We start from the raw sequence: 56,140 nt of genomic DNA on the forward strand, positions 1-56,140 counted from the left end.
CGGCCACAGTCACCGCCACCCCCAACGCCATGGACTTCCTCGACCTACCAGGCATCGAGGAACTGTCCGGCACCCCCGTGCGATCCACCTACCGCGCCTCCCCCGGCCGCCGGCGCTCGCTTCCCGCCGCCGACGCTCTGGTCATCGCACCGGCGACGTACAACTCCATCAACAAGATCGCCCTCGGCCTCGCCGACAACTACGCCATGACCACCGTCGCCGAACTCATCGGACGGCACATCCCCACCGTCGTCGTCCCCTTCGTCAACGCCGCACTCGCCACCCGACTCCCCTTCCGCCGCGCCGTGACCAGCCTCCGCGACGAAGGAGTACACGTCCTGCTCGGCCCCGAGGACAAGTGGGAACCACACCCACCCGGCAGCGGCAACGACCGTCAGCACGCCTTCCCCTGGGCGACGGCGTTCGACACAGCAACCAGGCACGCCCACGAGACGCAGACGCTGACGCAACACCGATAGCCGCGACTCAGACCAGCCGACTCGCGTAGCCCGCCACCACCAGACGGTCGCCCGCCGCCCAGCCGCCCACTGTCAGGCCACCCGTCCACCGGCAGCCGCAACGGTCCAACGGCCCCCGAGCACCCACCGAGCCCGGCCAGTCATGCCGGTGGTCCCTGTTCCAGGATCGTCACGCCGTGAGCAGCCAGGGCGATGACGCCGTTCCGCGTTGGAGACCGGTGAGGCAGGCTCCAGGGCGGCGGCCCGGACAACAGCCGCCGCAGTCGAGGCGGCGGAAGCAGCCCTGATACGTCGAGCCAGAATTCCTCTCACCCCACGCACAAAAAGACTCATGTCGATTGGCTGGGCGATTCACACGATGGAATCAGGTCAAAATTCCGCTGTAGGATCCGGCAAAGCCGTCCAGACCATTCAATCGGCGCGTCGTACGCCCGCCGGAATGGCCGGAACAAGGGGAGGCCGGGAGATGAGACTCCACCGCCGCACGATCTCCGCCCGCGAGAGTCGAGCCGGAACGGCCGTCACGGCCATGCTCGTCACCACGGCCATGCTCACCATGGTGGCCGGACCGGCCGCGGCGACCCCCGCCGCCGAGTCGCGGTCCGGGGCGGCCGGCGAGATCCTCGACGCCGGCGACGGCACCCCCGTGCCCGGCAGCTACGTGGTCACCCTCAAAGAGGGTGCGGGTTCGGCCGGCGATCGGCACGCCGGCGTGGCCCGCCTCGCCGACCGGTACGGCTTCCGCCCCGACCACGTCTGGCGCGACGCGTTGAACGGCTTCTCCGTGCGGACCTCCGAGCGGGTCGCCCGCCGGCTGGCCGCCGACCCGGCGGTGGCGGTCGTGGAGCAGGACCGGCTGACCAGCCTGGCCACCACCCAGACGAACGCGCCGTGGAACCTCGACCGGATCGACGCGCCACTGGGCCTCAGCGGCACCTACGACTTCACCAGTGTCGGGACCGGCGTCCGGGCGTACATCGTGGACAGCGGGATCCAGATCGGCCACGTCGACTTCGGCGGCCAGGCGGTGTACGGCTACGACGCCGTCGACGGCACGTTGCCGGCCAACGACTGCAGCGGGCACGGCACCCACGTCGCCGGCACCGTCGGCGGGACGACGTTCGGGGCGGCCAAGAACGTCGTGCTGGTCGCGGTCAAGGTGTTCGACTGCGCCCTGCCCAGCACGCTGTCGATGCTGATCAACGGGATCAACTGGATGATCGCCAACCACCTCGCCGGGCAGCCGGCCGTGGCGAACGTCGGCGTGCTGACCAGCCCGACCGTCGCGCTCGACACCGCGGTGGCGAACGCGGTCGCCGACGGCATCACGGTGACGGTCCCGGCCGGCAACTCGAACGTCAGCGCCTGCACCGTCTCGCCCGCGTCCGCGCCGACCGCGCTGACCGTGGGCGCGACGCTGACGAACGACAACCGGGCGAGCTGGTCGAACTTCGGCCCCTGCCTGGACATCTTCGCCCCCGGCGACCGCATCACGTCGGCCTGGTGGAACTCGACCACCGCCACCCAGACGATCAGCGGCACCTCACACGCCGCGCCGCTCGTCGCCGGCGTCGCCGCCCGGGTGCTCGCCAACAACCCGACCTGGACGCCGGCCCAGGTGGCCAGCTACCTGTTCAGCGTCGCCAGCCCGGTCGTGGTCAACCCGGGGGCCGGCTCGCCCAACCGTCTGCTGTACCTGTCCCCTCTGCTCTGAGCGGCGGATCAGAGCGAAAGCCGCGGGCCGAGCACGGCATTGGGGTCGTAGCGGCGCTTCACCTCCCGCCACCGGTCGACGGTGGGCACACCGAACTGTGCACGGTAGAAGTCCCGCTCCGCCCGGTGATAGCCGTGCAGGTACTGCCGGCCGCCGAGGTCGTGACAGAGCACCCCGGCGGCGTCGAAGTGCTCCCGGTACTCGTCGACGCGATCCGGCGGCACGATGCAGTAGAAGCCGAAGGTGCGCACCCGGTCGGCGTCGGGCAGCGGGCTCAGTGGCGGCCGGGGCCGGTCCCCGGCGCGCAGGAAGGCGCCGTTGACCACCGGGACCACGGCCGGATCGGCGAACCGCTGCCGGACCGCGGCGAAGAAGGCGTCGGCGTTCTCCATCGGCAGGAAGAAGTCGCTCCACAGCCGGCGCGCCTCGGTCTCGTCAGCCAGCAGTCCGGCGGCGACCTGGCCACGGGCGATGCCGACGGAGAACCCCGCCTCCGCCTCGAACAGGCGCTGGTGGTAGTCGGCGACCAGGGTCTCGTCCGGCTCGGCCGCCGCGTCCCGCGCCGACCGGCCGACTTCGACCTTCCACCGGCCGGCGGCGGTGGAGTACACCGCGCGGCACACGCGGAGTCGCTCGTCGGCCCACACCCGTTCCGCCACCGTGGCGAGGTCGTCGCCGTCGACCCGGCGGACGAGGACCGCCGGGTCGGCCGGGACCACCCGCAGCTCGGCCCGGACGATCAGACCCACCTGGCCGAGGCCGCAGAGCGCGTACGAGAACAGGTCGTGGTGCGGGCCGTCGGCGGTGGCGTGCACCAGCTCGCCGTCACCCGTGACGACATCCAGGGCCACGACCTGGTCGGCGACCGCGCCGACGAAGGGCGACGTCGGCCCGAAGCCGCCGACCGACAGCGTGCCGCCGACCGAGGCGTGCTCGTTGCTGGTCACGACCGGCAGGGCGAGGCCGTGCTCGTGCAGCCAGCGGTGCAGCGTTCCCCAGCGCGCCCCGCCCTCGACCCGCACGACCGCTTCCCCGGTCAGCTCCATCCGGTCCAGCGCGGCGGTGTCCAGCACCAGCCCGTCGGTGAGGCTCTGCCCGTTGCTGCTGCACCCGTTGCCCCGGGCGACGACCGGCAGGCCGTGGGCGGACGCGTACCGCACCGTCTCCTGGACGTCGGCGATCCCGGCGGCGAGCACCACCGCCTGCGGCTGCCGGCGGCGGACCCGGCCGAAGTCCCGGTGCCACTCGTCGGGCGCCGGGTCCAGCAGCTTGCCGGCCAGCAGCCGGGCCAGCGATCGATGCGACGCCATCACGCGGTCGTGGCCGGCCGGCTGATCAGGCCCTTGAGCTTCGCCGCGAAGTGGTCGAAGAACGGCACCATGTCGCAGACCGGGTCGCCCTGCCGGACCGCCGCGACGGCCCGGTCGCGCCACTCGTCGATCGCGGCGGCGACGTCGGCCAGGTCGACCGCGCCCGAGGCGACCAGGTGGGCGAGGTTGCCGTCGCGCTCGTCGATGTCGTCGAAGTCGACCGCGTCGTCGCCGATCATGTACAGCACGCCCAGCGCCTCGCCGAACTCGCGGGCCGGCTCCACCAGCTCGGGGACCCCACCGGCCAGGCAGTTGACCGCGGCGTAGTTGGCGAGCATCACCCCGGCCTTGATCCGGGCCGCCGCGATCCAGGACTCGACCGTCGTCGGTCGGGGCGCGCTGACCTCGACGATCTCCTGCCGCCAGATGTCGCGGTAGTCGTCCTCCAGCGTCCTGAGCACCTCGACCGGCCGTTCCCGGCCGGCCAGCAGCGTCGTGCCGACCGACAGCAGCTGGACCCCGAAGATCTGGTCGCGGGGCGAGAGCGGCTGGTCGTCGTCGATGAGGTCGTCGATCAGCTTCACGCCGACCGCGTGGATCGAGACCCCGGCGCCGAGGTCGGCCCGCGCCCGCGGGTCGCGCACCCACAGCGTCGTGTAGTACGGCGTACGCGGGTAGCCCTGCAAGTCGCGGACGAAGGCCAGCCCCTGCGGGGACATGCCCAGGCTGGTCAGCTCGGCGAGGCACCGCTGGACCACCCGCGCCTGGCTGTCGTCCATCTCGGCCTTGAACTCAGGAAACGTCAACACGGTCGTCCTCCAGGAGAAAGGTGATCAGGCGGTCGGCGAAGTCGGCCATGAAGCCGGCGATCGGGAACTCCGGCGGGAACTCGGCCAGGGCGCGCAGCGCCTCGGCCCGCCACCAGCGGGTCGCCGCGACGGCCGCGTCCCGGCTCACCCGCCCGGTGCCGATGAGGTGGCACAGGTTGCCGCCGGCCTCGCCGAGGTCGCGGTGGTCGCGGATGTCGTCCCCGATCATGAACAGGACACCGAATGCCTCGCAGAACGCGCGCGCCGCCGGCAGGCGCTCCACGACGTCGGCCGCGAGGCAGGCGGCGGAGGCGTAGCACATCATCATCCGGCCCGACTTGATGCGGGCGTAGTGGATCCAGCTGTCCAGGTCGTGGGCCGGGCGTTCCGCCTCGTTGATCTGCTCCCGCCAGATCACCTCGTAGTCCTCGTCGAAGACGCGCAGCACCTCGGCCGGCCGGTGGTGGGCGCCGAAGGCCGCCGTGCTGCTCTGGGTGAGGAACATGCCGAGGATCTGGTCCCAGGGCCGGATCGGCTGGTCGCCGTCCATCAGGTCGTCGACCAGCTTGATGCCCATCGCGTGGGTGCAGATCGCGATCCCCAGCTCCTGGCGCTGCACGGGATCCGGCACCCAGAGCGCGGCGAAGTACGGGATCCGGGGATAGCCCTTCATCCGGCGGACGTACTCCAGCCCGGCCGGGGTCATGCCGATCCCGGCCAGGCGGTCGGTGACCCGCTCCAGCAGGACGCGCTGGGCGACCGCCCACTCCTCGTCCAGGCCGCTCACTCCCGAGAGCACGACGCCACCTCCCCGTCGGTCGGCGGCGGCGCGCCGTCGAGCACCGCGGCGACGGCGGCGACGGTGCGCCGGCGGGCCTCATCCGGGTCGAGCAGCGTACGGGCGAGCGCCGCCGCCCGGCGGCGGCGTACGGGCAGCTCGGCGGGGTCGCCCACCCAGCGGACGGCGACCTCGACCAGCTCCTCCATCCGGTCGAAGCCCTGGCCGACGCCGTGTTCGGCGAGGAACGGCCCGACCCACTCCTCCATCGGCAGGCCGGAGCGCACCAGCAGTTGCGGGATGCCGAAGTAGAGCCCCTCCAACATGGAGTTCGGCCCGGTCTTGGAGATGAACAGCGGCGCGTCGGCCGCGTTGAGCCAGGACAGGTAGCGCAGGTAGTCCCCCTGCGCCAGCCGGTCGAAGGTCTGCCAGGCCGGTGTCTTCAGCTCGGTCAGCAGCTCGGCCGCCTCGGCGGCCAGCGCCGGATTGTTGTACGCGATGAAGACCAGCGCCGCGTCGGGGTGCGCGCGGGCGATCCGTTCGAGGGCGTCGAGATACTCCCGGCCGCCCCGGTTGGACAGGATCAGGATCCGGGTGCCGGCCGCGGTCAACGCCGGATCGAAGCCGTCGCCGCCCTCGACGGCGGCGCCCTCGAAGACCTGGGCGGCCTGGGTCTGCGCGAGCAACCGGCCGACCGGCACGACCCGCTCGGGCCGGTAGCCGTGCTCGCGGACGAGATAGTCCCGGGCCCGGTCGAACTGCACCAGGTGTACGGGCAGGTGGGGCGCCCGGTGCACCGGCAGCCGGAGCAGCCCCTCGTTGGTCACGTAGTTGACCACGGGCGCCGTCAGGCCCGCGACCCGCAGCGCGGCGTGACACAGCCGGGTGATCACGCCCTTGGTGCCGATCACCAGGTCCGGTCTCGTCCGGGTGAAGTGCGCGACGACGGACGCCAGCCGCTCGGCGGTCGCCGGCGGCACCGGGTCGTCGTCCAGGCCCGCCGGCAACCGGCCGGTGAAGTCGGCCATGAGGCGCAGATATCCGGCCCGGACCTCGTCGGCGGGCAGCCGGGCCGCCACCAGCTCGCGGATGGCCGCGCCGGCCTCGGCGAACTGCGGGAAGATCGTCTCTGCCTCGACGACGGTGACGTCCGCCTCCGCCAGACCGGCGGCCAGGGCCGCGGCGAGCGTCCGGCCGGCGAGGAGGTTCCCCAGCTCCCCCCAGGTGCGCATCGAGACGACCTGCACGCTGCGGGTCATGCCCACTCCCTCCGTCGCGTTCGCGGTGTCATGCCAGCAGTCCCGGGTTGAACAAACCGTGCGGGTCCAGCTCCCGGCGCAGCCGGCGCAGGGCGGCGAGGTCGGCCCCGTACATCGACTGCAGGTCCGCCTCGGCCAGGTCGTACCAGCCGGCCAGGTACGGTCGGCCGCCCAGCGCGAGGCACTCGGCCAGCGCCCGGCGGTGCATGCCCTGCACCCGCTCGACGCCGGCCCGGTCGCCGCGCGGGACGCTGAAGTAGAGCCCGAAGCCGAGGGCGAGGCCCCGCAGGCCGGCCGCCGGGGTGAACGGCACGCCCGGGCGCTGCTCCGGGCGGTGCACGCCGAGCATGAGCAGCCGGCCGCCGCCCTCGCGGTAGCCGGGGGTCGCCAGGATCTCCGCTTCGAGGAAGCGGGCGAACTCGGCCGCGGCCGGCGACGACAGGCAGTAGTCGGCCCAGATGAAGTGCACCGACGGGTCGGCCGGGTTGCGCCGGGACTCCCGCATGGACCGCAGCGGCCAGTCGGCCTCGACGCGGATCTCGGCCCGGCCGGGCAGCCGCTGCGGCGGCGGGGCGCCCCGCATCCCGTACGTCGCGACGAACCCGCCCTCGTAGTGCTGGGCGGAGAAGAGGTCCACCGGCGTCCGCTGCTCCCCGGCCAGCCACCCGACGTGCTCGACCAGCGCGGTCAGCGACGGGTGCCGCTGCGTCGCGATGGTGGTGAGCCGCTGGTAGCCGACCGTGCGCAGCACCACCCGGTCCAGCACACCCAACTGGCCGAGCGACCCGATGCCGTACCGGAACAGCTCCGGCGACTCGTCGGGCGAGCACCACCGGGCCTGCCCGTCGGGCAGGATCAGCCGGAACCGCTCGACCAGGTCGACCTGGCCGCCGTGGGCGATCGTGCCCTCGCCGTAGCCGCCGACCGACAGCGTGCCGCCGATCGAGACCGTCAGGTGGTTGGTCAGCACCGGTATGCTGCGCCCGAGCGCGTTCAGGGCCGTCTCGGCGGCGTGCCAGGCGGCCCGGGCGGACACCTCGGCGGTGCCGTCGTCGTGCAGCCGGACCTCGGGGTCCCCCGGCTCGCCGACGATCAGCACCCCGCCGTCGGACAGGCCCTGCCGGCCGAACGAGTGCCCGCTGCCGCGTACCGCCACGGGCAGCCCGGCCGCGCGGGTGGTCCGCAGCACGTGCGCGACCTCCTCCGCCGAGGTCACCGGGGCCACGACGGCCGGCAGCAGCTCGTGTAGGCGGCCCACGTTGGTGGCGTACGCCCGCCGGCCGGCCGGATCGGACCGTGCCGGGCGGCGCAGGCCGCGCTGCAACTCGGCGACGAGCGCCGGGCGGGCGGCGGGGTGACCGTCGCCGCCGGACCGGCCGCCCCGGCGGCCGGACAGCTCGCGCAGGGTCTCCCGCCAGCCGGCGGTCTCCAGGCCGTTGCCGACGACGACCCAGTCGACGCCGCAGTCGTGGTACTGGCGGACCTGGCGGTACGAGCGCACGCCGCCGCCGACGAACAGCAGCTGCTGGGGCGCCAGGCCGCGCCGGTAGGCACGCAGCACCGCCTCGGGGACGCGGCCGTGCCGGTAGAGCAGGTATGCGAGGTCGAAGTCGCCGGCGGCGACCGCCGCCACCAGCCGGGGCAGTTCGCTGCCGCCCTCGGCCGTCGGTGGCGCCCCGACCGCCTCGTGGGTCTTGCCGTCGCTGCCGAACGCGAACGACGCCGACCGCAGCAGCTCGGGCGCCGCGCCCCCGAGCGCCGCCGCGGCGACGGCGGTCTCGTTCGTGCCGCCGGAGACGAAGAAGGACCGCAGCGAGTTCGGCACCGCGTGCACCAGCACCGCGTCGGCGCCGGGGCACAGCGGGGCGCCCCGGCCGGGTATCGACGGGAAGTGCAGGACGATGGGCAGGTCCGTCCGCTCGCGCAGGGCGGCGACGTAGGGCGCCACCTGCCGGTCGAACGCGGCGTTGTCGGTGCTGCCGACGAGCAGCACGGGATGGCCGAGGTCGGCCGCCGCCCGCGACTTCTCGACCGCCTCGGCGAGCGGCACCTTGTACGGGTCCACGACGTGCAGCAGCCCGGGGGCCTGTGCCCGCAACGCCGTCAGCACCGGCGCGGCCACCGGGACCGTGCTCAGATTCCCGGGAAGTCGCACTTCGCGCATAGGTCGGTCCGCTCCTTTCGCAGCAGGCTCGCGCGGCGGGCGGTGTACTTCTCGTTGTTCCAGATCTCCTCGATGGTGTTGTCGTTGACGTTGCCCATGACCTCCTGCACGCTCCAGTCCTGGCAGCACAGGACGACCCGGCCGTCGTGGGTGACGTAGAACTCGTTGAACGGCCGCACGCAGAACTGGTTGAGCAGCACGGTCGGCCGGCCCAGCACGTTGCCGGCCCGGTTGGTCAGGGTGGCGTTCGGATCGCGGTCGACCAGCACCAGCTCGGGCCGGGCCGGGTACTGGCGGACCTTGGCCAGCACCGACAGGTCGGTGGTGTAGTCGTTGACGACGACGGTGGCGTACTTCGTCAGCTCCTCGGCCAGCTCCTCGGTCAGCTTCGAGCCGTTGGTCTGGATGGAGATCGACGCCTTGGTCCGTTCCTTGGCCATCCGCACCATCTCGGGCAGCCGCCGGTCCAGCAGCGGCTCGTTGAACAGGTAGGGGTGGATGACGCCGGTGAAGTCGGCGAGCTGGTCGAGCAGCGACTCGTAGAGCTCCATCGACATCCGGCCGGACGGCATCTTGAGGGTGCCGATCGGGCAGAACGAGCAGCGGTAGTTGCAGCCGCTCATCGTCTCGATCGCGATCATGCTGAACGCCGGCGGCGTACGGCTGGACTTCTGCTTGAGCCAGGCGGCGTCGCTGAGCGCCTTGGTCCCGGCGCCGTGGAGGTAGGTGCGGGACACTCCGCTGAGCACGTTGAGGACGCCCTTGCCCTGCGCGCGCTGCTTGATGTACTTGGCGATGTCCGTCATGCGCGTTCCCCTCGGGAGATCGTGGGAGACACCGGTGGCGGCGAGGCCGCCGGTTTGGTGTGCCGGGTGTACGCCGACCACGGGATCTCGCGCCGTGGCCGCCCGGCGACCCCGCGGGCCGCGAGCCCCAGCGCCACCCGCGAGAACCAGGCGAAGTGGACCGACTTGAGCAGCCACTTCTTCGCGGCGAAGCGGGGGCCGTGGCCGCGGGCCGCGGGCGCCAGCGGCCACAGCCCGTAGAAGTACATGCGCCAGTACCGGCCGGCGACGTCGGCGGGGAAGTCGGACATCAGCACGGCCGCGGTCAGCAGCGAGCGGTTGACGCGGCGTCTGATCTCGCCCGCCGGGCCGCCGGTCAGGTGGTAGCAGGCGGCGTCCGCGACGATGTGCGTGCGGTGCAGCGGGTTCTCGTGCCGCGGGTCGAGCAGCGCGAAGCAGAAGTAGTCGTCCTCGCAGGTGTAGCGGTCCGGGATGCCATGGGCCGCGAGGTCGGCGTCGACGACCATGCAGCAGCCGTGCGGGTAGCCGAACTTCGGCGTCTTGGTGATCTGCTTGCCCCGGTGCAGCAACCGGGCCGCCGCGTACGGGTTGGGCTTCGGCACCTTGCTCGCCCCGGCCGAGCCCCGCGCGCCCCGGGCGAGGAAGTCCTCGATCAGCCGTCCGATGCAGCCCCTGCTGAACGTGACGTCGTCGTCGACCCACGCCACGCCGGCCAGGCCGAGGCCGGTGGCCAGTTCGAACGCGGCGTTGAGCATGCGGCTCTTTCCGGCCTGCGGCATGGCGATGCCGACGAAGGCCGGCCCGTCCGCGGAGGCGGTGGCCTCGCCCAGCCGCTCCAGCCGTTCGATCGCCTCGTCGTGCTGGTCGTCGCGCCACTGCATGCCGACGACCAGCACGCGCGGGCGGGCGGCCACCGCCGGCGGAAGGTCGGCGAGCTGGGCGAGGAGCTCGTCGACGGTCTCGCGGTGGCTGGACAGCGGCGCCCGGCCCACGTACGTCGGCAGGACCAGCGCGAACCCACCGGCGAAGCCGACGCCGAGCTCCGCGGCGACGGCCGAGACGGGCAGCGCGGCCCGGGCACCGGACGTTCCTGGACGGAACACCACGCACTCCGTCGGCGGCGGGTCGCCGGCGGCGGGCTGGTAGCCCCGCCGGATGGCCCAGCGGACGGGCCGGGTCAGAACCTCGATCATCGGTACCTCCGCATGGGTCAGGCGCTGGCGGCGGCGGACCAGAGCCGGCGCATCTCGTCGGAGCTGTCGAGCAGGTCGTCCAGGGCCCCGGCCGCCTCCAGCCGGCCGTCGCGCAGGACCACGACGAGGGCGGCCCGGCGCAGCACCTCGGGCCGGTGGGACACCGCCAGGACCGTGCTCCCACCGTCGCGCAGGATTCCGTCCCACAGGGCGTCGCTGGTCGCGGGATCGAGCGCGCTGGAGACGTCGTCGCACAGCAGCAGCGGGGTACGCCGCACGAGCATCCGCGCCACCGCCACCCGCTGCGCCTGGCCGCCGGACAGGCGCAGCCCCCGCGGCCCGATCACGGTGTCCAGGCCCTCGGCCATCGCGGCCAGGTCGACGTCGAGCGCCGAGCGGGACACCGCCTCGGCCAGCCGGTCGTCCGGCAGCCCCAGCAGGATGTTCTCCCGGATCGTGCCGGTGAACAGCCGGGGCGCCTGCGGCGTGTACGCACACCGCGGCGGCACCAGCACCGACCGGCGGTCCGCGGGCAACGGGACGCCGTCCCAGCGCACCTCGCCGGTGACGGCGGGCACCTGGCCGAGCAGGGCGCGCAGCAGCGTGGTCTTGCCCGAGCCGACCTGGCCCACCACGACCGTCAGCCGGCCGGCGGGCATCGTGAACCCGATGCCGGACACGCCGTGGCCGGCGTCGTCGTGCCGGGCGGTGAGGTTCGTGATCGTGACCGTCGGCGGGCCGCCGGTCGGCGGCGGGGGCGCGGGCCGCCGCGGAGCGCCGATCATCGCGCCGGGCCGGGCGTGGTCGAGGTCCATGCCGTGCCGGGGGTGCAGGTGGCCGCCGGTGATCGCGGTCATCCGGCGCAGCGCGACGAGCACGCGCTGCAACTGGACGGTGAGCACGCCGAGCGAGGCGAGCGTGTCGACGAGCAGTTGCAGGTAGAAGGTGAACAGCACCATGTCGCCGATGGACAGCCGGTCGCCGCTGATGGCCGGCGCGGCGATCAGCAGCACGATGCCGGTGCCGAGCGGCGCGGCGTTCAGCAGGGTGCTGCGCTGCACGGCGACAGCGAGCTCCTCGGAGATGGCGACCCTGGCCCGGACGGCGTTGAGCGCGTCCAGGCGTCGGGTGACCGCGTCCTCGGCACGCGCGGCCTGCACGCCCAGCGGCACGCTCATCACCTCGCGCAGGGCCTCGCTGACCAGGGCGGTCTGGGCGCGGCTCCGCTCGCGGTAGGACATCATCCGGCGGTGCACCAGGCGCATCACCGCCACGATCACCACGAACAGCCCGAGGATGCTCAGCGTGATGAGCACGTCGATGCGGAGCATGATGGTGATCGCGGCGACCGCGAACAGCCAGCGGGCGATGTTGATCGGTGACCACACGACGAAGAAGCCGGCGTCCGCGGCGTCGGCGCCGACGGTCGTGACCGCCTCGCCCGCGCCGACGTGCCCGGCCTCCGGCGGCGGTTGGAGCAGCGACTCGAACAGCGACAGCCGCAACGCGCCGACCGTGTGGTATTGCATCCGCGGTTCGAGCCACGGCACGACCGTGCTGAACTGCAGGGAGATGCGCGCGGCCTCGATGCCGGCGACGAGCGCGACGAGACTCCACAGGTTCAGGCCGGCGGTCGACTCGCCGCTGAGGGAGTCGAAGGCCATCTGCATCAACAGGCCCAGGGCCAGCATGCCCAGCCGCAGCACCGCCCACACGGCGGCGAGCACGGCGTACCGGCGGCCACGGCCGGCCAGCAGCAGGCGTACCCGGTCGGCTTTCGTCCCGGTCACGTCAGGACCGCCCCGCGGGGCAACAGCCGGTCGGCCGGCTCGCCGACGCCGCCCGTGTAGTCGGCCCGGGACGTCAGGCGGGCCACCCGGCCGTCCTCGACCACCATCACGTCGTCGACGATGGTGAGCGTCTCGGGCCGGTGGGCGATGATGAACGCCGTCCGACCCGCGACGAACCTCTCGATCGTCCGGCGCAGCCGCCGCTCCGCGTGCGGGTCCAGCCGGGCCGACGGCTCGTCCAGCAGCACGATGTCGGGATCGGTCAGCAGGGCGCGGGCCAGCGCGAGCAACTGCTCCTCGCCGGCCGACAGCCCCGCTCCGCCCGGTCCGATCCGCGTGTCGAGGCCCTCGGGGAGCGCGGCGTACCAGGTGTCCAGGCCGGCCTCCTCGACCGCCCGGCGCAGCTTCTCGTCGGGCCACCGGTCGTCGAAGAACGTGAGATTGTCCCGCAGCGTGGCGGCGATGACGTGCACGTCCTGGGTGACGAGCGTGATGCGGGAGCGCAGCGCGGCGACGTCCAGCTCCCGGATGTCCGTGCCGCCGATCGAGACCACGCCGGCCTGCGGGTCGTACTGGCGGAACAGCATCCGCAGGATGGTCGACTTGCCGCTGCCGCTGCGCCCGACCAGGGCCACCCGGCGGCCCGGCGCGATCGTGAACGACACGTCCGACAGCACCGGGCGCTCGTCGTAGGCGAAGGTGACGCCGGTGAAGCTCACCGCGCCGCGCCCCGGCGGGAGGGCGCCGCCGCCGTCGGGGACGATGTGGGCCTCGCCGAACAGGTCCTCGATGCGGCGGACGCTGCCCAGGACGTTCTCCATGTCCTGGAAGCGCGAGGTGATGCTGACCAGGGGCATCCGCAGCAGGATCGCGTACGACAGGCCCGCGAAGACGGTGCCGACGCTGACGCCGCGGTGCTGGCTGAGCCACACGCCGGTGGCCAGCGCCGCACAGAGGTTGACGGCGGTGAGCACCTGGACGGCCGCCGGCCAGGTGACCGTGGCCCGCGCGGCCCGCCTGGCCAGTCGGTAGTGGTGCAGGATCCGTTGCCAGGCGCCCTCCAGGGCGTGCGCCGTGCCGCCGTTGGCGTTGAGCTCCTCCCGCCCGGTCAGGTTCTCCTCGAGATAGCCGAGCAGGCCCGCCTCGGCCCGCTGCCGGTCGGCGATGAGCGGCACCGCGCGGCCGAGCAGGCGGCGCAACAGGAGCAGCATCACCACCGCGAGCGGGGTGAAGAGCACGCCGTAGCGCCAGTCGAGCAGGAAGAGCGCCGCGACGATGCCGATGATCAGCAGCAGCTGGGCCGCGATGTCGAGCACCAGCTCGGACAGGAGCTTGGCCAGCCGGGTGACGTCGCCGTCCATCCGGTCGACCAGTTCCCCCGGCGAGTGCCGGAGGAAGAACTTCGGGCCCTGCCGCAGGACGTGGGCGAGCAGGTCGCGGCGCACCTCGTTGGTGGTGCGCCAGGCGACCCGGCCGGAGACCCAGCCGGTGCCGACCGACAGCGCCTGCCGCACGGCCGCCAGGACCACGAAGACCATCGCGTATCCGGCCAGCTCGTTCTGCGACCGGCCGGCCACCGCCGCGTCGATGAACCGGCGTACGACCTGTGGCGCCACCAGTTGGGTGCCGACGTCGAGCGGGATCAGCGCGGCCAGCAGCAGAAACCAGCGTCGATGGCTGCGGACGTAGCCCAGGTAACGGGCCCAGTTCGTCTCGACCGCCCGCTGCTCCTGTGCGGCCATCTGGTCAGCCGCGCCCGGCGACCGCGGCCCGGGCGGCGGGGGGCAGCTCGGCGGCGTCGCCGGCGGGCCAACGACCCGGCACGGGTCCGATCTCGGACAGTTCGTCGGCCTGCAACCGGCACCACGGCGACAGCGTCTCGTCGGCGCGGGTCCGTTCCCGGAACGAGTCCCAGCCGACCCACTCGATCCGGTCGACCTCGTCCGGGTTCGGCACCGGGTCGCCGGCCGTTCGGGCCACGTAGACCGGGCACATCTCGTTCTCGACCACGCCGTGGAGTTCGGCGCGGTAACGGAAGCGGGGCAGCACCAGGCGAAGGTCGCTCAGCGTGAGCCCCAGCTCGGCCTGCGCCCGCCGGTGCACGGCGTCGTCCATCGGCTCACCTGGGCCGGGATGGCCGCAGAAGCTGTTGGTCCAGATACCTGGCCATGTCCTTTTCCGCAGCGAGCGCCGTGACATTAGGAACTGTCCACTATTGCTGAAGACGTAACAAGAGAATGCTAGATGCAGCGGCGTGTCACCGGTGTGGACGGTGCGTTTGTCCTGCTCACCAACTGCCCTGCCGTCGTGATCGAGTAGCACGACGAGCTCCATGCCGCTCCCCCGCCATCCGGATCGGTCGATTTCGCTCGCACAACAATCCACGGGCAATCGACTTCCGTCAACCCTGCTGAACAAACCGGTCAACCCGGAAAATCGAGGATGAACGAAGTTTCGGGCCCCCGGACGGCATCCGGATCCGCTACAGTCGATGCCTGTCCGGCCACGAGGGGTGACACCCGGGAGCTCGCCTCACCCCTGACCGTGACAGAGCGCAATCGTGTTCCAGCGACGTCCGGCCAGGTCCTGTCGCTTCAGCCTGCGTGGCCGTTCAGCCTGGTGATCGGACACCTGTCACCTGCCGTCGACTTCGCCTCGACCGGACGGAGGACACTTGACCGCCACCCGCGAGACCGACCGAGCCGTGCCCGGCCTCGACGTGCCCGCCCTCAGGGCCGAGGTGGAGAACACGATCGACAGCTTTCTGACAGCCCGGCGGGACATGAACGCCAGCCCCGAGTGGCGCGACGGTGTCGACGCCCTACGTGCCCTGGCACTCGCCGGGGGCAAGCGCACCCGGCCGACGTTCTGCTGCCTGGGCTGGCGCGCGTTCGGCGGCGGCGACCACCCCGGCATCGTCACGGCCGCCGCCGCGCTGGAGCTGTTCCACCTCTTCGCCCTGGTCCACGACGACATCATGGACGACAGCGACGTCCGGCGCGGCAACCCGACACTGCACGTGACGATGGCCGAGGCCCACCGGCGGCTGGGCTGGCGCGGCAACCCGGAGCACTACGGCCGCAACGCGGCGATCCTCTGGGGCGACCTCTGCCTGACCTGGTCCGACGAGGCGTTCCACGGCTGCGGCCTGCCGCCGGAGCGGGTGTCGGCGGCAGCGGAGCTGCTCAACCTGATGCGCGTCGAGGTTCTGCTCGGGCAATATCTCGACATCCGTGGCGAGGCCGTCCGGGCGGACCTGGCCGACTGCCTCACGATCCTGCTCTACAAGTCGGCGAAGTACACCGTGGAACGCCCGCTACAGATCGGCGCGATGCTGGCCGGCGCGGCCCGACCCGACGTGGAGCGGCTCTCCCGCTTCGGCGTGCCGATCGGTGAGGCGTTCCAGTTGCGCGACGACATCCTCGGCGTCTTCGGCGACGACGCCGTCACCGGCAAGTCGGTCCTGACCGACCTGCGCAGCGGAAAGTCCACCGTGCTCATGGCGCTGGCCCGGGAACGCGCGGACGCGGCCCAGGCCGCCGAGATCGCCCGGTGGCACGGCAATCCGGACCTCGGCGAGCGGGAGGCCCAGCGCCTGCGGCACATCGTGCGGGAGACCGGCGCGTTGCGGACGGTCGAGGAAATGATCCACACCCGCACCGAGGAAGCGGTGGCGGTGCTCGACTCCCTGCCCGTCGTCGGGGAGGCACGGGAGGCGCTGGCCGCTCTGGCCCGCACGCTGTCGGTCCGGCGGAGCTGACGGTCCACCCTTCAACGCACGTCGCATGACGGAAAGGGACGGGAATGACGGTTCACGACACCCGGCGCACGGTGCTGGTGACCGGGGCCGCCGGGTTCATCGGGCGACACCTCGTCGAGCACCTGAGCAGCCAGGGCCGGCCGGTGATCGGCGTCGACCTGCGCGAGGCCCCGGCCTGGCCGACGGATGCGGCGTCCGTGCGGCACGTCGTCGCCGACCTGCGCACCGCGGACCTCCGCCCGCTGCTCGACGGGGTCTCCTCGGTGGTTCATCTCGCCGCGTTGCCCGGCGTCCGGCCGTCGTGGGACCGCTTCGACGAGTACGTCGAGTCCAACGTGCTCGCCACCCGCCGTCTCCTGGAGGCCGCCACGGAGACCGGCCTGCGACGGCTGGCGATCGCCTCCTCGTCCAGCGTCTACGGCAACCAGGACGGGGCGATGACCGAGGACCAGCCACCCGCCCCCATCTCCCCCTACGCGGTCACCAAACTGGCCGCGGAACACCTCGCCCTGGCCTACGCGGCCCGCCCCGGCTCCGCACTGACCACCATGGCCCTGCGCTTCTTCACGGTCTACGGCCCACGGCAGCGGCCCGACATGCTGATCTCGCGGATCATCTCGGCGATCCAGGAGGGCCGGGAGATCCGGGTGTTCGGCGACGGGTCGCAGCGCCGCGACTTCGTCTTCGTCAAGGACGCCGTGCGCGCGGTGACGGCGGCCGTCGACGCACCCGGTCCGAGCCGCGTGTGCAACGTCGGCACCGGCGAGCAGATCTCCGTCACCGAGATCATCGCCCTGATCAGTGAGCTGATGGGCCGCCCGGCGACGGTCCGGACCGAATCCCACCGGGCCGGCGACGTGGTGTCCACGCGCGCCGACACCACCCGCACCGCCCGGGTGCTCGGATTCCGCGCGTCGGTCTCCCTCCGCGCGGGGCTCCGGGCGCACATCGATGCGGCGCGGAGCGAGTCGATGCCCGTCGGCGCCTGATGGGCCGCCGCCCGTGCTGACCGTGGTCGTGCCGCACTTCCGCTGCGCCACCTACCTGCCGGAGTCGGTCGCCTCGATACTCGGGCAGACGCATCGGGACCTGCGGCTCGTGGTCGCCGACGATCACTCGCCGGACGACGACTGGGTCACCGCGCTCGCACCGTGGCGGGGCGACCCACGGCTCACCCTGCTGCGGGCGTCGCGCAACGTGGGGCCGCTGCGGCTGAAGAACGCCGTGATCCAGTCGGTGTCCACGCCGTACATCGGCTTCCAGGACGCCGACGACGTGAGCGAGCCGGACCGCTTCGCCCGCCAGCTGGCCCTCCTGGAGCGGGGCCGGGCCGACCTCGTCGGTTGCGGCTACCGCATCGTCGATGCGCAGGGCAACCCCCAGGGTGTACGCCACATGCCGCGCAACGGCAACCTGGCGCACCGGTTCGGCCGCAAGACCGTCGCGCTGCACCCGGCGACGGTCGTCCGGCGCGAGGTCTTCACCCGGCTCAACGGCTTCGACGGCACCGCCGCCTTCGGTTCCGACACCGACTTCCAGCTGCGGGTCGCCTGGCTCTACCGGATCCGCAACCTGCGCAGGCCCCTCTACCGCTACCGGGTCTGGCCGGCCTCGCTGACCGCGGCGCCGGAGACGGGCTTCGGGTCGCCCGCCCGCGACGAGTGCATGCGCCGGATGACCGAGCTGGAACAGCGCCGCCGGCAGGCACGCGGCCGGACGGAACGGCTGCCGTTGCTGGTGGCGCCGCCGAACGACGTGCACTTCGAGCTGCACGAGGTGGCGTGAGCCCGACGCGACGCGGCTGGATGGCTCGCCGCCCCACCCCGCGTCGGGCTCGCTGCTACGACGTGGCCGCCCGGACCCGCATGTGCCTGCGCCGCCGAAGCCGCACGCTGGCCAGCACCGCCGTGACCAGGATCAGGCCGGCGCAGTAGAGGGCGCCGTGCAGCAGACCCTCGCGCAGGTGCTCCGGGTCGCCGCCGTCGAGGCCGTAGATTCCCACCTGCTGTGTCGACCAGAACGGCAGGGCCTTGGCGAGCTTCTGCCCCGGGTCGACGAGGAACTGCAACCCGGTGATCGAGATCAGGACGAGCGTGCCCTCCAGGTCGTGCGGGGCCGCGGCGCTGATCAGCAGGCCCAGCGGAGCGGCGACCACGATCGTCAGCCCGAACTCGATGGCGACGGCCCCCGGCCGCTGAAGATTGTCCTGGTCGACATAGATGATCACCCAGTAGATCGCGGCGAGCGCGGCGCCCAGGGCCAGTAGCGCGGTGAGCGTGCCGAGGTAGAGGTGCGCCGGCTGATAGCCGAGTTGGCGCAGGCGTCGTTCCACCGCCTTCGTGGTGTTGCTCAGGAACAACCCGGCGGTGCTCACCGCCCAGGCCAGGCCCAGACCGGCGAAGCGGATCGCCTTCTCCGGATTGCCGTCGTGGCGGGCCATGTAGAACAGCAGTGGAACGAACGCGAGCAGCGCGAGGGCGACCCGCCGCCGGACCAGGTCCCGGCCCATCATCTCCGCAATGGTGAAAAGCTTGGTCATGACCCGGCGGCCGCCTTCGCTCCGAGATCGAGAACGGCGTCGACCCGATCGAGTGAATTCAACATGTGCGTGATGACAAGCGTGGACTTGCCGGCGTCACGCCGCTCCAGCACCCAGTCCCAGAAGTCGATGTAGCTGCCCCGGTCGAAACCCTGATAGGGCTCGTCGAGCAACAGGATATCGGGGTCGGTCAGCGCGGCGAGAATGAGGTTCAGCTTCTGCTGGGTGCCGCCGGACAGGTGCCTGGCCTGTGTCGCCATGCCACCGTCCCAGGCCAGGCTCTTGGCGAGCCGTCGACCGGTCGCCCGGGCCTCGTCCCGGCTCATCCCGTGCCCGGCGCCGAACATCGCGAAGTGCTCGTCGGCGGTGAGGAAACCCATCAGCCCTGCCTGCTGGGGACAGTAGGCCATGCTCCGGTCGACTTCCACCACGCCGCTGGACGGACTGACCAGGCCCGCGCAGATCTTCATGAGCGTCGACTTGCCGCAGCCGTTGGCGCCGATGATGGCGACCACTTCGCCGGCGCGCACGGTGAGCTCGACGCCCTTCAGGACGTGGTTCTTGCCATACCGCTTGTGAATGTTCGAGGCATGGAGTCGAATCGGTCTCGATGAGTTTCCCTCCGTTGGACCGGGCCTGGTGGCGGTCACGTCCGAGGCGCTGTCACTCAGATCCATAGGTGCACCCTAGTGCACCGTCACGCTCGGCAGCGGGCACGATCTGACTGGATCAACGTGTCGTTCCTACGAACTTCCTCGCGCCGGCCGGCCGGTCCGGCACATATTTCGAGGCAAGCGGCGATCTTGCCTTCTGGGATTGGCCGTCAGCGGCCTGCTAAAGGAACTTGCTGCGATACGTCGAGGCCGGGTCCGCCGCACGGCGGCGGCGTTCCGCGAGTTCGTCCGGCGTCACCGGAAGGTGAACTCGGTTCCGCTCTCGATGATCGTGAACGTCTCCTCGAAGTCGTGCCGGTGCGGCGCCGGGCCAGCGCCGTCGGGCATCCGCATGTCGATCAGGCAGTACCCGCCGTTGGGCCGCCCGCCACGGTCAGCGAGCGGGGCGGGTCGTCGTCGGGAGCATCGCGGTCGTCCCCTTCGGCGCCTGGTCGGGTGGCTGGATGATCAGGCGTCGGCCACGACGATGACGACCTTGCCGCTGGGCAGCGCGCCCGCGGCGGCGTCGGCGTGCAGCGCCGGCAGTTCGGCCAGCGGCACCCGTTGGGCGACCTCGACGCGCAACTCACCGGTGTTGACGCGGGCGGCCAGGTCGGCGAGCTGGTCGGCGTCAATCGGCTGGGGCCACGCCCGGGCCGGCGACCATCGCCACTGCATCACCCGCTGCGAACGAGCGCTGGTGCTACACCAGGAGCTCGGCAACCGCCTGGCGGAGTCGGCCACCTGGCACAGCCTGGGCTACGCACACCACCACCTAGGCCACGACCGTGAGGCCACCGCCTGTTTCGAGCGTGCGTTACGGATAACCCGGGAGATGAGCGACCGGGACGGCGAGGTCACCATACTCAACGACCTCGGCGATGCTCTGCCGGCGACACCGACGCGGCCCGCCACGTCTGGCAGCACGTGGCGGACGTACTCGGCGCGGCAGACCCGTCGGTCGCCGATCGACTTCGGATCAAGATTGCGACGGTGAAGTTTCGGGACGAACTGATTCCTCCGGGCAGTGTGCACATCCGTGCGCACTGATCCGCGGATTCCCCGGCACATCGGCGGTGCCATGGTCTTGGCTGTCGCGCGCGGCCGCACCGCCGGTGCCGGCCACGATGACCGCGGCGCAGAAGATCGCCATTGACAAGCGACAAAGTAGGACATTCATGGTTCACTCCACGGACGCTGGCCGGCTTTGGAATGTCGAGAGTAGCAATTTGTGAGCCAGGCACTGACTTTCGTACAAGGATTGAAAGACGGGCGTCTATTTGATCATGGGGGTTCGGGTTCGAGGGTCAGGCCGGTCTGGACGAGGAAGCGCGCTGGCTACGCATCGACTTCCCCGATGATGAGCGCCGCCGGGCGCCGTCACCGCCGCGCGGACGACCCAGTCTTCGGCGGACGGGTCGGCGGCGATCTGGAGTAGTCGCATCCGCCACAGCCAGTCGACCTCGTCGGAGAGGAACCATTCCGAGAGCGGAACACCGGTGAGCGTCCGGGCGGCGGCCAGGTCGCCGGCGAGTAGAGCCTCGAAGACGGCCGGGCCCAGGCGGACGGAACATACGGACGGGGGTGCAGCGTGAGGCATGCCGGATATCATCGCAGGTCAATGCCCCGGAATCGTGGCAGGTTACAGAAGGACGATCCAGGTGGTGATCCTCAGGGGGCCTCGACCCGAGTGGTGAACCGGTGTCGGTGAATGCACTCGACCCTGATGGTGGAGTTGAAGGATTCCGCGGCGGCCAGCACACCCGCGTATGGGTGCCGACGCCGGTCGGTGCCGTTCGTTCGAGCAGTGGCCGTTCTGGCCGGGCCAGCAGCCTGCCGACGCACCGGTGGAATCGCGACCGGGCCTGCGGCCACCTGACGGCAGACAAGGGGCGACGCCGCTCGTCGGGCCATCGCCCGCCAGGTCGCCGCCGTCCGTGCGGGCGACGGCCCGACGGCCGGGCCGCATCCACACCGACGTTCGTCAATCTTGCCAGAGCCGATCGAGACGTGTTGGAATAGCTCATATCGCCGCAGCGCGGGGGCAACCGAGCTGAGAACGGCCAGCACGGGAGCATCGCAGTGTCGGCAGCGCGCCGCCTTGGCGGGCGCTCGCATGTCACATCGCCGGGCCACCGCCCTGATGACGGGCACCCTGCCGGGCGGGCACCCTCGCCCGCCAATCGTTCCCCCGGCACGTGTCCCCGACGGCCGACGCGCTCGACGCATGGCACTCGGAGGCAACCGATCCGGTCTCTCCGCACCACAGGACCGGCAACGAGGTGAAAGGCGATCATGGTTTCCCGAGAGAGTTTCGCGGGGTGGTATCGCCACCGCCTGGTATGGGTGGCGGTGATCCTGCTGACGGTGTCGGCCAGCGTGGTCGTACTCAACCGGGCCACCGGCCAGGAGGCGGAGCCGGCGGATCTGCAGACGCAGATCGTGGCCCGGATGCGCACCACCCTCGAACAGGCGGACCCGGGGCAGCACAACCACGCCGGGCACAACGCCCAGCAGGGCGTCACCGAGGAGAAGCCGCCGGTGATCTGCGGGGTCCGCGTCTACGGCCACGAGCCGGCCGGGGCCACCACGCTCGCCGACGTCCAGAAGGTCTACGGATTCCACCTCTGCGGAATCGCCGAGCAGAAGCGCCCCTGGGACGTGGCGGTCAAGCTGGCCGGCCCTTTGATCATGGACATGTCCACCGACCCCCCGGGCATCCAGGTCGTCGAGGCGACGGAGAACGTCAGGTTCATCGACCGGCTGCACGAGATGTTCCCGGCCAAGTACGCGACGCTGGCGCAGGAGGAGGCGCTGACCGCCGAGGAGATGGCCGACCTGCGCCGCCGGTACGACACCGCAGCCGGAATGTGACCATGCCAGGCGGCCGGACCGGACGTCGCACCCACCCACCCGACCGGCCGCCGGAGCCGGACCGCCTGACTGCGGGTGGGTAGCCTGGGCCTCACACCCGCGCGAGGCAGGACGGAAGGCAGGATGACCACCACCATCCGGATCGGTGAGCTCGCCGCCCGCACCGGGGTCAGCGTGCGGTCGCTGCGTTACTACGAGGAGCAGGGCCTGCTCACCAGCGCGCGCAGCCCGCGCGGTCACCGCCGCTACGACGAGGTCCAGGTCGAGCGGATCCGCCTGATCCAGCAGCTGTTCTCCGCCGGCCTGAGCAGTCGGACCATCGTCGACCTGCTGCCCTGCGTCGAGTCTCCGAGTGCGGACGCCTCCGAGGCGGCCCTGAAGCGCATGAGCCAGGAGCGCGACCGCCTCGATCAGCACATCGAGGACCTGATCAAGACCCGGGCGGCGCTGGACGACCTGATCGCCGCGAATCGGGCGCACCGGAGGGAACTCGCGAGAGCATGAGCAGCTCCGTGGTCGCCTCGCCCCCGGCGACGGGAACGGTACCGGGCTGACGCACTGCGGCCTCGTCCCCGCGCCCTGACCCCGCCCTGGTAGGTGTGAGTCGGGTTACACACCCTTGTTCCTGACATCGGTGTCAGTAATTAGCGTCGGCGGTCGACAACCAGTGAGGGAGTACGACGATGAGCCGTGCGTTCGGATACCGTGCCTTCGGCGGCCCGGAGGTCCAGTTCCACTTCGACCGACCCGATCCGCAGCCCCAGGTCGGGGAGATCCTCGTCAGGGTCCGGGCCGCCGGAGTAGCGCGCCTGGATCCCCTTCTGCGGTCCGGACGCGTCCGGGCGCTGAATGGACACCTACCGTTCCCGCAGGTGATGGGCATGGAGGCCGCCGGGGACGTGCTCGCGACCGGCGCCGGCGTCACCGACTTCGCGGTGGGCGACGCGGTGTTCGGGTTCGCGCTCAGCGGCGCCGGCACGTACGCCGAGACGACGGTCCTGCCGGCGGCGAACGCGGCGCGTAAGCCGGAGACGCTGTCCTACGAGTGGGCGGCGACCATTCCCGTGTCCGGCACGACGGCCCTCGACGCACTCGACTGGCTCGACCTGCCGGAGGGCGCGACGCTGCTGGTCAACGGCGTCGGGGGCAGCACCGGCCAGATCACCGCGCAGCTCGCCCGGGCGCGGGGGCTCAGGGTGATCGGGACCGGCAGCGACAGCAAGCGTGCCGGGGCCGAGGCTCTCGGCGTGGCCTTCGTCAGCTACACCGCCGGTGACGTCCCCGGACAGGTTCGGCATCTCGCCCCGTCCGGTGTCGATGGCCTGATCGACCTCGTCGGCGGCGAGGCGCTACGGTCGGTCGCCCCGCTGATCACGGACGCCGGGCACGTGTTGTCGGCGGCCGACGACACGGTACGCGAACTGGGCGGCGAGTACCTGCCCCGTCGCCTCGACCGGGCGTCGCTCGAGACCGTGGCCGCGCTGATGGCGGACGGCACCGTCGACCCGCACATCACACGAGTGTTCGCCTTCGGGCAGAGCGCGGAGGCGGTGGCGGCCGTGGAGACCGGTCACACGGCCGGAAAGCTGGTGCTTGCCGTCTCCGCCTGACCACCCCGGCACCGCCCCTGTCGCGGGGTGCGGCAACACGGTCCGCGGAAGAGAACCCTTGCCCCGCAACGGACGCAGCCTTAGGTTGCATTGATGATCCTCAGCGAGGAGCCTCGCCCTGACCCCCCTCGGAATGTCAGCCACGGCGATCTGCGGCCCGAGGACCTCGGCGGCATCGCCTACCTGCGGGGGCTCTCGAGACGGGGGTTCATCACCGGCGCGGCGTTGGCGGCCTCCGGGGTGTCGGCCGCCTTCGCCCTGCTGCCCGACTCCGCTCAGGCGGCTGGCGGCTATCAGCGGCCGTGCGGCAATGTCCGGATCTCGAGTTCCTGGCAAGACCACCGGAACCGGACGCCGCCCTCGGGTGAGCCGGGCACCGACTATGCGGTCGGCACCGGCACTCCCGTCATGGCCGCCGCGAACGGCACGATCCGTCTCGTGAAGACCGACGCCTCCACCGCGGCCGGGCGCGTCGTGGGGATGGCCCACGATGATGGCAACTACACCCGGCACCTGCACCTTTCGACGATCACCGTCTCCGCCGGCCAACGTGTGTCGCGGGGCCAGACGATCGCCTACTCCGGCGCCTCGGCGAACGGCAGCGACCACGGTGTCGGGCCGCACGTGCACACGAGCCTCTGGCTGAACACCGGCGGCCCGACGAACTTCGGCGCGACCGTCGATTTCGAGAACCACGTCGGAGACGTCGCCACTCCCCACCCGCCCGACCAGGAGGTAGACGAAGTGTTCATCGCGAATGTGCGGGGCAACTGGTACCTCGTGGTCCCCCAGGGCACCGGCAAGCCACGGGCGGTGGTCCTTGGTGGCGACAGCAACGCCGCCGCTTCCGGCATCCCCGTCCTGAACTTCAGCTGGGATCCGTCGATCAACGCGCTCAGGGCCGCGGTCGACGGCATCGGTTGAGAGGTGGCGTGCCGCGTCACGACGGCCCGGGATCGAATGCCACCGCTTACGCACGCCGCCGAGGCTTCGGCTGCCCGTTGAGGGCGGCGCTGACGTGGATCTCGCTGTCGGCACGGCACCGTCCCGGGTCGATTGCCCGGTGGCGCTGTCCACGATGATCGTCGGGTCACCGTGCCCGCCCTCGACCAGGTGGCCGCGATGCGGGGCCTCGACTCGGGCCTCGCGACGAACGCGGTGGCAGTCCGGGGCTGGCGGGGGCGCAGTACGCTGCCGCCGACTTCATCGAAAGGAACATGCATGCGCAGGACGCTGCTGCCGCTGGCCGCGCTCGCCCTCGTCTTCGTGGCGGGCGGGTGCACGATCGAGATCAACGGCGGTGCCACGCCTGGCCCCGACGGCACCACCGCGCCGTCGGACTCGCCGGTGGCCGAGCCGCCGTTCGGCGACGGCAGCAGCGCGGACGACAACGTCTCGCCGACCGCCGCGCCGACCGCGAAGGTCGCCGCGCTCACCTGCGACCAGGTGGCCGAATCGGAGCTGGGCAGCGCCAAGGTGCGCTACAACGACTACCCCGACCCGATCCCGCTGACCGAGGGGCGCTGGGCCGGTGAGGACGGCGTGGTGGTCGCCCTGCAACCGCCGTGCGCGATCGGTGACCTGACCGGCGACGGCGCTGCCGACGCGGTGCGCGCGATCATGCTCGACGGCGGCGGGACGGGCAAGTTCTGGGGCATCGTGCTCTGGCGCAACGTCAAGGGCGTCCCGGCCTACGTCGGCACGGTCGACCTCGGCGACCGCACCCCGGTCGAGAAGGTCACCATCAGTGCCGGCCAGGCGCAGGTGGTCTATCTGACCCGACCCGACGACGCCTCGATGGCCGAGTTGGTGATCGAGCGGACGGGCACCTACCGGCTCATCGACGGCAAGCTGCAGGAGATCGGGTACGTCGACAAGCCGCATTCCTAGTCCGCGCCGGCTCTGGTCTGCGGACCGGCGAGGGAGGACCACGCGCTGACGTCACCGCCCATCGATGCGGCATCGCCAGCGCGTGGCCCGTCCTGCCCCCCGGCAGTCAGCAATAGATGTCGAGCACCGTGATCCAGTGGTCGTTGTAGAACACGTCGATCTTCTTGAAGTTGCAGCGCAGCACGCCGGTACCGCCGTCGGCGGTGCCGGTGCCGTTCGATGGCTGGAAGGTGGTCACGCCGCCCGGGTACCCCGTCCCACCGTGGTGGGCATAGCCGGGAATGTCGGACGACACCGGAGGGATCACCGGAACGACGCCCGGGGGCAGCGGATCACACATCATTCCCCGGCGCATCAGGGTCACGTCCTGGCTGGCGCGGGTGCCCGTCTGCTGTTTCCAGGCCGAGTTCTCCATCTCGGAGGCTGCCGTCTCGTAGTCCCCCCGGTCGAGGGCTGCCAGCATGTTGTGGAACTGGGCCACACCGGCCCGTCCGAGGTTGAAGATCATGTCGATCACGACGGCCTGCCGGGCCGTCGACAGTTGGTCGAAGTTCACGAGCAGGGTGTACGCGTCGCTGGTCGCTTCCGCGATGGTCTGCTCGAACAGGATGGTGATCTGGACCTGTGTCAGGTCGACCCGGCCGGCCCGTACGTCGTCGTAGTTGGCGCCTACGGCGGCAAGGCGCGCTCGGGCGTCGGCCCGGTCGAGATTGAAGCCGATGCCGACCGTCGGGTGTCCCTTCGTGTCGACGTAGACGTGCGGATCCCCGGCGAGTCCGCGCGGGCTCTCGTGTTTGGCGACGAAGTCCTTGAACTCGCTGATCTCCATGTCGCGCGGCGCCTTGCCGATCGGACAGGGCCCGGCCGATGGCTCCGTCGGCCTGGTCGGCGGACGTTGCGGGCCATCGGCCGTGGCGGGATCCGGCCCCACCACGACGGCAGCGACGAACATGACGCTCACGCCGACCAGGAGCAGAACCATACTGGTACGCCAGCGGCGCGGGAACAGGCGCATCGGACCTCTCTTCACGGCACGGTGGAATCCGCACGACCGGATGAAACGGCGAGAAGTGCGGGGGACAGAGGCTTTCTCAAGCCCTCATGGCGACTCAGGCTAGCCACGCGTTCCGTTCGGCCACCATCCCAGAACTATGGGATATCCGGTTGTTTCCTCCTCTTGGAGGAGGTCGACAAGCCTGCGCACGCGGTGTTCCCGGGGCTGCCCCGTTCGCCGCTCCGCCCCGATTGACTTGTCGCAAGGCTTGACGCATCATCTTGAGACAAGGGTTGCGACATAGGAGACGACATGCCGAAGACGACGGTGCCGGACGTCGACCCACCCGCGCGTCCGGCGGACCTGGAGCGGGCCGGCGAGTGGCTGGCCGGGCACGGCCTGGCCGGCGCGGGGGCGACCCCGTTGCTGGCGACGCGGCTGGCCGTCCGGCGACGCGCCCGTCTGGCCGCTTCCGTCCTGCTGGCCGTGTTCATCATCGCGGTCGCTCTCATCTACACCGGCGCCACCTTTGACGGTTGGGGGTCGTACCGGCGCTGGTCGCTGTTGGTCCTGACGGCGCTGGTGGTCGGGTTGGTGCTGGCCCAGTCGCTGCTGGACTGGCGGGTGCGGCAGGCCGACCGCCGGGCCGGCGCGACGTTGTCGCGACGGGCGGCCCTCCCGGTCCGGCTCGGCTGGCGCACCGTGCTCGGCTGGCCGCGCGCCGCGGTCGCGGTCGCCACCGTCGCGGGCGCGGTGGCGCTGGCGGTCGCCGCCCTGACCCGGCCGGACTCCACCACGAGGCACGCGGCGGTCGTCCTGCTCATCGGCCTGTGCGGGGTCGCGGTCGGCATGGTGGTGCAGTTGCGCCACATCGTGACGCACCCGGTCGTGGCAGACGACGAGGTCTCGCTGACCGCCGACGTCATCATGCGGGTCGAGGACGCCCGGGACGTCGCCGTGCCGACCGTGGTGTGGTCGCTGCCGGTCGTGTCGGTGTTCAGCACCGCCCTTGGTTGGTGGAACGCCGCCTGGCTTGCCTTCATCGTCCTGGGCGTCGTCACGCTCGCCGTGATCAACTCGCGGACCGCGCGCAGCGGCATGGTGGCGCGGCAAGCCACGGGCACCCGGCGAGCCGCATGATCGTCATCGACTCGGCGTCGCCCGTCCCGCCGTTCGAGCAGCTCCGTGCCCAGCTCGCCCAGCAGATCCAGGACCGCGCGCTGGCCGTGGGTGCCCGGCTGCCGACCATCCGCCGGCTGGCCGCAGACCTCGGCCTGGCCGTCAACACCGTCGGCCGCGCCTACCGGGAACTGGAGGAAGCGGGGTTGATCGAGACCCGCGGGCCAGCCGGCTCGTTCGTGTCCGCAGCCGGCGAGAAGGGACGCGAACGGGCAAGCCGGGCCGCCGCCGAGTACGCCGCCGTCATCGCCAGCATCGGCCTCGACGCCAACGAGGCCCTCCGCATCGTCCAGGCGGCTCTGCACAGGCGCATCGCCGTGTCCCCCGGCACACCCGAGGCGAACGAAACGTGACCTGGCCGCGCCCGGCGGCCTCCCGGGCGGACAACGCGGCCGTCGCGCTGGACGGGTCCATCGATCGGGTACGGCGTGCGCACCCGGACCGCCCGGAGCTGTGGGCGGCGCTGATCCACACCGGCCCCTGACCCGCCGGCCCGACTAAACCCGGGTCACAGGCAGGGGGCGCCGTTGAGGGAGAAGCTCGTGGGGGCGGCGTTGCTGCCGCTCCACGTGCCCTGGAAGCCGAAGGTGACGCTCGCGCCGGCCGCGATCGTGCCGTTCCAGTTGGCGTTGCGGATCGTGACGGCGGAGCCGGACTGGGCGTAGGTGGCGCTCCAGAGCGTCGTGATCCGCTGTTCGCCCGGGAACGTGAAGGCCAGGGCCCAGCCGTCGACGGCGGCCGTGGCGGCGTTCTTGACCGTGACGTCGGCGACGAATCCGCCGGGCCATTCCGACTGCTTCTGGTAGGTCACCTCACAGGTGGGGCTGGGCGGCGGAGTGGTCGGGCCGGTCGGCGGGTCGACCCGGACCTCGTTGGTCGCGATCGACACGTTGCCCGCCGCGTCCCGGGCCCGTACGTAGTAGCGGTTGGGCGCGGACGGCGCGAGTGACACCTGGTAGCTGGTGCCCGGCACGGTGGCCACCAGCATCGAGTTGAAGACCCCGTCCCAGCGGTAGACGTGGTAGCCGGTCACCCCGACGTTGTCCGTCGACGGCGTCCAGCTCAGCTTGGCGGTCGTGGTGGTCACGTCGGTGACGGTCAGCGTCCCCGGGGCGCTCGGCGGCACGGTGTCGGGGCCGGCGTCGGTCGCCGGGGTGACGATGGTCAGCGGGTCTGACGACGGTGAGCTGTGCCCGCCCGAGTCGCTGGCCTGCACGATGACGCGATACTGCGTGGCCGGCTTGAGGGTGATCGTGGCCGTGGTGACGTTGCCGACCCGGACGGATTCCCCCAGGTCGTGGAACGCCTGGAAGTATCCGATCGTGTATCCGGTGACGTCGCAGCACCCGGGCTCGGCGGCCGTCCAGGTCAGGGTGGCCGACGTCGAGGTGATCCGGCTGACCGCCAGGTCTCTCGGCGGGGTCGGCGGGAGGTCGGCCGGGGGCGTCGAGCTGGTCGCGTCGACCGTGTTGGACGCGGCCGACAGGTTGCCCGCGGCGTCCTTGGCGCGCACGTAGAACTGGATGCGTGGGCCGGGTCCCGTCGTGGCCGAGGGTGGCAGCTGGTACGTCGTCGACGTGGTGGTGCCGAGCAGCAGGGAGGTGTACCAGCCGTCGTACCTGTAGACCTGGTAGCCGGTCACGCCGACGTTGTCCGGCGCGGCCGACCAGTACAGGGTGCCGTTGCGGTTGGTCAGGTTCGTCGGCGAGCCCGGCGGCACGGTGTCCGGGCCGCTGTCGGTGGCCGGCGCCACCACGACGATCTGGTTCGACCAGGGGGAGGTGCGTCCCGTCGAGTCCTTGGCCGCCACCCTGATGGTGTACTGGCGGGTCGGCGAGATGGTGATCGTGGCGGTGGTGACGTTCCCGACCGTGGTGGTCGGGACCACGTCGCTGAACGGCTCGGGGTACATGATGGTGTAGTTGGTGATCGCGCAACAGCCGGGGACGGCGGCGGCCCAGCTCAGGGTGACCGCCGTCGAGGTCACCCGGGTGGCCGTGAGCAGCGTCGGTGGGGCCGGCGGCGCCGGTGTGCTGGGCGGGGTCGACGGCGGGGCGGTGGCCGCCCGCGTCGAGACGGTGCCGGCGCCGGCCGCGGGTGTGGTCACCAGACCCACGCCCAGCACCGCGGCGGGCAGGGCGGCGACGGCCACGAAGGCCGGCCACAGGCGGCGGAACAACGATCCGGGACTGGCGTTCACCATACGTGAACCATGTCGCTACAGATAGATGAACGTCAAGATGATGCCTGACAGCTGAGATGCGCGACGGTGCGGCGTGGGATGCGTCCGACGGCGCTGGTGCACCGCAGCGATCAGTGGCGGCGGTGCCCGTGCAGGAAGCACGACAGCAGGTGCCTGAACTCGTCCGGATGCTCGATCGCCGGCACGTGCCCGCATCGGCCGAGCACGTGCAGACGGACATCGGCCAGGTGTCCGAGCAGGGGCTGGGCTGCCGTCGCGAGCGGGGTGACCCGGTCCTCTGCGCCGTGGACGAGCAGCACGGGCGCGCGCACCGCCGCCAGCGTCTGCGCCGAGAGGGTGAGGTCGTCGGCCCAGCGCGCCCTGGGCGGCGGGAACAACGACGCGAACGCGGCTGCCCCCGCCCGCATCGCGGCGGCACGGGCCTCGACGGCCGCATCGGTCACGAGCGCCTGGTCGAGGACGAGGCGACTGAGCATGTCCCGGGCCCCGGGCGGGCCGGCGGGGGCGGCCCAGATCGCGTCGAGCTCGGCCGACAGCGGCGCCCCGGGGGCGCCCATCGTCGAGACCGCCACGACACGGGTGACCTGCCGGGGGCGCGCGGCGGCCAACGCCAGCGCCACGGCGCCGCCCATGGAGTGACCCACCACGGCGTAGTGCTCGATGCCGAGAGCGTCCATCAGGCCCGCGGCCTGCTCCGTCCACAGCCGGAGCCCACCCCGGGCGCCCGCCGGGACGGGCGTGCGGCCGAACCCCGCCTGGTCGGGGGCCAGCACGTGCCAGGACGTGCCCAGCGCCTGCGCCGTCGGCGCCCAGGCTCCGGACCCGGTCGTGCCGGGTCCGGAGCCGTGCAGCATCAGCACCGCCGGCCCGGCGCCGCTCTCGAAGACGTGGACGGGGGAGCCGTCGACGGTGACGGTCCGACGTGCCGTCACCGGAGCAGGCCGGGTGCGCTCATGCCGACGCGGGGTCGACGGACTTCGAGAAGACCTCCATCATCGCCCTGCCGAACTGCGGCATGTCGGGCCACCCCCGGCAGGAGACGAGGTTGCCGTCCACGACGTCGGGAGCGTCGACGACCGTCGCGCCCGCGTTCTCCATGTCACCGGTGATCGGGGGGAAGCACGCGGTCTTCCGGCCCTTCAGCAGCCCGTACACCGCTGGCACCTGCGCGCCGTGGCACACCAGCGCGATGGGGAGGTTGCGGGCGAAGAAGTGCTCGGTGATGCGCCTGACGTCGGCGTCGACCCGGATCCACTCGGGGGCCCGTCCCCCGGGGATGATGAGGGCGTCGTAGCGCTCGACGTCGACCTCGGCCCAGGGCACGTCGACCGGCAGCTTCCGGCCGTTCTTCTCCACGTAGGCGTCGGAGTTGGGGTCGAACTCGTGGATGACCAGTTGCACGTCGCGTCTCGTCCGCGACGAGACGTCGACGTCCCAGCCGCCCTCCTGCACGCGGTAGTAGGGGTACATGGTGTCGAGTTCCTCGGCGGCGTCGCCGGTCAGGAGCAGCGCTCTGGGCACCTGCTTCTCCTCGCATTGTGGTGGCGGTGAGGTGGACGCGATCCAATCCGATCCGATTGGGCTAGCATTCCTCCGCCCCGCCCGCCCGTCAAGCCTCTACCGCCATCGGGTCCGCGTCCCTGATCTCGTCGAACAGCCGCCGGAAACGCTCGCCGGACCGCAGGATGTGCCGACGCATCGCGTAGGCGGCGGCGTCGGGGTCACGCGCGGCGATCGCGGCCACGACGTCCTCGTGCTCGGCCATGGCCAGGTGGGTGACCTGGGTGTCGTGGTGCAGCCGGAAGAGGTGCACGTGACTGTGCAGGCGAGCGAGCGTTTCACGGATGACCTGGTTCTCGGCGCTCAGGGCGACGAGATCGTGGAAGGCGGCGTCGCGCAGCCCGAAGGCGCCATAGGCCGTGGGCCCGCTGCCCCCCTCCAGCTCCGCCATCTCCTCCAGCATTCGCCGCAGGCCGGCGACCTGCGCCAAGGATGCGCGTTCGGCGGCTCTGCGCGCCGCCGCCGGCTCGAGAAGCAGGCGGACCTCGAGCATGTCCTCGAACCGGTTGCGGGTGATCTGGGGTGGAATGCGGTAGCCGGCATGGGGCACACGCACGACCAGGCCCTCGGCCTCCATGCGGTTCAGGGCGTCCCGGATCGGCGTCTGCGAGACCCCCAGCTCCCGCGCCAGGACGTCGATCGTGACGCGGGAGCCGGGCTCGATCCGTAGCGACATGAGCTGCCCGAGCAGCGTGTCGTACACCTCGTCGGCAAGCCGGCCGCCAGATCTTCCCGGCGACGTTCCGCCCGTCACGCCCCTACGGCCCCGCGCGATCATCGCTTCGTCGTCCATCGTGACGTGAGGTCCTTTCCTGCATCTTCGGGAACCTGTTGACATCAGTCACAACGCTGCGACATGCTGACGCCCCCGCTCGATCGTATAGGAAATCCGGACGAGCGCCCGTCATCCTGCACCGCCGGAACCACCTACCACCGCTCCACTCGATCACCTGATCGCTCCCATGAGCATGCTCGACGTCCCTCCCCGGCCGTCACCGGGCCGGATGGGCGGAGGGCCGCTCGACGGCGCGAGGACCCGGCGCGTCCCGGCGCGCTCGCGACGCCGACCCCCGCGGGTCGGCCCCGCGACGGCCCGGCGACACGCCTGAACGACCCGGCACCTGCTCGGCGAAGCACCTAGCGAGGCTCCACACCCCCACCAGAAAGCAGGCCAGAAGATGCGGCATCCGAAGCTGACAGGACGATTGTCCGTTCCCGGGCGAAAGGCGCGGCTGGCGACGGCGGCCATGCTGCTGGTCGCCACCACCCTGGCGGCCTGCGGCGATGGCCAGGGCGACGACGCGAAGGCGAGCGCCCCCAAGGCTCCGGCGACCATCCCGGAACTCACCAACGACCCGCTGACCCTCAGCTTCATCTGGTTCGACTGGCCTCCCGCCCACGCGCTGGAAGCCTTCGCGAACGCCGAGTACAAGAAGGTGCGGCCGAACGCGACCATCAAGGTCAACACTGTGCCGAACGCGAACTGGCACGACGCGATGTTCACCCAGTTCGCCGCGCGCAAGACCGACTTCGACATCGCGATCCTGGACTCGCAGCACATCGGCGAGGCCGTGACGAACGGCAACATCCTCGACCTCACCGACTTCGTCAAGAACAACATCGACGTCAACGCCTACAACCCGTACCTCCTGGCGGCCTACGGCCAGTTCCCGCAGGCGGAGACCGGCAAGCGCGACGAGAACGCCAGCCTGTACGGGCTGCCGCTGCTCGGCGACACCTGGACGATGATCTACCGCAAGGACCTGATCGGCGACAAGCCACCGCAGACCTGGGACGAGATGATCTCAGTCGCCGAGAAGTGCCAGGCGGACAACCCCGGCGTCAGCGGGCTGGCCTTCCACCAGGCCAACGGCTCCGACGCCGCGGCCGTCACCTACAACACGGTCAACGGCGTCTACGGCGGCAACCTCTGGGACCCCAAGACGCGCAAGATCGAGGGCGTCCTCAACGACGCCGCGGGCCAGGAGGCGATGGACGTCCTGGTCAACAAGATGAAGCCGCTGACCGCCAAGGGCTCCGGCAACTGGTTCATCGACGAGGTCAACGCGGCGGTCGCCCAGGGCAAGGCATGCATCGCGTTCAACTGGATCGCGGCGAGCGGCGGCCTGCTCGATCCGAAGCAGTCGACGCTCGGCGCCACGCGGGAACAGATCCTCGACAAGCTGGGCTTCGCCACCCTGCCGAGCCAGAAGACGAACCTGGTCCCTCTCGGCGGCATGGGGATGCACGTCTCGGCCTACTCCCCCGCGGCGAACCAGGCGGAGGCCCTGAACTTCATGAAGTGGTTCGAGCAGGCCGACATCCAGAAGAAGTGGGCCGCGGCCGGTGGCGTGCCAGCGCGCACGGACGCCCTGGAGTCGCCGGAGTTCCTCAACGCCGGGCCGTTCAACCGGGTGTACGCCGACTCGGTTCCGCGGATGCGGGACATGTGGAACGTGCCCGAGTACGCGCGCCTCGTCGACATCGAGAACACCAACGTGAACGCGGCCCTCAACGGCGCGAAGAAGCCGAAGGACGCGCTCGACGACATCGCCAGGGAGCAGCAGGGCGTGCTCGACTCGAGCGGTCGCAAGGGCGGCGGCGGACTGTGAGTGACCCCGTACCTGCGACGACCGACCGTCCCGGGCAGGTGGCGTCTGCGACGCCGCCTGCACCGGGCCGGTCCCGCGGGCTGAGCGACCGCGGGCTCGCCGTGGCCTTCGTCTCCCCCGCGCTGCTGCTGTTGCTCGCCATGTCGGTGTTCCCGTTGGTGTGGGCGTTGTACCTGTCCTTCACCGACTACTCGGCCACCCGTGGGGGGCCCGCCAGTTTCGTCGGGTTCGGGAACTACACCGCCATCCTGACGTCGGCGCAGGTCCACCAGCGGGCCCTGACCACGTTGATCTACGTGGTCGGCGCGGTCGCCCTGCAGACCGGGCTCGGTTTCGCCATCGCCTACCTGATCAGCCGGCGCACGCACGGGCGGGGACTGCTGACCACGCTGTTCCTGGTGCCGATGATGCTGTCGCCGGTCGTGGTCGGCCTGTTCTGGCGATTCATGCTCGACGCGCAGTTCGGCGTGATCAACAGCATGCTCGGCTCGCTCGGTCTGGGGCAGGTGGAGTGGCTCACCCGGCAGCGAACGGCACTGGCTTCCCTGATCGTGGTCGACACCTGGCAGTGGACGCCGTTCATCATGCTCATCGCGCTCGCGGGCCTCACCGCGGTTCCCAAGTACCTGTACGAGGCCGCCTCGATCGACCGGGCGTCCGAGTGGTTCCGGTTCCGCACCATCACCCTGCCGCTGGTGTGGCCGCTGCTCCTCATCGCCGTGTTGTTCAGGGCCATCGAGGCGTTCCGGCTGTTCGACCTCGTCTACATCCTCACCAGCGGAGGCCCGGGTGTCTCCACCGAGACGTTGTCGTTCCACGTCTACAAGGTCGCGTTCCTGGGCTTCAACACCGGGACCGCCTCGGCGTACGGGATCCTCATGGTCCTCGTCGTCATCGTCCTCACGCAGCTCTACCTGCGCTACCTGAACAAGCTCAAGGAGGGCTGATGGCCGTCTCCGTCGACGAGGCCGTGTCCGCGGGTCCCGCCCGGGACCGCCGGCCTCCCGCGCGCCGCCGCGGCGGCCGGGGCCGCTCCGTGCTGGAGGTCGCGCTGCTGACCGTGCTGGCCGTCGTGATGCTCTTTCCGGTGCTGTGGATGATCGAGACATCCATCAAGGAGAACCGGGACGTCTACGCCATCCCGGCCGAGTTCTTCGGCTTCACGGTCACCATGGACCATTTCAGGGACGTGTTCGTCGCCCCCGGCGGCGGTCGCTCGGCCCTGTCCGCCTCCTTCCTCAACTCCGTCCTGGTCGCCGGGGCCTCCACCGTGCTGGCCACCGTGCTGGGGGTCCCGGCTGCCTGGGCCTACTCGCGCTTCGCCCTGAAGGCCAAGAAGGACCAGCTGTTCTTCATCCTGTCCACCCGCTTCATGCCGCCCGTGGTGGTCGTGATCCCGATCTTCCTCATGTACCGCCAGGTCGGACTCATCGACAGCAAGCTCGGCCTGATCCTCATCTACGCCGCGTACAACGTCCCGTTCACGATCTGGATGATGAAGGGGTTCATCGACGAGGTGCCCGCGGAGTACGAGGACGCCGCCATGCTCGACGGCTACACCCGTCTCCAGGCGTTCTGGAAATTCACCCTTCCCCTGCTCGTGCCCGGCATCGCCGCGACGGCGGTCTTCGCCCTCATCTTCTCGTGGAACGAGTTCGTGTTCGCCATCTTCCTGACGTCGAGCGACGACGTGCGGACGGCCCCACCCGCCATCGCCGGCCTCATCGGGGGCACCACCGTCGACTGGGGCCTCGTGGCCGCCGCCTCCGTGGTGTTCGCCCTGCCGGTGCTCGTCTTCGCCTACCTGGTGCGCAAGCACCTCGTCGCCGGCGTGACCCTCGGGGCGGTGCGACGCTGATGGCGGGCATCGAGGTGAGCGCCCTGCACAAGCGCTACCCGGACGGGACGGTCGCGGTCGAACACGTGGACCTGTCCATCGGCGACGGCGAGCTGTTCGTGATGCTCGGTCCCTCGGGCTGCGGCAAGACGACCACGCTGCGGGCCATAGCCGGCCTGGAGAGGCAGACGACGGGCGACATCCGCATCGGCGACACGCTGGTCAACGACCTGCCGCCCGCCGAGCGCGACATCGCCATGGTGTTCCAGTTCTACGCCCTCTACCCACACCTGAGAACCCGCGACAACCTGGCGTTCCCGCTGCGGGCCGAGGGCCTGCCCAAGTCGGAGGTGCGCGAGCGAGTCGACGAGGCCGCCCGGCTGATGCGGCTCGGCCCGCTGCTGAACCGGCGACCGCGCCAGCTCTCCGGCGGGGAGCAGCAGCGCGTCGCCCTCGCTCGCGCCCTGGTGCGACGGCCGCGCGCATTCCTCATGGACGAACCTCTCACCAATCTGGACGCGGAGCTGAGAGCGGACATGCGTACGGAGATCAAGCACCTGCAGGGAGAGCTGGGGACGACGATGGTCTACGTCACCCACGACCAGGTCGAGGCGATGTCGCTCGGCCACCGGATCGCCATCCTCAACAAGGGCCGCGTCGAGCAGATCGGCACGCCGCTGGAGGTCTACGACCGTCCCGCGAGTCTCTTCTGCGCCGCGTTCATCGGCTCCCCGCCGGTGAACCTCATCGAGGTGGAGGTGGCCGACGGGAAGCTGCGCGGCCAGGGCGGACTGGTCCTCACGCCACCGCCGGGCCTGCCGCGCGACCGTCGCCTGGTCGCAGGCGTCCGGCCGGAGGCGCTGGAGGTCACCGCACCGGGGGCGGAACGTTCCGTCCCGGCCCGCGTGGTCTCGGCGGAGTGGCTGGGCGACGAGATCATCTACGTGGTCGACCACGGCGGCCAACGCGACGTGCGCGTTCGGATGCCGCCGACCGTACGGTTCGCCGCTGACGCACCGGTCGGGCTGCGGCACACCGGCGGGACCCCGACGGTGTACGACGTGCGCACGGAAGAGCTGGTGGCCTGATGGGAACCGTGGCAGCGCACGGGCTGTGCAAGTCCTTCGGCAAGGTCCAGGCCCTGGACGGGGTGACGCTGGACGTGCCGGACGGCTCGTTCTTCGTCGTGCTCGGGCCCTCCGGGGCAGGCAAGACGACGACCCTGCGAGCGATCGCCGGCCTGGAGCAGCTCGACGCCGGGACGGTGCACCTGGACGGCCGGGACGCGACCGGTGACACCCCGGCCGCACGCGACCTGGCCATGGTCTTCCAGAGCTACGCCCTCTACCCGCGACACACGGTGTACGAGAACATCGCCTCGCCGCTGCGGGCGCGCCGCTGTTCGTCGAGCGAGATCGCCGCTGCCGTCGAGCGGATGTCGAGCCTGCTGCACATCGAACGTCTGCTGCGGCGGCGACCCGCGCAGCTGTCGGGCGGCGAGATGCAGCGGGTCGCCCTGGCCCGGGCGCTGGTCCGTCGCCCGCGCGCGTTCCTCATGGACGAGCCGCTGACGAACCTCGACCTCAAGCTCCGCGTCGAGATGCGCACCGAGCTCACCCGCATCCACCGCAGCCTCGGGGCGACCTTCGTCTACGTGACCAACGACCAGGTCGAGGCCCTGTCCATGGCCGACCAGGTCGCGGTCCTCAAGGAGGGAAAGGTGCAGCAGGTCGGCACGCCGACCGAGGTGTACGAGCGTCCCGCCAACCAGTGGGTCGCGGGATTCGTCGGGAGCCAGCCGATCAGCCTGCTCGCCTGCCACGCCGAGGGCGACCGGCTGGTCGGCGCGGAGGGCTGGACGCTGCCGCGGCCCCGGTGGGCCACCGCCGAGGACGGTCGTGCGCTGCTGCTGGGCCTGCGCGCGGAGGACCTGTCCGTCGAGCAGCGTGGAGACGCGTCGTTGTCGGGGGAGCTCTACGGGCTTGAGCCGCTCGGTGACCGAACGGTGGTCGACGTCCGGGTGGGGACGCAGATCCTCAAGGTCAAGGCGCGCCCCACCGTCACCGGTACGCCGGGCGAGCGGCTGCTTGTCACGGTCGACCTGGACCGTGCGCACCTGTTCGATGCGGGCACCGGGCTGTCGCTGTCCGCGGCCGGGCGGTGACCGCGCCGCCGACGAGGGCGGGTGCGGCGTCCGTCCACGCGCACGGCGCGGTCGCTGAGGCACGCCGGACATCACCAAGAACATCACAGGAGGCGACGCAATGAGTGACCCGATGACCGTCCTGGCCCCCGAGCACCGGCGGCTGCGGATCGGCGACGCCTGGCGCGACGCCACGAGCGGCGCCACCTTCGCCGTCGAGGACCCGGCCACCGGCAGGGCCATCGCCGAGGTGGCGGATGCCGACGTCGTCGACGGGCTCGCCGCCCTGGACGCGGCCAGCAAGGCAATGGCCGAGTGGGCGGCGACCCCGCCGCGGAGACGGTCGGAGTTGTTGACCGCGACGTACCGGGCGCTGACCGGCCGGTCCGAGGAGGTCGCCCGGCTGATAACGCTCGAGATGGGCAAGCCGCTCGCCGAGGCCCGGGCAGAGGTGGCCTACGGCGCCGAGTTCTTCCGGTGGTTCGCCGAGGAGGCGGTGCGCGTCGAGGGGCGCTACAGCACCGCTCCCGCGGGCGGATATCGCATCCTCACCGTGCCGAAGCCGGTCGGACCGTGCGTCTTCGTGACGCCCTGGAACTTTCCGCTGGCCATGGGCGCCCGCAAGATCGCTCCCGCGCTGGCTGCGGGCTGCACGACGATCACCAAGCCGGCGGCCCAGACGCCGCTGACCATGCTGCTCCTGGCCCGCATCATGGAGGAGGTCGGCGTGCCCCCGGGCGTCGTCAACGTGGTGACCACCAAGCGCTCCGGCGAGGTGGTCTCCGCGCTGCTGGCCGACAGTCGCACCCGCAAGCTGTCGTTCACCGGGTCGACCGAGGTCGGGCGCGTGCTGCTCCGGCAGGCTGCGGACAACGTGCTGCGTACCTCGATGGAACTGGGCGGGAACGCGGCCCTGATCGTGTGCGCCGACGCCGACCTGGACGTCGCGCTCGACGGCGCCATGGTGGCCAAGATGCGCAACATCGGGGAGTCCTGCATCGCGGCCAACCGGATCTACGTCGAGGAGCCGGTGCGCGAGGAGTTCACGGCGCGCTTCGCCGAGCGGATGGGCGCGCTGTCGGTGGGCCATGGTCTCGACGACGGCGTGGACGTCGGTGCGTTGATCGACGACGCCTCGGTCTCCGCGATCGACGGGCTCGTCGCCGACGCGGTCGAGCGCGGCGCCCGGGTGCTGGTGGGCGGCGCGCGTCCGGACGGGCCGGGGCACTTCTACCCGCCCACCGTCCTCGTCGACGTGCCCGACGACGCGCGGATGCTGCGGGCGGAGATCTTCGGCCCGGTGGCGCCGATCATCTCGTTCACGTCCGACGACGAGGTGCTGGCGAAGGCCAACGACACCGAGCACGGCCTGGTCGGATACGTCTTCACCCGTGACCTGCAGCGGGCGCTCCGGTTCGCCGAGGGGCTGGACACGGGGATGGTCGGCATCAACCGTGGTCTGATCTCGGACCCGTCGGCTCCGTTCGGGGGCGTGAAGCAGTCCGGGATCGGCAAGGAGGGGTCGCACGAGGGCATCCTCGAATACCTCGACCTCACCTACGCGGCGATCGACCTGCCGTGACCGGGCCGCTGTTCCGGTCGCCCGGCGCACGCGCCCGCGCCACCCGGGCGGCCCGCCCCGCCGACGCCGTCCCGGTCCCGCAGGCGACCCGGACGTCCGCCCAGCACATCGCCGCCGACGTTCCGGAGAGGCACCGACATGCTTGAGACCGTCCGCGGACCACGCCAGCTGATAGTGGGCGAAGGGGTCGCGCAGAACATCCCACGGGTGGTGGCCGAGAGTGGCTCGCGCGTCCTCATCGTGACCGACCGGGTTCTTCTCGGGCAGCCGGGCGTGGCCGGGATCGTGGCCGCCGTGCGGGAGAGGGTCGAGGCCGTCGAGGTGTTCGCCGACGCGACCCCGGACGTGCCGCTCGCCGACGTCGACCTGGCCGTCTCGGCCGCCGCGAAGGTGGACGCCGACGTGATCCTCGCCATCGGGGGTGGCACGGTGATCGACCTCGCCAAGATCGTCGGCGTCATCCGACGCCACGGTGGGACGCCCCGCGACTTCTACGGCGAGTCGAAGGTGCCGGGGCCGACCTTTCCTCTCGTCGCGGTCCCGACGACGTCAGGCACCGGCTCCGAGCTCACGCCCGTCTCGGTGTTGACCGATCCGGACCGCGAGCTGAAGGTGGGGGTCTCCAGCGTCCACATCGTGCCCGACTTCGCCATCGTCGACCCCGAACTCACCTACACCTGCCCCGCGACCGTCACCGCCCACTCCGGCATCGACGCGTTCTGTCACGCGGTGGAGAGCTACACCGCGCGACCCCGGGCCCTCGGACCGCGCGACCCGGTGGAGCAGGTGTTCCTCGGCCGCAACCCGATCACCGACCACTACGCGCTCCTGGCCGCGGAGCGGATCGCCCGTAGCCTGCGGCGTGCGGTCAGGGACGGGGGCGACACGGACGCGCGCGCGGACATGTCCTATGGGTCCATGCTCGCCGGGCTCGCCTTCTCCCACGCGGGCAACGCGGCCCCGCACGCTCTCCAGTACCCCATCGGCGCGGCCACGCACACGCCGCACGGCCTGGGCGTCGGGCTGCTGCTGCCCTACGCGCTGGACGCGGCCAGGGACGCCATCAGCGACCGGTTGGCCGTCCTCGCCGGGGTGTGCGGGCTCGACGTGGCCGACGCCTCGGATGCCGAGGCCGCAGACGCGTTCCTCACCTGGCTCGACGGGCTCCTTGCCGACATCGGCATCCCGCCGACCTTGGCGGACATCGGCGTGGCCCGCGCCGACCTCCCGCGCTTCGCGGAGATGGCCAGCGGCGTCACCCGCTTGATCCAGAACCATCCGGGCCCGACCGACACCGCCAGCCTGACCGCGATCCTCGAAGCGGCCTGGACCGGGGATCGGCCCCGACACGCCTGACCGCGAGCAGCGCCGGTGGTCCGCGCGCGCCGAGCACGGCGGCGTGGCGGGTGTCGGCGGGCGGGGGGTCAGCCACTCCCCCCGACGGTGAAGGCCCACGTCTCGCACTTCCTGACCAAGCTGGATCTCGACGACCGTACCCAGATCGCCCTGCTCGTCCACGACGGCCGGCTCCGCTGACGACAGGCTGATGGAGGACTCCCGGTCGACGCTGGAACAACACCCGCCGCGCCCAGCTCAGTCTGCGCCGGTCGCATACTGAGCGTGACCTCGCTGGTGTTTGCACGTTGTCGGAGACTCCATGCAAACCCAGCGAGGTCCACACCGCACGGGGGGCCTCAACCCGGACGGTTACCGACAAGGCCCACGGCAGACCTGCCGACAGCCCGACGGGATCGGGTCGAGCAGGGATCTCTGCCGCGCAAGCCGGACGTGCCGTGGGTCCGCTCGCGCCGGTGGCCCGAATGCTCGGCGGACCGTCGGCTTCGTCGAGGGTGAGCGCTCACACAGGCGACGCGGTGCGACTGGAGCGTTCACAGCAGGGACGGTTCGATCAGCCCCGATTTGATCGCGGTGACCACGGCCATCGTCCTGTTCGGCGAGCCGAGCTTGAGCAGCAGGCTTGCCACCAGGCGTTTCGCTCCGTGGTCGGAGATGCTCAGTCGGCGGGCGATCTGCTTGTTGCTGAGCCCGTCGGCGAGCAGCGCCAGGGTCTCGCTCTCCCGGCTGGTCAGCTTGGCCAGTCGGGCTGCGCGGGCGGGCAGCGGAGCCGCCGCGCGCCGGATCAGTTCGCTTGCGAGTCGGGCCGGGATCTGGCTCTTGCCGACGGCCACCCGGCGGACCGCCTCGTCGATGCTGGTGGGGGTCAGGTCCTGGCGGGCCAGGAAGCCGTGGGCCCACGGGGGCGCGTCCTTGAGCGCGGTGCGCAGGTCGGTCGCGTCGACCAGGACGAGGACCTTGGTCTGGACGCCGTCCGGGAGCTGGCAGCTGCCGTAGCCGGCCTCCGCGATGATCAGAATGTCGACCGGCGTGGTCGACATGAGCTGGCAGGCCTGTTCCCAGCTCTCGCAGTAGATATCGTTTTCGACGATGGCGAGGTCGTCCAGTATGGAGTCCAGGCCGCGGCGCACGAGCTCATTGCTGGCGCAGACGGCGACGGTGAGGTGGAGGTCGACCGGCACTTCCCGCGATCCGATCTGGGTCATCGCTCGCGAATTCCCTTCAGGCCGCGGTTCGGCCGGGGCTGGTCGCCAACTGGGTGCGGAGAGAACGGCGGGAGCGGCAGCGCGGTTGCGGGACCGTATGCGGTGTTGCCGAACCGTGATCGGTGTCCCGAGTCTTCGCTGCTGAGCCCTCCGAAGGAAGGCAGACTTTCGAAATCCACTGCGGATCCCCCTTCGTCACCAGCCGACCACGGTTTCCCCCGCTGTGGCGTGCGGCGGTCGGCGAGCTTCTGTCCTATATAGACAACCCTCCACGGGGCCGTTGGTCAACAGTTGGCTCATGTGAAACGGCTGAGTGGGTGGATAGATCTTGAGGCTCGGGATATTAATTGACTGTTGTCACTGTTTTGGGTAACGTTCCGGATTTCGAGCATGATGACCACCTGGGCGGGGTGACCGGGTGCGCCCGCGGTGTCCCCTGCCGGCATGTTTCGAGGCGTTTCGGCTGATCGGGATTGGTGGCTGCGTGGTTCATCCGGAGCTACCGACGTTCTTGTGGGTCAGGTTCCATGATCGTTCGGACGGCGGTGGGCAGCGGCCGGCGCGGCGCATGGTCGAGGGTCAAGGCGACGCCGCCGGCCGGGCGGCGACCTGGTGGCCGAGCGGGCACCGCAGGCGGTCTACTGCCTGGCCCCCACCTCGTGGCGTGGGCACGGGGCGGCCCTTGCGGTGGCGATGGATTCCACGGCGCCGGACGGTCGCGGCTCCGGGCGTCGGCCTGCCGCGCTGTCCGGCGGCGCGACACGGGCTTGCGCCCGGTCAGCCGACGCCGAGCCCGTGACGGTCCGACACGTCGCCCTGCCCGGCCCAGCGGTCGGCTACCTCGACCAGCCGATCGAGGTAGCCCAGTGGGTCGGGGTCGGCCAGCAGCCGGTCGGTCCGGGCCGGGCACGGGCAGCCGTCCCACGCCATCGCCGGGGCCAGCGCATCGGCCCGGGGGTGCAGCCGGAATGCCGACAGCGCCTCGACCAACACCGGACGGCACAGCTCACAGCTGTCCGGCCGGGACTGCACGACGTCGTCCAGCTGTGGGTTGAACCAGGAGATGTCGAGGTCGCCGCAGCCGTCGGGGCCGATGGCGTCGTCGGCGCACGCGGCGAGCAGCCGGACCAGCATCCACAGCGTCGGCGGTTCCCACAGCCCCTGATCGTGCGCCCAACCGAGCAGGGTGCCGGCCTTCGCGCTCAGCGGGAAGACCATCTGGGTGCGGTACCCGGCCGCCCGCGCGCCGCGCACCCCGGCCAGCGTGTCCAGGTAGGCTTCCCTCGGGGACAGGCCCAGGCCGCCGAGGGTGATGTTGGCGATCGGGTCGAAGCCCAGGTCGAGCAGCGTGCCCGCGGTGTCCAGGTAGGCCTGCTGGCGGGTCGGCTTGAGGTGGCACATGGAGCGCACCTGCGGATCCCACGACTCGACGCCGATCTGGCACACCAGCCGCGTGCCGGCGGGGAAGTGCCGCCGCAGCCGGTCGAGCTTGTCGCGGTCGCAGACCTCGGGGCGGCTCTCGAACGCGAACGTGGCCGGGTGTCGCGCGGCTGCTGCGCGCAGCAGCCGGTCCCGCATCTCCGCAGGCACCTCCCGCTCGTCGAGCAGGCTCCCGGACGGCGAGAGATACAGGCAGGCGGCCTCGGGAACAGTGGCCAGTTTGCGCTCGACCGAATGTGCGACGACCTCCGGGCGGATTTCCGGGCCGATGCCGTAGTTGCACATGCTGCACTGGCCGGCCCGGTCGTACGTGCAGCCTCGGGTGCGGAACCAGAACTGATACATCTGGTACTCGCTGCGCGGGACGCCGAAGGTCACCGGATAGGTGCGCAGGAACACATTGTTGTACTCGGGGTAGAGCGGGCGTCCAGCACGAATGGCAATGTTCGCGCGGACCAGCGCGTGCCGAAGGCGACGTTTCTCCGAATCGTTCATAGAAATTGCTCCCGCGTCCGGTTGGTGGTTGTGCGCCGACCGCCCGGATACGAGGAATCGGTATCGCCTTTAGGCACCCGTGGCCGGTGAGGACGCCGCTTCGGGCATCCCGGGCAAGCCTCGAACCAATTGGCTCGATTCTTCCCCGGCCATGCTACGCAGCGCTGGCGAGATCGCCCCCGGTCGTGCGGGGCACACATTCGGGCGATGGTCCGGCGCGACCGGCGGCCATACCCGATCAGCCGGGTTCGGAAGTGCGCGCTTCCCGTCCTTACCCCGGCTCACACCGGGTGCCTATGTTGATCGGCGTCATCCGGCAGCTTGAACGCAGACGGGACGGGACACGTGGCGCAGACTCCACCAGATTTCCTCGGACGGATTCGGTCCGCGCTCGGTGCGCCCGGGCCACTGGTGCTGCTCGGCAACTTCGAGGTCGAGGACCAGTGGGCCCGGGAACAGCCGGGCCTGCCGCGGCTGTCCTCGGCCGGCAGCCGTGCCGTGGTGAACCGGATGGACGAGTTCGCGCTGCTGCTCGGCGACGCGGGCGACACCGTGGTCCTCAAGGCGGCCCCGGACCCGGACTACCTGGCCTACCTGCACGAGCTCGAGCTCCCGGTGCCGCGGGTGCTGGCCTGCGGCACCCAGGATGCCCAGCAGACCGTCACCGAGGACGCGCTGGCCGACTCCCGGCTGGTCGACGAGCTGCGCCTGCTCGCCGCCGACGGCGCCCGGCTGTGGCCGCACGGTGTCTCCGCGGTGGAGGAGAAGCTGGCCGAGGCCGCCGGCCTGCCCCTGTGCGCACCGGACGCCCGGCTGTGCATCCGGGTGAACAGCAAGATCTACAGCCGGCGCATCGGCGACGAGCTGGGACTGCGCCAGCCGACGGGCTGGGCGTGCGACACCCTCGACGAGCTGGAGGAGATCGCCGGCCCGGTCGCCGACCTGCTCGCCGCCGGCCGCCGGTTCGCGGTGAAGGACGCCCTCGGGGTGTCCGGCCGGGGCATCACCCTGGTGGACGACGTCCGGCGGTTCGAGCGGCTGTGCCGGATGATCCTGGCCCGGGAACGACGGGCCGGTTCCAGCCGGGCCGACGTCGTCGTCGAGGAGTGGGTGGCCAAGGAGACCGACCTCAACTACCAGGTGACGGTCGGCCGCGACGGGGCCGTCCACCTCGACTTCGTCAAGGAGGCGATCACCGAGGGCGGGATCCACAAGGGTCACCGCATCCCGGCCCGGTTGTCCGGGGCACAGGCCGCCGAACTGGCCGAGGTCGCCGCCGCGGTCGGCGCGCGCCTGCACCGCGACGGGTACTTCGGCGTGGCCGGGATCGACGCCATGATCGACCCCGACGGCCGGCTCTACCCGTTGGTGGAGATCAACGCCCGGAACAACATGTCGACCTACCAGGTGGGCATCCAGGAGCGGCTGATCTCGCCGGACGCGGTCGCGCTGGCCCGGCACTACCCGCTGCGGCTGCGCCGGCCGGTGGCCTTCCACCGGCTGCGGTCGGCGCTGGGCGAACTGCGGTTCGAGCGCCGGACCGGCGCAGGCTTCCTGGTGAACAACTTCGCCACCATGAACGCAGCCGCCCCCTCACCCGGCGACGGCCACGACGAGGCGGCCCGCCCGACGTTCGACGGCCGGCTCTACGGCATGGTCATCGGTCGCTCGGCCGACGAGGTCGCCGAGCTGGACCGGCGGGTGGGCGAGCGCCTCGCCGAGCTGGTCGGCGGTGCGGCATGACCGACACCATCGGCGGTCTGGCCGTCACCGACCTGGCCCGCGAGTTCGGCACGCCGCTGTACGTCTACGACGCCGACGTGCTGCGCGAGCGCTATCGGCAACTGCGCGAGGTGCTGCACCCCGACGTGGGGATCCTGTTCTCCCTGAAGGCGAACCCCAACGTGTCGATCTGCGCGGTCCTGCGGTCGCTCGGGGCCGGAGCCGAGGTGTCGTCCCTGGCCGAGCTGCTGATCGCCGGCCGCGCCGGGGTCGCCCCGCAGGACACCATCTTCCTCGGACCGGGCAAGTCCGTCCAGGAGATCGACGCCTGCCTGGCCGCCGGGGTGCACGCCATCGTCTGCGAGTCGTGGGGCGAGCTGGCCGAGATCGACGCGCTCGCGGCCCGGCGCGACACCGTCGCCCGGGTCGCGCTACGGATTAATCCGTCCTTCACCGTCAAGGGCTCCCGGCTGACGATGAGCGGCAAGCCACGGCAGTTCGGCATCGACGAGGAACAGGCGCTGGAGGCTGCGGCGCGGGTGGCCGGGTTGCGCAACGTCCGGCTGACCGGCGTGCACGTCTACATGGGAACCCGCATCCTGGCCGAGGAGGTGGCCGCCGAGAACACCACCCGCATCCTCGACCTGGCCGAGCGGGTCGCCGAGCGGCTGGGCTTCGAGCTGGAGACGGTGGACGTGGGCGGCGGCCTCGGGGTCGCCTACTTCGACGGCGAGCGCGACCTGGACCTGCGCCGGCTCGCCGACCTGGTCAACCCGGCGTTCGCGGCCTTCCGGGCCCGGCACCCGCGGACCCGGCTGTTCACCGAGCTCGGCCGCTTCCTCACCGCCGAGTCGGGCACCTATCTGGTGCGGGTCCGCCAGGTCAAGGAGTCCATGGGCGAGTGGTTCGCGGTGACCGACGGCGGGACCCACCACCACATGGCGGCGGTCGGCGTCGGCTCGTTCGTCAAGCGGGACTTCCCGATCCGGCTGCTCGGCCGGGAGGCGACCGAACCGGCCCCGAACTGGCGGGTCACCGGCCTGTTGTGCACCCCGAACGACACCCTGGCCACGCACACGCCGCTGCCGCCGCTGCGCCCCGGCGACCTGCTCGGGGTGCTGCGCTCGGGCGCCTACGGGCCCACCGCCTCACCGGTGCTGTTCCTCAGCCACGGCCATCCGGCCGAGGTGCTGGTCGACGCCGGGCGGCCGTACCTGATCAGGGATCGGGACCGGCCCGCCGACATCGTCGACCGGCAGCGCCTGTACGAGCCGGCGTCCGTGGCGTCCTCCGCCTCCACCCCCTGAACCCTCCTTACGGAAAGGCACAGGCATGACGAACACCGAAGCCGCTCTGACGCAGGCGCACACCCGTGTGGTCGACACGCTCGCGGAGATGATCCGACGCGACGCCGGCGCGCTGAGCGCGGACAAGCGCATCGTCGACGACCTCGGGCTGGACTCGACGAGCATCCTTGAGCTGCTGATGAAGCTGGAGGACGAGTTCGGGGTCGAGTTCGACCCGGACACGTTCGAGCCGCGTCACTTCGAGACGATCGGGACGCTCACCGAGTACGTGGCCGGTCAGGCCGAGGAGCAGGAGTAGCATGGCCGACCGCAGCGGCTTGGTCGCGGCCGACCGGTCCGAGACCCGACGCGCCATCGCCGGGCTGGCGCTGCCGATGACGATCGCCGACGTCGTGCTGTTCGTCGAGATCATCGGTGTGGTGGCGCTGCTCGGCCGGGTCAGCAACGAGGCGCTCTACATCCGGTCGTTGACCATGCCGATCCTGCTGCTGTTCGTCGCCATGAGCACGGCGTTCGCCATCACCTACCAGGTCATGGCGTCGATCAGCAGGGGACGCGAACGACCGGAGGACCTGGTTCCGACCGCGGTGGCGCTGTTGCGGGTGTTCGTGGTCACCGGGGTCGTGCTGTGCCTGGTGCTCTACCTCGGCTCCCCCGCGCTGGGCGCGCTGCTGGACGTGCCGGAGGCCGAGCGGGCCGAGTTCGTCCGGTTCCTGCGCTGGACGTCGCTGGCCAGCCTGACCGTGGTGCTGCCGGCGCTGTGCTCGGCGGCGCTGCGCGGGTTCGGGCACGCGCGGGCGGCCGCGGTGGTCACCCTCACCAGCGCGGCGGTCGAGTTCGCCCTCGTCGGCCTGCTCGGCTTCGGCACCGGGCTGGGGCTGTTCAGCGTGCCGATCGCGACCACGGTGGCGAGCGCTGCCGCGGCGGTCCCCGGCCTGTGGCTCATGCGTCGCCACCGGCTGTGGGGGCGTCTCACCGGAGTGCCGGTGCGCGGCGAGGTCGCCGGCTTCCTGCGGGGCGTCGGGCTGCCGGTCGCCCTGTCCTACGTGCTGATCTCGCTGTTCAACGTGGGCATGTTGTGGGTGCTGACGCCCTTCGGCCCGGACACGATCTCGGGCTACGCCGCGGCGTCCACGCTCCAGGCGTTGATCATCATCCCGGGCATCCAGCTCGGCGGGGCGACCGCGATCGTGATCAACCAACGGCGCGGCGCGGGCTCGGTGGACCGGGCGGAGCAGATCCTGCGCGCCGGGCTGGAGCTCACCTTCGTCTTCTACGCGGTGGTGGCGGCGGTCATCTGGCTGCTGCGCGACACGGTCGGGCGGATCGTCTCCGACGACCCGAGAGTGGTCGCCGCGGTCGGGCTCTACATCGGCGTGGTCGCCCTGACCTACGTGGCGCAGGGACCGGTGCTGGCCTCGCTGACGTTCCTGGAGCACATCGGCAACGGCACGCTCGCCCTGCTGCTCAACGTCATCTACTTCGCCGAGATCGTCGTCATCGGCGGGGTGCTGGCGCGGGCCCTCGACGACCCGACGGCGCTCTACGCGACCGCCGCCGTGGGCAACGTGGTCGGCCTGGCCGTGGTGGTGATCGCCGTTCGCCGGGTGCGCCGGATGCGCCCGGTGACCATGGTCGACGCCCCGCTTTCCGGCGGTCCGCGATGACGTCGCTGGTCGCGGTGGCGAGCCACATCCCGGAGGCGACGGTGCCGGTGGGCGCGTTCCTGCGCGAGCACGGCATCCCCGAGCCGCGGGTACGAATGTACGAGCGATTCTTCGGGTTCGACCGGATCCCGCTCGATCCGGCGGCCGGTCCGGCCGACCTGCTGGTCGCGGCGGTCAACGGGCTGCCCGACTTCGCCGCGTACCGGCCGCGGATCCGCTACGTGATCCAGGCGCGGACCATGCCGGTGGTCGCCCCGCACCCGGTCAACCCGCTCGCCGAGGCGTGCCGGCGGCTGGGGCTGGAGGGAACCACCGCGATCTGTCTCACCCAGCACGCCTGCGCCTCCGGGCTGCTGGCCGTCGAGGTGGCCGGAGAGCTGCTGGCCGCGGACCCCGATCCGCAGGCGTTGGCCCTGCTGGTGGCCGGGGAAAAGGCGTTCACCACGGCGGCCAAGGTGTTGGCCGACACCGGCGTCATGGGCGAGGGCGCGGCGGCGGTCCTGGTCGCGGCCGGCGGGGATCGGGACCGGATGCTGTCCTACGCGACCCGCACCTGCGGGAAGTTCCACCGCGGCGCCTGGCTCGACGAGGAGCTGACCGCGGCGTTCCACGACGAGTACCCGGCGCTGCTGGCCGAGGTGATCGACGCCGCGGTGCGCAGCGCCGGGCTCGACCTCGACGACATCGCGCTGATCCTGCCGCACAACGTCAACCGGATGTCGTGGCTGCGGGTGCTGCGGCTGCTCGGCGTGCGCGGCGCCGATCGGCTGTTCATGGACAACCTGGCCGGCTGCGGGCACTGCTTCGGGGCCGACAGCTTCATCAACTACCGGACCGCGGTCGACGCCGGACGGCTGCGGCCCGGCGACCGCTACCTGATGACCTCGGTGGGGCTGGGAGCGACCTTCTCGGCCATGGTCCTCGAGCACTGAGCCCGGTCGCCGCCGCACCGACCCGATCGAGCCCGCAGGAGGAGCCACCGGCATGTACATCACGGTTTCCCGACCGGCCGAAAACGGCCGGGCCGGGCCGCGGGAACTGCGCCTGGCCGCGGTCGCCCAGCGCACCGGGATCGACCGGCGCGAGTTCCGCCCGCACGACCACGACTACTTCCGCGACCTGTACGGCACCTTCGGGCTGGCGGCCGACCAGGAGGGGCTGGCGGCCGGGCGGGTGTCGTTCACCGACCTGGTCGCGGCCGTGCTGCCCGACCTGGACGGCCATGGCAACCGGTTCGACCTCGCCGTCATGGCCAGCGCGGCGCCGGACGCCGAGCCCGGCTTCCCGATGTGCTTCCTCGACTCGGCCGTCCCGGACGTCGGGCTGGTCTTCGGCGTCGCCGACCTGGGCCTGATCGGGGTGTTCACCGCGCTGTGGCTGGCCGAGAACCGCAGCCGGCTGGACGCCCGCCGGATCCTGGTGTTCGCCCTGGACCAGGCCAGCGTGCTGCACACCGAACCGGTGCCGGCGCACCTGCGGGTCGCCGAGGACGCGGTGACCGTGCTGGTCCTGGACGCCGACGCGGCGCACCGCGTCGAGACGGCGCAACCGTACCCCGTGCCGCCCGACGAGGTGGCGGCCTGCTGGTCGGCGCTGCTGGCCGGGGAGCAACCCGGGGCGGTCACCGCGCTGGCCGGGCCCGGCCTGGTGGCCGCCTGCGGCGACCGGCTCCCGGCGGGCACCGTCGCGGTGCCCGCCGGACGCCCGGCCAGCGGCATCTGGTCCGTGCTCGCCGCCGAGTGGGACGGCTGGCGTCGCACGGGCCGCCGGGTGCTGCTCGCCGACTACGACCCCGGGCTGGGCCAGTTCGCCCACTGCGCGATCACCGTTGAGCCCGGCCCCGCCGAGCCCGGCGCCGACGGCGCGCACATCGCCGACTCCGAGGAGCAGGAGAAGCAGCCATGACCAGAACAGGCACGGCCCTTGGCGCGGCGTGGCCGTCGATGCTCGCCGTCGCGCACGCGAGCGGCTGGCCGGCGGCGCTCACCGCGCTGCACGCCGCCGTCGATCCGGGGGTCGTGGTCCTCGGTCCGGCCGGTCACGGGCTGGTGCCCGACGAGCTGGCCGCGACCGCGGACCGACTGCGCCAGGGCGAGTGGGAATGGGCCCCGGACGACACCGTCGAGCGCCTGGACACCGGCGTACCCGGCCTGACCGGGTTGCGGGCCCGCCGGCCGGTGACCGCCGTCCGGGTGGCGGAGGCGCGGTCGTGGGCCACCGCGCTGGCCGGGCTGCGCCTCGGCCTGTCCTACCGGCTGCTCGAGGGCGCGCTGCGCTACCTCGACCGGCGGTACACCGGCGACGTGGTGCTGTTGCAGCACAGCGTGGTGAAGAGCGCGGTCGCCGACGTCGTCATGGAGCAGTTGCAGGTGCGCTGCGCGCTCGAAGGCGCCGGGCCCGACGGCCTCGACGCCCCGGCCGTCGCCGACCTGCACGCGCAGATCACCGCCGTCGACCGGGCCGGGGTCCGGCTGCTCGGCGCACACGGCTACGTCGAGGGCGGTCCGGGCAGCGCGGTGTACGTGTCCGAACTGCTCGCCGACGCCTACCGCGCCGGGGCCGGGTCGACGCCAGGGGGGTTCGACGAATGACCGAGCTCGAACCGCGGCTTCGCCGGTTGCAGGCCCAGGCCCGGGAATGGGCTGCGGAGATGCGTCCGTACGCCCTCGAGGTGGACCGGGACCCGGACGCGGTCGCCCGGGTGGCGCACCTGCCGGCGCTGGCCCGGGTGGCCGCCCTGCAGATCCCGCCGGAGTTCAACCCGGAACCGCTGGTGCTCGGCGACCAGACCTACTACCTCATGAGCGCGTCCGAGCGGGTGGTCTTCTTCGAGGAGGGGGCCTGCGCCGACCTGGGCATGATGCTCGGCTCGCCGGGCGGTCCCATGAGCGGCGTCGTGGTGGACGCGCTGGGCAGCCAGGAGCAGAAGGAGTGGTTCTTCGGTCGGCTGCTGGTCCGTCCGACCTGGACGTTCTTCGCCCTCTCCGAGCCCGAGCACGGCTCGGACGCCGCGAACATGGCGACCAGGCTGACGCCGTCCGCCGACCCGGACGGCCCGGCCCGACTCAACGGCGTCAAGCGCTACGTGGGCAACGCGGGACGGGCCGAGTTCGGCGTCGTCTTCGCCCGGACCGGGCCCGGTCCGCTGGGGTTCGCGGCCACGCTGGTCGACGCGACCGCCCCGGGGTTCGCCACCACCCCGGTGCGGACCATCGGCGTACGCGGGGCCGGGCTCGGCGAGATCACCCTCGACGACGTCGAGCTGCCGCCCGACCGGGTGCTCGGCGCCCACCTGCGGCCCAGCCGGCGCGGGATGGCCGCCTGGCTGCGCACGTTCAATCTGCTGCGCCCCGCGGTGGCGGTCATGGGGGTCGGCGTCGCCCGCGCCGCCTACGAGTACGTGCTGGCCGAGCGCAGCTCGTTGCGGGCCACCGAGCGGCTGCGCCTGGAGCGGATGGAGCGGGCCATCGCCACCACCCGGCGGATGCTGCGCGCCGCGGCCGCCGCGGTCGACCACGATCCGTCCGCCGGGCATCTCGCGTCGGCGGCGAAGGCCACCTCGGCGCGGCTGGCCGAACGCGTGACGCTGGCGGCCCTCGACTTCTTCGGCCCCGGGGCCCGGCTGGAACACCCGCTGCTGGACAAGCTGGTCCGCGACGCCGGTTCGGTGGAGTACATGGAGGGCACCAGCAACATCCAGCGGCTGGGCGTCTTCGGCGGCCTGCTGCGCGGCGCCTTCCCGCCGTTGCAGGCCGCCCGGCTGCCGACCGGAAGCTGATCCGACCGATGCCGACCGCGGAGGACAGGTGGGGACAATGACCGACGACATCGGCGAGCTGATGTCGGTCGTCGCGCACACGATGGGCGACGTGCTGCTGCGTGCGCCGCTGGCGCCGACCGAGGACTTCTTCGACAGCGGCGGCGACTCGATGCGGGCCGTCGAGGTGCTCTCCCGGCTGATCGAGCGGTACGAGCCGGTGGGCGAGGAGGCTGTCGAGCGGCTGCGCGCCGAACTCCTCACGGTGATCTTCGACGACGCCAGCCCCGCCGCGCTGGCCTCGGTCATCGTCGACCACCGCGGCGTCGAGGTGGAGACGTGACGACGACCCCGCGCAACGACGTGGCGGCCGGGGCCGAACCCGCCGCGGTCGACGAGCTCGCCTACTACGCCCGGCACAGCCCGGTCACCGACCCGGGAGCGCAGGCCGCCCGCCTGGTCGACCTGCCGACCGACCCGCTGGCCGTGCGCGCCGTGGTACGCGGGCTGTTCACCCACTTCCGGTCCACCGACCTGGCCGCCCTCGGCATCCCGGCCGGCCGGCTGGCCGAGGTCGACCTGCGCTACTCCGAGGCGATGCTGCGGCGCATCGTCGAGCTCGACGACCGGCCGATCGTCGAGGAGCGCCCGCCCAACCGGCGGATGGTCGGCAGCTGCCGCGACTACGCCGTGCTCTACCTGACCCTGCTGCGCCACGCCGGCGTGCCGGCCAGGGCCCGGGCCGGCTTCGCCTCGTACATCATTCCGGGCTGCACTATCGACCACGAGCTGGTCGAGGTGTGGGACGCCGGGCAGCGACGCTGGCGTCGGGTCGACGTCGAGCTGCCCGACGTGCACGTCGACGAGACCGACGGGGTGAGCTTCAGCTCGTCGGACGTCCCGCCCGACCGCTTCATCGTGGCCGGCGACGCCTGGCGGCGCTGCCGCAGCGGGCTGGCCGACCCGATGTCGTTCGTCGTCGACCCCGACTTCGAGGACGGGCTGACGAAGGGCTGGCCGTTCCTGCGGCACAACCTGGTCGACGACCTGGCCGGGCTGAACAAGGTGGAGATGCTGCGCTGGGACTACTGGGGCATGACCCGCCACGGCGAGATCAGCGCCGAGGACGGCGCGCTGCTCGACCGGGTGGCCGCGGTGACCACCCCGGAGGTCCCCTTCGACGAGGCCAGACGGCTGTACGCGGGGGAGCCCGAGCTGCTCGCCGTGCCCCGGCGGGTGCTCAGCTACAGCCCGACCGCGCCGGCCCCCGTCGAGGTGGAGCTGGTCGGCGGACTGGGCGGCTAGCCGCGCCCCGGCGTCTCCGGGGCGGGCCGTCGGGTCGCGGTCAGCGCCAGCTGACGGGCCAGGTAGGGCGAGATCGCGCTGTCCGGGTGGGTGGCGAGCAGCTCCGGCGGGCCGGCCGCGACCAGCCGGCCCCCGTCGTCGCCGCCGCCCGGTCCGAGATCGACGATCCAGTCGCTCGCGGCGGCGAACTCCACGCTGTGCTCGATGACGACCACCGTGTTGTCGCGGTCGACCAGGTCGTGCAGGACGTCGAGCAGCACCTGGACGTCGGAGAAGTGCAGGCCGGTGGTGGGCTCGTCGATCAGGTACAGGGTCCCGCCCTCGTCGCGCCGGAGCAGCTCGCGAGAGAGCTTCAGCCGCTGCGCCTCCCCGCCGCTGAGCGTCGCGGTGTCCTGCCCGAGCCGCAGATAGCCGAGCCCCACCTGGGACAGTGTGCGCAGCGGACAGGCGATCGCCGGGACGTCGGCGTAGAGCTCGATCGCCTCTCCGACCTCGAGTGCGAGCGTCTCGGCGATCGTGCGCCCACGGTGGGTGATCTCCAGGACGCGCGCCGAGTACCGTAGGCCGTCGCAGGACGGGCAGCGCACCGAGACGTCGGCGAGGAACAGCATCTCGACCCGGACCGCGCCCTTGCCCGCGCAGCGGTCGCAGCGCCCGCCCGCCTCGGTGTTGAAGCTGAACATCGCCGTGGAGTATCCGCGCCGCACGGCCTCGTCGGTGCGGGCGAACAGCTTGCGGAGCTCGTCGAACACCCCCAGGTAGGTGGCGGGCGTCGACCGGGACGACCCGCCGATCGAGTCCTGCGTCACGGTCGTCACCCGGCGGACGTGCTCCGCGCCGCGCAGCCGGTCGAACGGGCCGACGGGGGTGCGCCGCCACCGCACCGCGGCGTCGACGGCCGGCTGCAACGTCCGGGTGATCAGGGAGCTCTTGCCGCTCCCGCTCACGCCGGTGACGCAGGTCAGCACCCCGATCGGGATGGTGAGATCGACTCCGCGGAGGTTGTTCAGCCGGGCGCCGGTCAGTTCCAGCTTGCGGCCGTCCGGGCGGCGGCGCTCGGGCCGGGGGGAGACGACCGTCCGCTCGTTGCGAAGGTACGCGCTGGTGGCCGACGTGCCGTCGGCGATGACCTCGGCGGTCGGACCGGCCGCGACGACCAGTCCGCCGCGCGTCCCAGCGCCCGGCCCCATGTCGACCAGGTGGTCGGCCGCCTCCATCGTCTCCCTGTCGTGCTCGACCACGAGCACCGTGTTGCCCGCGTCGGCCAGCCGGCGCAGCATCCCGATCAGCCGCCCGTTGTCCCGGGCGTGCAGGCCGATCGACGGCTCGTCCAACACGTAGACGACACCGACCAGACCCGAGCCGAGTTGCCGGGCCAGCCGGAGCCGCTGGCCCTCGCCGGCCGAGAGCGTGGGCGCGGAGCGGTCGAGCGAGAGGTAGTGCAGGCCCACCTCGAGGAGGAACTCGACCCGGGCGTCAACGTGGTCGAGCAGCTCGGCGGAGAGCTCGGCCAGGAGACTGCCGGCCAGTTCGGCCCGGACCTCGGCGACCCAGTCCCGCAGCCGGGAGATCGCCAGCCCGTTGACCTCCGCGATGTTGCGGCCGGCCAGGCGCACCGCGAGCGCCTCCGCACAGTGCCGGGTGCCGCCGCAGGAGCCGCACCGCCGCTGGACCATGAAGTCCTGGTAGAACGACTTGCGCTCGGGCGAGTCGGCGTCCTTGAACAGCCGCTCGATGTGCTCGGTCAGGTCGCCCAGAATGCGGTGGCCGACCTCTGCGGGCAGGTCCTCCCAGGGGGTGTCCAGGCTCGCCCCCGCCTCGGCCAGCAGGTCCGGCAGATCCCGCTGCGGCCACCAGGTCTTCTTGCCGCGGCGGCGGTCGCCGTAGAAGGTGAGCGCACCGGAGCGGACCGACTCGCGGGCGTCGCCGACCAGTAGCGCGGCGTCGACCCGGTAGGTGTAGCCCAGCCCCTGGCAGTGGTCGCACATCCCGGCCGGTGAGTTCGGCGTGAACCAGTCCGACGACGTCGCGCGCACCTCGGTGCCGCAGTGCGGGCAGACCCAGCCGGCCGCGAGGTGGCGCACCGGCGTCCGGCCACGCAGCACGGTCAGCCGCTGCTCGGCCCGCAGCTCCCGTTCGACGAGGAGG

At 71.7% G+C, this 56,140-nt stretch carries 52 protein-coding genes and 1 pseudogene (2 of these 53 running past the window's edge); 32 read left to right on the top strand and 21 right to left on the bottom strand.

Features of this window, described 5'->3' with window-relative positions:
- Positions 1 to 479, top strand: the 3' portion of a protein-coding gene (locus tag ACFYWL_RS21020; protein ID WP_386975135.1) for a flavoprotein. 94 nt of this gene lie to the left of the window's left edge; 479 of the gene's 573 nt are visible here — the last part of the coding sequence; the start codon falls outside the window, past its left edge; it ends in the stop codon at positions 477 to 479.
- A 466-nt stretch (positions 480 to 945) separates the two neighbouring features.
- A complete protein-coding gene (locus tag ACFYWL_RS21025; protein WP_386975137.1) occupies positions 946 to 2,193 on the top strand; it encodes a S8 family peptidase in 1,248 nt (415 codons plus the stop codon).
- Between the two features lie 8 nt (positions 2,194 to 2,201).
- Here ACFYWL_RS21025 and ACFYWL_RS21030 read toward each other — a convergent pair whose 3' ends face one another.
- The 10 genes from ACFYWL_RS21030 to idi are packed head-to-tail and all read right to left on the bottom strand — an operon-like array spanning position 2,202 to position 14,636.
- Positions 2,202 to 3,503 carry an FAD-binding oxidoreductase gene (locus ACFYWL_RS21030; protein WP_386975139.1) on the bottom strand — a complete coding sequence of 434 codons (1,302 nt, stop codon included), beginning with the start codon at positions 3,501 to 3,503 and terminating at the stop codon, positions 2,202 to 2,204.
- Positions 3,503 to 4,312, bottom strand: coding sequence for a hypothetical protein (locus ACFYWL_RS21035; protein ID WP_386975141.1), 810 nt, complete (start codon positions 4,310 to 4,312; stop codon positions 3,503 to 3,505). The genes ACFYWL_RS21030 and ACFYWL_RS21035 overlap by 1 nt, the downstream gene beginning before the upstream one ends.
- Positions 4,296 to 5,111: a class 1 isoprenoid biosynthesis enzyme gene (locus ACFYWL_RS21040; RefSeq protein ID WP_386975143.1), complete on the bottom strand. Its 816-nt coding sequence runs from the start codon at positions 5,109 to 5,111 to the stop codon at positions 4,296 to 4,298. Before ACFYWL_RS21040 ends, ACFYWL_RS21035 begins: the two co-directional genes overlap by 17 nt.
- Positions 5,096 to 6,349 (bottom strand): hypothetical protein, encoded by a 1,254-nt coding sequence (locus tag ACFYWL_RS21045; protein WP_386975145.1) that lies wholly within the window; start codon positions 6,347 to 6,349, stop codon positions 5,096 to 5,098. The genes ACFYWL_RS21040 and ACFYWL_RS21045 overlap by 16 nt, the downstream gene beginning before the upstream one ends.
- A gap of 28 nt (positions 6,350 to 6,377) precedes the next feature.
- Positions 6,378 to 8,513 (bottom strand): geranylgeranylglyceryl/heptaprenylglyceryl phosphate synthase, encoded by a 2,136-nt coding sequence (locus ACFYWL_RS21050; protein ID WP_386975147.1) that lies wholly within the window; start codon positions 8,511 to 8,513, stop codon positions 6,378 to 6,380.
- The gene (locus ACFYWL_RS21055) at positions 8,483 to 9,319 is read right to left on the bottom strand and encodes an SPASM domain-containing protein (protein WP_386975149.1); all 837 of its coding nucleotides are present in this window, start codon (positions 9,317 to 9,319) and stop codon (positions 8,483 to 8,485) included. Before ACFYWL_RS21055 ends, ACFYWL_RS21050 begins: the two co-directional genes overlap by 31 nt.
- The gene (locus ACFYWL_RS21060; RefSeq protein WP_386975151.1) at positions 9,316 to 10,512 is read right to left on the bottom strand and encodes a hypothetical protein; all 1,197 of its coding nucleotides are present in this window, start codon (positions 10,510 to 10,512) and stop codon (positions 9,316 to 9,318) included. The genes ACFYWL_RS21055 and ACFYWL_RS21060 overlap by 4 nt, the downstream gene beginning before the upstream one ends.
- Positions 10,513 to 10,529: 17 nt before the next feature.
- Positions 10,530 to 12,302 carry an ATP-binding cassette domain-containing protein gene (locus ACFYWL_RS21065; RefSeq protein ID WP_386975153.1) on the bottom strand — a complete coding sequence of 591 codons (1,773 nt, stop codon included), beginning with the start codon at positions 12,300 to 12,302 and terminating at the stop codon, positions 10,530 to 10,532.
- Positions 12,299 to 14,044 carry an ABC transporter ATP-binding protein gene (locus ACFYWL_RS21070; protein ID WP_386975155.1) on the bottom strand — a complete coding sequence of 582 codons (1,746 nt, stop codon included), beginning with the start codon at positions 14,042 to 14,044 and terminating at the stop codon, positions 12,299 to 12,301. Before ACFYWL_RS21070 ends, ACFYWL_RS21065 begins: the two co-directional genes overlap by 4 nt.
- A 4-nt stretch (positions 14,045 to 14,048) precedes the next feature.
- Positions 14,049 to 14,636, bottom strand: coding sequence for an isopentenyl-diphosphate Delta-isomerase (idi, locus tag ACFYWL_RS21075; protein WP_386975157.1), 588 nt, complete (start codon positions 14,634 to 14,636; stop codon positions 14,049 to 14,051).
- Between the two features lie 340 nt (positions 14,637 to 14,976).
- On the opposite strand from idi, the gene ACFYWL_RS21080 reads away from it, so the two are divergent.
- The 3 genes from ACFYWL_RS21080 to ACFYWL_RS21090 are packed head-to-tail and all read left to right on the top strand — an operon-like array spanning position 14,977 to position 17,847.
- Positions 14,977 to 16,062, top strand: coding sequence for a polyprenyl synthetase family protein (locus tag ACFYWL_RS21080; RefSeq protein WP_386975159.1), 1,086 nt, complete (start codon positions 14,977 to 14,979; stop codon positions 16,060 to 16,062).
- A 44-nt stretch (positions 16,063 to 16,106) separates the two neighbouring features.
- Entirely contained in the window at positions 16,107 to 17,051 is a 945-nt protein-coding gene (locus ACFYWL_RS21085; RefSeq protein ID WP_386975160.1) for an NAD-dependent epimerase/dehydratase family protein, read from the top strand.
- A gap of 13 nt (positions 17,052 to 17,064) precedes the next feature.
- A complete protein-coding gene (locus tag ACFYWL_RS21090; RefSeq protein ID WP_386975162.1) occupies positions 17,065 to 17,847 on the top strand; it encodes a glycosyltransferase family 2 protein in 783 nt (260 codons plus the stop codon).
- Between the two features lie 55 nt (positions 17,848 to 17,902).
- Here ACFYWL_RS21090 and ACFYWL_RS21095 read toward each other — a convergent pair whose 3' ends face one another.
- From ACFYWL_RS21095 to ACFYWL_RS21105, 3 genes are all read right to left on the bottom strand, one after another.
- Positions 17,903 to 18,601 (bottom strand): hypothetical protein, encoded by a 699-nt coding sequence (locus tag ACFYWL_RS21095; RefSeq protein WP_386975164.1) that lies wholly within the window; start codon positions 18,599 to 18,601, stop codon positions 17,903 to 17,905.
- On the bottom strand, positions 18,598 to 19,278 hold the full coding sequence (locus tag ACFYWL_RS21100; RefSeq protein ID WP_386975166.1) for an ABC transporter ATP-binding protein: 681 nt from the start codon (positions 19,276 to 19,278) through the stop codon (positions 18,598 to 18,600). The genes ACFYWL_RS21095 and ACFYWL_RS21100 overlap by 4 nt, the downstream gene beginning before the upstream one ends.
- A gap of 444 nt (positions 19,279 to 19,722) precedes the next feature.
- Positions 19,723 to 19,932, bottom strand: a complete 210-nt coding sequence (locus tag ACFYWL_RS21105) for a hypothetical protein (RefSeq protein ID WP_386975168.1) — start codon at positions 19,930 to 19,932, stop codon at positions 19,723 to 19,725.
- A 22-nt stretch (positions 19,933 to 19,954) separates the two neighbouring features.
- On the opposite strand from ACFYWL_RS21105, the gene ACFYWL_RS21110 reads away from it, so the two are divergent.
- The 6 genes from ACFYWL_RS21110 to ACFYWL_RS21135 all read left to right on the top strand — a co-directional run bounded on the left by ACFYWL_RS21110 (position 19,955) and on the right by ACFYWL_RS21135 (position 25,628).
- Positions 19,955 to 20,251 carry a tetratricopeptide repeat protein gene (locus ACFYWL_RS21110; protein ID WP_386975170.1) on the top strand — a complete coding sequence of 99 codons (297 nt, stop codon included), beginning with the start codon at positions 19,955 to 19,957 and terminating at the stop codon, positions 20,249 to 20,251.
- Positions 20,252 to 21,549: 1,298 nt separating this feature from the next.
- Positions 21,550 to 22,128, top strand: a complete 579-nt coding sequence (locus ACFYWL_RS21115) for a hypothetical protein (protein WP_386975172.1) — start codon at positions 21,550 to 21,552, stop codon at positions 22,126 to 22,128.
- A 135-nt stretch (positions 22,129 to 22,263) separates the two neighbouring features.
- A complete protein-coding gene (locus ACFYWL_RS21120; protein ID WP_386975355.1) occupies positions 22,264 to 22,632 on the top strand; it encodes a MerR family transcriptional regulator in 369 nt (122 codons plus the stop codon).
- 179 nt (positions 22,633 to 22,811) lie between these two features.
- On the top strand, positions 22,812 to 23,738 hold the full coding sequence (locus ACFYWL_RS21125; protein ID WP_386975174.1) for an NADP-dependent oxidoreductase: 927 nt from the start codon (positions 22,812 to 22,814) through the stop codon (positions 23,736 to 23,738).
- 93 nt (positions 23,739 to 23,831) lie between these two features.
- Entirely contained in the window at positions 23,832 to 24,662 is an 831-nt protein-coding gene (locus tag ACFYWL_RS21130; protein WP_386975176.1) for a M23 family metallopeptidase, read from the top strand.
- A 297-nt stretch (positions 24,663 to 24,959) separates the two neighbouring features.
- Positions 24,960 to 25,628, top strand: a complete 669-nt coding sequence (locus ACFYWL_RS21135; RefSeq protein ID WP_386975178.1) for a hypothetical protein — start codon at positions 24,960 to 24,962, stop codon at positions 25,626 to 25,628.
- Between the two features lie 106 nt (positions 25,629 to 25,734).
- Here ACFYWL_RS21135 and ACFYWL_RS21140 read toward each other — a convergent pair whose 3' ends face one another.
- Positions 25,735 to 26,610 carry a glycoside hydrolase family protein gene (locus ACFYWL_RS21140; protein WP_386975180.1) on the bottom strand — a complete coding sequence of 292 codons (876 nt, stop codon included), beginning with the start codon at positions 26,608 to 26,610 and terminating at the stop codon, positions 25,735 to 25,737.
- Between the two features lie 324 nt (positions 26,611 to 26,934).
- On the opposite strand from ACFYWL_RS21140, the gene ACFYWL_RS21145 reads away from it, so the two are divergent.
- From ACFYWL_RS21145 to ACFYWL_RS21155, 3 genes are read left to right on the top strand one after another with little or no spacing between them, the layout of a single operon-like run.
- Positions 26,935 to 27,762, top strand: a complete 828-nt coding sequence (locus tag ACFYWL_RS21145; RefSeq protein WP_386975182.1) for a hypothetical protein — start codon at positions 26,935 to 26,937, stop codon at positions 27,760 to 27,762.
- Entirely contained in the window at positions 27,759 to 28,154 is a 396-nt protein-coding gene (locus tag ACFYWL_RS21150) for a GntR family transcriptional regulator (RefSeq protein WP_386975184.1), read from the top strand. Before ACFYWL_RS21145 ends, ACFYWL_RS21150 begins: the two co-directional genes overlap by 4 nt.
- A complete protein-coding gene (locus ACFYWL_RS21155) occupies positions 28,151 to 28,285 on the top strand; it encodes a hypothetical protein (RefSeq protein ID WP_386975186.1) in 135 nt (44 codons plus the stop codon). The genes ACFYWL_RS21150 and ACFYWL_RS21155 overlap by 4 nt, the downstream gene beginning before the upstream one ends.
- Positions 28,286 to 28,309: 24 nt before the next feature.
- On the opposite strand, the gene ACFYWL_RS21160 is transcribed toward ACFYWL_RS21155, so the two are convergent.
- From ACFYWL_RS21160 to ACFYWL_RS21175, 4 genes are all read right to left on the bottom strand, one after another.
- Entirely contained in the window at positions 28,310 to 30,004 is a 1,695-nt protein-coding gene (locus ACFYWL_RS21160; protein WP_386975188.1) for a cellulose binding domain-containing protein, read from the bottom strand.
- Positions 30,005 to 30,114: 110 nt separating this feature from the next.
- Positions 30,115 to 30,936 (bottom strand): alpha/beta fold hydrolase, encoded by an 822-nt coding sequence (locus ACFYWL_RS21165; RefSeq protein ID WP_386975190.1) that lies wholly within the window; start codon positions 30,934 to 30,936, stop codon positions 30,115 to 30,117.
- Positions 30,937 to 30,955: 19 nt separating this feature from the next.
- A complete protein-coding gene (locus ACFYWL_RS21170) occupies positions 30,956 to 31,525 on the bottom strand; it encodes a DJ-1/PfpI family protein (protein ID WP_386975192.1) in 570 nt (189 codons plus the stop codon).
- A gap of 88 nt (positions 31,526 to 31,613) precedes the next feature.
- A complete protein-coding gene (locus tag ACFYWL_RS21175; RefSeq protein ID WP_386975194.1) occupies positions 31,614 to 32,357 on the bottom strand; it encodes a GntR family transcriptional regulator in 744 nt (247 codons plus the stop codon).
- 385 nt (positions 32,358 to 32,742) lie between these two features.
- On the opposite strand from ACFYWL_RS21175, the gene ACFYWL_RS21180 reads away from it, so the two are divergent.
- The 8 genes and pseudogenes from ACFYWL_RS21180 to ACFYWL_RS21215 all read left to right on the top strand — a co-directional run.
- The gene (locus tag ACFYWL_RS21180) at positions 32,743 to 34,176 is read left to right on the top strand and encodes an extracellular solute-binding protein (protein ID WP_386975196.1); all 1,434 of its coding nucleotides are present in this window, start codon (positions 32,743 to 32,745) and stop codon (positions 34,174 to 34,176) included.
- A gap of 38 nt (positions 34,177 to 34,214) precedes the next feature.
- Entirely contained in the window at positions 34,215 to 35,123 is a 909-nt protein-coding gene (locus ACFYWL_RS21185; protein WP_386975198.1) for a carbohydrate ABC transporter permease, read from the top strand.
- Positions 35,123 to 36,034, top strand: coding sequence for a carbohydrate ABC transporter permease (locus tag ACFYWL_RS21190; protein ID WP_386975200.1), 912 nt, complete (start codon positions 35,123 to 35,125; stop codon positions 36,032 to 36,034). Before ACFYWL_RS21185 ends, ACFYWL_RS21190 begins: the two co-directional genes overlap by 1 nt.
- A complete protein-coding gene (locus ACFYWL_RS21195) occupies positions 36,034 to 37,101 on the top strand; it encodes an ABC transporter ATP-binding protein (protein WP_386975202.1) in 1,068 nt (355 codons plus the stop codon). Before ACFYWL_RS21190 ends, ACFYWL_RS21195 begins: the two co-directional genes overlap by 1 nt.
- Positions 37,101 to 38,177, top strand: coding sequence for an ABC transporter ATP-binding protein (locus ACFYWL_RS21200; protein WP_386975204.1), 1,077 nt, complete (start codon positions 37,101 to 37,103; stop codon positions 38,175 to 38,177). Before ACFYWL_RS21195 ends, ACFYWL_RS21200 begins: the two co-directional genes overlap by 1 nt.
- Positions 38,178 to 38,277: 100 nt before the next feature.
- Positions 38,278 to 39,738 carry an NAD-dependent succinate-semialdehyde dehydrogenase gene (locus ACFYWL_RS21205; protein WP_386975206.1) on the top strand — a complete coding sequence of 487 codons (1,461 nt, stop codon included), beginning with the start codon at positions 38,278 to 38,280 and terminating at the stop codon, positions 39,736 to 39,738.
- Positions 39,739 to 39,876: 138 nt separating this feature from the next.
- Positions 39,877 to 41,094 (top strand): iron-containing alcohol dehydrogenase, encoded by a 1,218-nt coding sequence (locus ACFYWL_RS21210; RefSeq protein ID WP_386975208.1) that lies wholly within the window; start codon positions 39,877 to 39,879, stop codon positions 41,092 to 41,094.
- Between the two features lie 84 nt (positions 41,095 to 41,178).
- A pseudogene (locus ACFYWL_RS21215) lies at positions 41,179 to 41,274 on the top strand (DNA-binding response regulator); the annotation flags it as partial.
- A 353-nt stretch (positions 41,275 to 41,627) separates the two neighbouring features.
- Here ACFYWL_RS21215 and ACFYWL_RS21220 read toward each other — a convergent pair.
- Together ACFYWL_RS21220 and ACFYWL_RS21225 are read right to left on the bottom strand one after the other, a co-directional pair.
- On the bottom strand, positions 41,628 to 42,299 hold the full coding sequence (locus ACFYWL_RS21220; RefSeq protein WP_386975210.1) for a LuxR C-terminal-related transcriptional regulator: 672 nt from the start codon (positions 42,297 to 42,299) through the stop codon (positions 41,628 to 41,630).
- A gap of 777 nt (positions 42,300 to 43,076) precedes the next feature.
- Entirely contained in the window at positions 43,077 to 44,234 is a 1,158-nt protein-coding gene (locus ACFYWL_RS21225) for a hypothetical protein (RefSeq protein WP_386975212.1), read from the bottom strand.
- A gap of 411 nt (positions 44,235 to 44,645) precedes the next feature.
- Here ACFYWL_RS21225 and ACFYWL_RS21230 point away from each other — a divergent pair, with 411 nt between their 5' ends.
- Genes ACFYWL_RS21230 through ACFYWL_RS21275 form a run of 10 tightly spaced genes read left to right on the top strand, consistent with a single transcriptional unit; the run spans position 44,646 to position 53,992 of the window.
- Entirely contained in the window at positions 44,646 to 45,977 is a 1,332-nt protein-coding gene (locus tag ACFYWL_RS21230) for an ATP-grasp domain-containing protein (protein ID WP_386975214.1), read from the top strand.
- On the top strand, positions 45,974 to 47,263 hold the full coding sequence (locus tag ACFYWL_RS21235) for a type III PLP-dependent enzyme (RefSeq protein ID WP_386975216.1): 1,290 nt from the start codon (positions 45,974 to 45,976) through the stop codon (positions 47,261 to 47,263). Before ACFYWL_RS21230 ends, ACFYWL_RS21235 begins: the two co-directional genes overlap by 4 nt.
- 25 nt (positions 47,264 to 47,288) lie before the next feature.
- Positions 47,289 to 47,561 (top strand): acyl carrier protein, encoded by a 273-nt coding sequence (locus ACFYWL_RS21240; RefSeq protein WP_386975218.1) that lies wholly within the window; start codon positions 47,289 to 47,291, stop codon positions 47,559 to 47,561.
- Position 47,562: 1 nt separating this feature from the next.
- Entirely contained in the window at positions 47,563 to 48,930 is a 1,368-nt protein-coding gene (locus tag ACFYWL_RS21245; protein ID WP_386975220.1) for an MATE family efflux transporter, read from the top strand.
- Positions 48,927 to 49,862, top strand: a complete 936-nt coding sequence (locus tag ACFYWL_RS21250) for a 3-oxoacyl-[acyl-carrier-protein] synthase III C-terminal domain-containing protein (RefSeq protein WP_386975222.1) — start codon at positions 48,927 to 48,929, stop codon at positions 49,860 to 49,862. The genes ACFYWL_RS21245 and ACFYWL_RS21250 overlap by 4 nt, the downstream gene beginning before the upstream one ends.
- Positions 49,863 to 49,914: 52 nt before the next feature.
- Complete coding sequence (locus ACFYWL_RS21255) at positions 49,915 to 50,835, top strand: hypothetical protein (protein ID WP_386975224.1); 921 nt, start codon at positions 49,915 to 49,917, stop codon at positions 50,833 to 50,835.
- Positions 50,832 to 51,521, top strand: a complete 690-nt coding sequence (locus ACFYWL_RS21260; RefSeq protein WP_386975226.1) for a hypothetical protein — start codon at positions 50,832 to 50,834, stop codon at positions 51,519 to 51,521. The genes ACFYWL_RS21255 and ACFYWL_RS21260 overlap by 4 nt, the downstream gene beginning before the upstream one ends.
- Complete coding sequence (locus ACFYWL_RS21265) at positions 51,518 to 52,708, top strand: acyl-CoA dehydrogenase family protein (protein WP_386975228.1); 1,191 nt, start codon at positions 51,518 to 51,520, stop codon at positions 52,706 to 52,708. The genes ACFYWL_RS21260 and ACFYWL_RS21265 overlap by 4 nt, the downstream gene beginning before the upstream one ends.
- Before the next feature lie 37 nt (positions 52,709 to 52,745).
- Complete coding sequence (locus tag ACFYWL_RS21270) at positions 52,746 to 53,030, top strand: phosphopantetheine-binding protein (RefSeq protein ID WP_386975230.1); 285 nt, start codon at positions 52,746 to 52,748, stop codon at positions 53,028 to 53,030.
- Positions 53,027 to 53,992, top strand: coding sequence for a transglutaminase domain-containing protein (locus ACFYWL_RS21275; RefSeq protein WP_386975232.1), 966 nt, complete (start codon positions 53,027 to 53,029; stop codon positions 53,990 to 53,992). Before ACFYWL_RS21270 ends, ACFYWL_RS21275 begins: the two co-directional genes overlap by 4 nt.
- Here the strand turns inward: ACFYWL_RS21275 and ACFYWL_RS21280 are convergent.
- Positions 53,989 to 56,140: the 3' portion of an excinuclease ABC subunit A gene (locus ACFYWL_RS21280; RefSeq protein ID WP_386975234.1), read on the bottom strand. It continues 554 nt past the right edge of the window; 2,152 of the gene's 2,706 nt are visible here — the last part of the coding sequence; its start codon lies off the right edge, out of view — the gene reads right to left on this strand; its stop codon occupies positions 53,989 to 53,991. The two genes, ACFYWL_RS21275 and ACFYWL_RS21280, sit on opposite strands and share 4 nt — an antisense overlap.

Source organism: Micromonospora sp. NPDC002575, from assembly GCF_042889525.1.
GTDB classification, from domain to species: Bacteria; Actinomycetota; Actinomycetes; order Mycobacteriales; family Micromonosporaceae; genus Micromonospora; species Micromonospora carbonacea.

What these genes read in the sequence shown, in the direction of transcription:
- ACFYWL_RS21190 (WP_386975200.1), top strand. Translation starts at nt 35,123, where the DNA reads ATGGCCGTCTCCGTCGACGAGGCCGTGTCCGCGGGTCCCGCCCGGGAC.
- ACFYWL_RS21175 (WP_386975194.1), bottom strand. Translation starts at nt 32,357, where the DNA reads ATGGACGACGAAGCGATGATCGCGCGGGGCCGTAGGGGCGTGACGGGC.
- ACFYWL_RS21115 (WP_386975172.1), top strand. Translation starts at nt 21,550, where the DNA reads ATGGTTTCCCGAGAGAGTTTCGCGGGGTGGTATCGCCACCGCCTGGTA.
- ACFYWL_RS21225 (WP_386975212.1), bottom strand. Translation starts at nt 44,234, where the DNA reads ATGAACGATTCGGAGAAACGTCGCCTTCGGCACGCGCTGGTCCGCGCG.
- ACFYWL_RS21210 (WP_386975208.1), top strand. Translation starts at nt 39,877, where the DNA reads ATGCTTGAGACCGTCCGCGGACCACGCCAGCTGATAGTGGGCGAAGGG.
- ACFYWL_RS21270 (WP_386975230.1), top strand. Translation starts at nt 52,746, where the DNA reads ATGACCGACGACATCGGCGAGCTGATGTCGGTCGTCGCGCACACGATG.
- ACFYWL_RS21200 (WP_386975204.1), top strand. Translation starts at nt 37,101, where the DNA reads ATGGGAACCGTGGCAGCGCACGGGCTGTGCAAGTCCTTCGGCAAGGTC.
- ACFYWL_RS21195 (WP_386975202.1), top strand. Translation starts at nt 36,034, where the DNA reads ATGGCGGGCATCGAGGTGAGCGCCCTGCACAAGCGCTACCCGGACGGG.
- ACFYWL_RS21125 (WP_386975174.1), top strand. Translation starts at nt 22,812, where the DNA reads ATGAGCCGTGCGTTCGGATACCGTGCCTTCGGCGGCCCGGAGGTCCAG.
- ACFYWL_RS21180 (WP_386975196.1), top strand. Translation starts at nt 32,743, where the DNA reads ATGCGGCATCCGAAGCTGACAGGACGATTGTCCGTTCCCGGGCGAAAG.
- ACFYWL_RS21160 (WP_386975188.1), bottom strand. Translation starts at nt 30,004, where the DNA reads ATGGTGAACGCCAGTCCCGGATCGTTGTTCCGCCGCCTGTGGCCGGCC.
- ACFYWL_RS21085 (WP_386975160.1), top strand. Translation starts at nt 16,107, where the DNA reads ATGACGGTTCACGACACCCGGCGCACGGTGCTGGTGACCGGGGCCGCC.
- ACFYWL_RS21140 (WP_386975180.1), bottom strand. Translation starts at nt 26,610, where the DNA reads ATGGTTCTGCTCCTGGTCGGCGTGAGCGTCATGTTCGTCGCTGCCGTC.
- ACFYWL_RS21135 (WP_386975178.1), top strand. Translation starts at nt 24,960, where the DNA reads ATGCGCAGGACGCTGCTGCCGCTGGCCGCGCTCGCCCTCGTCTTCGTG.
- ACFYWL_RS21130 (WP_386975176.1), top strand. Translation starts at nt 23,832, where the DNA reads ATGATCCTCAGCGAGGAGCCTCGCCCTGACCCCCCTCGGAATGTCAGC.
- ACFYWL_RS21045 (WP_386975145.1), bottom strand. Translation starts at nt 6,349, where the DNA reads ATGACCCGCAGCGTGCAGGTCGTCTCGATGCGCACCTGGGGGGAGCTG.
- ACFYWL_RS21145 (WP_386975182.1), top strand. Translation starts at nt 26,935, where the DNA reads ATGCCGAAGACGACGGTGCCGGACGTCGACCCACCCGCGCGTCCGGCG.
- ACFYWL_RS21245 (WP_386975220.1), top strand. Translation starts at nt 47,563, where the DNA reads ATGGCCGACCGCAGCGGCTTGGTCGCGGCCGACCGGTCCGAGACCCGA.
- ACFYWL_RS21025 (WP_386975137.1), top strand. Translation starts at nt 946, where the DNA reads ATGAGACTCCACCGCCGCACGATCTCCGCCCGCGAGAGTCGAGCCGGA.
- ACFYWL_RS21265 (WP_386975228.1), top strand. Translation starts at nt 51,518, where the DNA reads ATGACCGAGCTCGAACCGCGGCTTCGCCGGTTGCAGGCCCAGGCCCGG.
- ACFYWL_RS21055 (WP_386975149.1), bottom strand. Translation starts at nt 9,319, where the DNA reads ATGACGGACATCGCCAAGTACATCAAGCAGCGCGCGCAGGGCAAGGGC.
- ACFYWL_RS21220 (WP_386975210.1), bottom strand. Translation starts at nt 42,299, where the DNA reads ATGACCCAGATCGGATCGCGGGAAGTGCCGGTCGACCTCCACCTCACC.
- ACFYWL_RS21205 (WP_386975206.1), top strand. Translation starts at nt 38,278, where the DNA reads ATGAGTGACCCGATGACCGTCCTGGCCCCCGAGCACCGGCGGCTGCGG.
- ACFYWL_RS21260 (WP_386975226.1), top strand. Translation starts at nt 50,832, where the DNA reads ATGACCAGAACAGGCACGGCCCTTGGCGCGGCGTGGCCGTCGATGCTC.
- ACFYWL_RS21095 (WP_386975164.1), bottom strand. Translation starts at nt 18,601, where the DNA reads ATGACCAAGCTTTTCACCATTGCGGAGATGATGGGCCGGGACCTGGTC.
- ACFYWL_RS21050 (WP_386975147.1), bottom strand. Translation starts at nt 8,513, where the DNA reads ATGCGCGAAGTGCGACTTCCCGGGAATCTGAGCACGGTCCCGGTGGCC.
- ACFYWL_RS21250 (WP_386975222.1), top strand. Translation starts at nt 48,927, where the DNA reads ATGACGTCGCTGGTCGCGGTGGCGAGCCACATCCCGGAGGCGACGGTG.
- ACFYWL_RS21100 (WP_386975166.1), bottom strand. Translation starts at nt 19,278, where the DNA reads ATGGATCTGAGTGACAGCGCCTCGGACGTGACCGCCACCAGGCCCGGT.
- ACFYWL_RS21255 (WP_386975224.1), top strand. Translation starts at nt 49,915, where the DNA reads ATGTACATCACGGTTTCCCGACCGGCCGAAAACGGCCGGGCCGGGCCG.
- ACFYWL_RS21105 (WP_386975168.1), bottom strand. Translation starts at nt 19,932, where the DNA reads ATGCAGTGGCGATGGTCGCCGGCCCGGGCGTGGCCCCAGCCGATTGAC.
- ACFYWL_RS21030 (WP_386975139.1), bottom strand. Translation starts at nt 3,503, where the DNA reads ATGGCGTCGCATCGATCGCTGGCCCGGCTGCTGGCCGGCAAGCTGCTG.
- ACFYWL_RS21150 (WP_386975184.1), top strand. Translation starts at nt 27,759, where the DNA reads ATGATCGTCATCGACTCGGCGTCGCCCGTCCCGCCGTTCGAGCAGCTC.
- idi (WP_386975157.1), bottom strand. Translation starts at nt 14,636, where the DNA reads ATGGAGCTCGTCGTGCTACTCGATCACGACGGCAGGGCAGTTGGTGAG.
- ACFYWL_RS21060 (WP_386975151.1), bottom strand. Translation starts at nt 10,512, where the DNA reads ATGATCGAGGTTCTGACCCGGCCCGTCCGCTGGGCCATCCGGCGGGGC.
- ACFYWL_RS21235 (WP_386975216.1), top strand. Translation starts at nt 45,974, where the DNA reads ATGACCGACACCATCGGCGGTCTGGCCGTCACCGACCTGGCCCGCGAG.
- ACFYWL_RS21240 (WP_386975218.1), top strand. Translation starts at nt 47,289, where the DNA reads ATGACGAACACCGAAGCCGCTCTGACGCAGGCGCACACCCGTGTGGTC.
- ACFYWL_RS21070 (WP_386975155.1), bottom strand. Translation starts at nt 14,044, where the DNA reads ATGGCCGCACAGGAGCAGCGGGCGGTCGAGACGAACTGGGCCCGTTAC.